The organism is Paraburkholderia suaedae (genome assembly GCF_040812055.1).
GTDB lineage: Bacteria > Pseudomonadota > Gammaproteobacteria > Burkholderiales > Burkholderiaceae > Paraburkholderia.
Genome location: NZ_JBFOAH010000004.1, coordinates 57,672 through 115,342, shown reverse-complemented (window position 1 = coordinate 115,342; position 57,671 = coordinate 57,672). Strand labels below are relative to the sequence as shown.

Below are 57,671 nucleotides of genomic sequence, written 5' to 3'. Positions count from 1 at the left end.
CTACACCGGTCTCGGGCGCAACCGTCGAAAGCGTCGCGCCAAGCGCGGTCACGGCGAGCGCAACGATAATCGCCTGCGCGTCGTTGCGCATCATCGCCACCACGCGATCTCCGGGACCCACGCCCAAGCCGCTGAGCGTATGGGCGAGGCGCTCGACCCGCTCGCGCAACTCGCCGCGCGTATAGGTCTCGCGGCGGCCGTCGGCGTAGCAGGAGGTGAGCGCGGGCGAATCGTCCGGCGCGACCTGCCGGTTGAGCAGACTTTGCGCGTAGTTCAGTTCGACGGCAGGGAAAAACGATGCGGTCTCGCACTCGTCGCCCACGCATACCGTCTGCGCGTCGCCGGACCATTCGATGCCATTCGTCCACTGCAGGAAAAACTGCCAGAATCGACGATATTCGCGCGTCGAATAGTCATGCAAGTCCGCATAGGTGTTGAAGCGCTCGCCGGTAAAAGCCTCGAAGGCCTCGGTGAAGCGCGACATCCGCGACTGTGCGAGCGATTGCGCTACAGGTTGAAAAAGAGGAACCCGCGCATACCTGTGCGCGCCCTCCCGGATGAAGTCATCGTGATCCATCGCGCACACCTCTCACTGTATTAACGCGCTGAGCGGGCAGTTATCTTTCGGTCTCGGGCTCCTGGCAGCCAGCACCGCGCGGGCGACTTCTGCCATGGTGGCGGGCTGCACGCCGTAAGCGTCCCTCAAGCGCACATGGTGCTTGAGCAGCGCCTCCAGAACCCCGAGATTTTCCGCCAGATTGGCTCCGAAGTTATGCGGGTGCCACCACAAATGGAATGACTTTCCCGCGCGGGCCGCCGACGTCATCGACTGCTCGATCCGACGAATGCGCAGCCATTCGAGTGCACGCTTGTCGCGCGCATAGGGACGCAAAAAGCGGCTCGAGCGCACGTCGATCAGCCCGCCCGATGGCTGCGGATCAAACGCGTTATCGCCTGAGAGATCGAGATACGCATCGGTCAGTCGCGCGGCTCGCCGCAGCGCGGCCTCGTCGGTGCGTGCGGACTCCCGGTAGATCCAGCTGCGTTCGTTGCCCCGATACGCAATCAGCCCTTGCTCAGCGCAGGCCGCGAGGTAAGCGCCGTTCAACTGGTTGCGCGGGAAGACGATGCTCACGGGCGCATCGGACACGCGCTTTACCGCTGCAATCGACGCCTGCAGATCGATGGCGAACTGGGCGGCGTCCTGCCCCGCTTCGAGACAGTAGTAGTGGCAGAAAGTATGACTGCCCAGCTCGCTGCCTTCCGTGTCGACGATCTGGCGTGCGAGCGACAGGCCGTAGTGGTACGGATCGCTTTTCTCATCCGGGCCGATTGAATCGATATAGCCGCTCGCATAGGGGCTCAGCCTCGCGTCGGCATAAGAAGGTCTGAGCGAAGGCAGGTTCGCCAACAGGTCCTTCTTGTTGTCGAAGAGAAGGAGACCGACCGCCGCCCATGTCGCTCTCACGCGATACCTGGTGAATAGCGCGAGCATGGCCGGAATAGCCTCACGCACGCCCAGGATGTTCTTGCCGTATGAGGCAATCGCCCGGTGGTCCCGCACGCCCCACATCAATTCGAAATCCAGTGAAATCACAAAATAGGACATGACGTCTCCGCTTGCGGCAGGCACGTCTGCCCACGACAGCGCGAAAAATAATGGTAGACGCCCTCGAAGTAACGCTTCGTGGCATCGGCAGCGACGGCAACGAACACGCCGAAGGTGATGGTCAGAACCGCCGCGTTTCGCAACCTGATTTCCGGAACGCTCGCGAAGACTACAGGCGTAAGCTCCGGGCGCTTGAGCTCTTGCATCATGGAATGAGCCGCAGGTTGGTGACGATGATCCTGGGGCCCGCCTTGTCGTAGTCATAGCTCTCGACGCTGCCCAGCCGCGAGCCGACCCAGCTCGGCCAGCGGCTCACGATCTGCCCGGACACGATGCGCCCCTTCATCTTCAGGCCCGATACGCTGTATGCCGCATCGCTCGCCCCCTCTTCGCGGTGGTTCGTGATCTGGATATCGATGTGCTTCGGCACGGGCCCTGCAATCTCCATCAGATAGACGAGAATGCCGGTCCGGCAGTTGCGCGTCGTCGGATTGACGAGGTGGATGTTTTGCAGGATGTCGGTGTTGCCGTTCGGCTCGGCATCGAGCCCGGCCTCGGGCAACGTGCCGCCGATGTTTTCCCACAGAGGATTTTCGAACAGGATGTTCTTGCCGCTGATGATCGACACGCCCTGGCGCCGGCAGCGGTCCGCGTGGTGGTTCACCACCCGGATACCCACCGATTGGTCGATCGCAGTCTGAAGGTCGATGCGATCACTACTCCTGCCATCTCCCTTGACGCCGAACGACTTGTCGGCGACGACTTCCCGCTCGAGCGTCGCGCGTGCGTCGAACCCCATCGCCCCCGCCCCGCCGGCCACGGCCCCGAGGAGCAAGGAGTGGATCACGCGTCGCCTGCCAACCATCGTTGTTCTCCTTCTGGTCTTCCTGATCGCACTTCGAAAGCCGGCCGCTCGTCTGGGGTCCTGACCGAGCCCTTTCGTCATGCCGGTTGCCGTGTGAGCAACGCGCCTTGGAACCCCCACTTCACTGCACCGTGCGCGCCCCGAGCTGCGCGAAAATGCCGTCCCAGATGCGCAATATCGCCTGAGCCGAATAGCGCTGCCGCACCGAGTCCGCTGCCTTGCGGCCCAGTTCGGCACGCAGGGACTCGTCCGACATGACTCGCCGCAACGTGTCGATCATCGCCTGTCTGTCGCCGGGCGGAACGAGCAGTCCGTCCTGTCCTCCACGTGTCAGTTCGCGCGGCCCGCTCCTGCAGTCGAACGCCACGGTCGGCAGCCCGAGCGCCATGCCTTCTAGCATGGCCATGGGCAAGCCTTCGTAACGCGACGACAACACGAAAGCATCCGAGCGCGACATCTCTTCCCAAGGTGTCGTCGTCTTGCCCGGCAGAAACACGCGATGCCCGATCTGCAGATGCGTGACCTGCGCCTCGAGACTCGGGCGCTCGGGCCCCTCGCCCCAGATCCACAAGTCCCAGTCCGCAAAGTCGCGTGAGAGCGTGGCAAAAGCGGCGATCAGCAGATCGAATTGCTTTTGCGTGTTTAGCCGCCCCACCGCAATCAGCCGCCTGCGAGCGCCTTTTTCGACAACCTGAGGCTGCAGCAGAAGCAGTTCGTCGGGCAGCGGGTTGGGCACCACCTCGATGCGTTTGACGTGCGGAACCATCTTTTTGAACGGGGCCACCATGTTGTCGGTCAGCAAGGTAAGCAGGCTCGCGCTCGGATAGATGAACCGGCACATCAGACTGAGGAGCGCCGAGCGGCCGTCAGCCGACGGGTCAATGTGTTCGCATGCAATAACGGGAATGCCGAGGCCGCGCGACGCGAGAATCGCCGAGATGTTCACGTTGGTGAGAAACGACACGACCACGTCCGGGTCGCTGTTGCGGATGAGCGAGCGAAGCGCGGCAAACCGGGCGAGATAACGCAGCGCTCGCGCCCCCTGCTTCACGAGATCCGCGAGATAGATGCAGCGGACTTTGTCCGAGAGCGGATAGAAGCACGAGCCGCGACCGCTATACGTAATGACCAGCGTCACCGAGTCCCCGCGTTTCGCCCAGGCATTCACCAGCGTTGCCGCCACGCGCTCGGCGCCGCCATTTCCCATTGAACTGACAACCAGCATGATCTTCATTGAGGTCCGGCTCCGCATGGAGGTCGCACGATTATGGATCGACAACTCCTCAGACTATGTTGGCCGTGCAACACGTCGAATAGAAAAGCGCGCGGCGCGGGGATGGGTGGCCATGGCGTGCTCGTGGTCAACCGCAAAGAGGGAGATCGGCGCGCGGCGGGAAAGCCACGCCGGATTCCACGAAGACCTGTTGCCATAACGCAATCGTTTTGCGCAACGCAAAGGTTTCAATGACAGAGACCGCCCGCAGTGCCATGCGATGGCGCTCGGCGTCGTCCTTCATCAGCGTTTCGAGCGCGCGCGCAAGCGCGTTCGCATCGCCCACCGGATTCACCAGCAGTCCGTTGGTACCCGGCTCGATGATGACGCGCGGTCCCGAATCGCAGTCGTAGCTCACGGCCGCGCAGCCGCTCGCCATGGCCTCGACGAGCGTCATGGAAAACCCTTCGTAGTGCGAACTCAATACATAGAGATCCGCGCGCTCGTACCAGTCGGCGACGTTGCCTGCGCGGCCCGGCAGGAAGATGCGACCGCGCATATGCGCGTCGTCGATCTGCTGCTCCAGCGACGCCCGGGCGCGCCCTTCGCCGACGATCACGAGATCCCATTGCGGCAGCGTGTTCGCGATTTTCCCGAATGCCTCGATCAGACTGTCGAACCCTTTCTCGGGCGAGAGCCGACCCGCTGCGAGCAGCACCCGCCGTTTGTCCCCGACCACGCGTTGCGGCTCGATGACCGGGTCGGTCCGCGCGATCGGCAGCGTGAAAGGAGGCGGAATGACGGCAACGCCGGTGCAGTGGCAATACGCTTCGACCCATTGCCGGGTTTCATCCGTGAGTGCGACGACTTTGTCCGCGAGGCGATATGTCCAGCGCCGCAAGTGCTCCCAGAATGGCGTGAGGGGCGCCTTGGGCGGATGAGTGTGCTCGCTCGCGATGATTTTGCACGGCAACCCGATGCCCGCGAGCACCGCAAGCACCGAGGCGGTCGCCATGACGCCTAGCGCGACCGTCGGCTGGATGTCCCGCAGCACCCGCCGGAACGCCGCGATGCGTCGCAGGTTCGCCCTCAGCGTCGGCAAGAGTCCGCCTGCGCCTTCGCAACCGCCCGCAAGGCCCAGCTCGATACGCCTGATCCGCGGATGCAGCGGATAGCAGTCGATTTCACCAGCCGTCAGCGTGACAATGGTCACCTCCCAGCCGAGCGCCGCCCACTCGTTCGTCAGATTGGCGGTGACGCGCTCCGCCCCGCCGCCGTGCATCGAGTAGATGAAGACGACGATTTTCATGCGGGCCTCGTCGTCGCATCGCCCGCGCTCGACGCGAGCCGCCGCTGCGACAGGAAGCGAATGTACCAGGGCATGGCGATGGCCAGCCCGTCGGCAAGCGGGATGGGGCGCTCGTAGCCGAGTAGTCGCGCGGCCTTGTCGACATTGGCCTGCGAATGCCGGACGTCGCCCGCCCGGAAGGGCGCGTAGATCGGACGCCGGTCGCTCGCGAGCCCGTTTTCCGCCAGCATGCTCTTCAGGCAGCCGTAGAGCTGGTTGAGCGTCGTCCGATCCCCGACCGCGACGTTGTACACCTGGTTGCGGCTCGCGGCGTCGGACGTCGCCGCGAGAATGTTCATCTGCACCACGTTGTCGATGAAGCAGAAATCGCGGCTCGTTTCGCCGTCCCCATTGATCACGACGTCCGTGTCGTCGATGAGCGCGGCCGTCCACTTCGGAATCACCGCGGCATAGGCGCCGTCCGGGTCCTGACGCTTGCCGAACACATTGAAGTACCGCAGGCCCACCGTGTTGAAGCCGTAGGTGCGAGCAAACACTGTCGCGTACAGTTCATTGGCGTACTTGGTCACCGCGTAAGGCGAGAGCGGTTGCCCGATGCGGTCCTCGACCTTGGGCAGACCGGGATGGTCGCCATAGGTCGAACTCGACGCCGCGTACGTAAAGCTCTGAACTTCCGCATCGCGCGCGGCGACGAGCATGTTCAGGAAACCGCTCAGGTTGACCTCGTGTGTCGCGATTGGATCATTGACCGAGCGGGGAACGGAGCCGAGCGCCGCTTCGTGCAGCACGTGATCGATGTTCTTTACCGCGGCGCGGCAGTCTTCCGGATGGCGTATGTCGCCTTCGATGAACCTGAACCGGCTCCATTGCTCGGCCGTCACGAGTGAGCGCACCTCGTCCAGGTTGCGCTGGTGACCGGTCGCGAAGTTATCGAGCCCAGTGACGTGCTGGTCCAGTTTGAGCAGCGCCTCCAGCAGGTTCGAACCGATGAACCCCGCCACCCCGGTGATCAACCACTTCTGCGGATGCCGCAGCAGTTGTTGCCGAATCGAATCGTAACGATCGGACATCACAGTCTCCACATTCTTCATACGTACGAGGCATGATCTCGCGGCTCGCTTTCGAGCGAAATCGACGGCACCAGTTCGCGATACACGCTCAACGTCTTCTCAATGACAATGCGTTCATCGAAATTGATCAACGCCTTTTCTCGTGCAGCGAGACCGAGCTTTCGGCCCATCTCGCGGTCGTCGTCGAGCAGCCTGAGCGCAGCGGCGAGCGCCGGCACGTCACGAACCGGAACCGATATTCCGTCCACGCCCGACTCGCTGACTACTTCGCGGCATCCGGGCGCGTCTGTCGTAATGAGCGGCAAACCGCAGGCGGCGGCTTCGATCAGGGCCTTGGGCAAACCCTCGCGGTAGCTCGGCAAGACCATCACGTCGACTTCCGAGAACAGCTTCGGCATGTCGCTCACCTGCCCGAGCCACTCGACGAGCCCTTCCTTGACCCAGCCCTCCACCACGGCCGCGCTGACCGATGCGGGGTTGCCGTCGTCCGGCGAGCCGGCAAGCAGAAAACGCACGGTACGGTGTTCGCGCCTGAGCAAACGTGCCGCCTCCACGTATTCCGCAATGCCTTTGTCCCACACGAGACGCGCTGCCAGCAACGCACGCAGCGGCAAGACCGGCTCTTGCGCGGCTGCGCTCTTCATCTTGAAGCGCGTGAGATCGACACCCGAACCCTTGATGAGCCGGATCGCTTTCTGGTTGACGATGCGCGCGGCTTCGAACAGTCGGATGTCGTCCGGGTTCTGCAGGACGAGAATACTGTCTCGCCCATTCAGCGCGAGGCGCATCACCTGGCGCACGAGCGGCTTCAGAACGCGCGCCTTGAGGTCGCCGCTCGTGAACACGTAACCCATTCCCGCCACGGCGTTCACACGCGCCGGCACGCTTGCGAGCTTGCTCGCGAGCGACCCGTAGACGGCGCTCTTGATCGTGAATCCGTGCACGATCTGTGGCTTTTCTCGGGCGAAAAACCGCGCGAGCCACATTACGAGCGCGAGCTCACGCAGCGGGTTGAGGCTCCTCCGGTTCATCGGTACCGCGTGCCAGCAAAAGCCCAGATCGCGCAGCTTCGGACCGTACTCGCCGTCGGGGGACAACAGGATGACCTCGAACCCTTCCTCGCGCAGCGTGCGCGCAAACGACATCCGAAAGTTGTAGAGATACCAATCGGTGTTGGCGAACAGGACGACCTTGGGCATCTTCATTGTGAACTCCGACCTTCCCGATATGCATCGTCGCGGCTCGTTTTCGAATCCGGATTCAACCGGTCCGCTCGCCTCAAAACCGCATGTCGCTCGCCCCTAGCGGGAGCACGTATTTGAGGTCGCACAGTACGTGTCGCGCCTTGCCGTACGCGTGAATCGCATCGGCGCCCGCCTCGACGAACTGGCGGTGCGCCACCGCGACCACGATCGCATCATAGGCGCCCTTCGGCGGCTCCTCGATCGGGTCGATATTGTGCTCATGCCGCGCTTCTTCCTTCGACACCCAAGGGTCGTACACGTCCACCTCGATGCCGTATTCCTTGAGATCGCGGACGATGTCGACCACCCGGGTATTGCGCAGGTCCGGGCAGTTCTCCTTGAAAGTGAGGCCCATCAGCAGCACGCGCGCGCCGGAAATGGCGATGTCGCGCTTCGTCATGGTCTTGACGAGTTGCGACACGACGTAGTTGCCCATGCTGTCATTCAGGCGCCGCCCGGCGAGGATGATTTCTGGGTGATAGCCGATTGCCTGCGCCTTGTGCGTCAGGTAGTACGGGTCCACGCCGATGCAGTGTCCGCCCACCAGGCCCGGACGAAACGGCAGGAAATTCCATTTCGTGCCGGCCGCGAGCAGCACCGACTCCGTGTCGATACCCATCTTGTTGAAGATGATCGACAGTTCATTGATCAGCGCGATGTTGACGTCGCGCTGCGTGTTCTCGATCACCTTGGCCGCCTCGGCAACGCGGATACTGCTGGCCTTGTGAGTGCCGGCCGCAATAATGCCACGATAGAGCTGATCGACGAATTCGGCGGCCTCGGGCGTCGATCCGGAGGTGACCTTCCGGATATCCGGCAGCCGGTGCAACTTGTCGCCGGGATTGATGCGCTCCGGGCTGTAGCCCACGAAGAAGTCGGTGTTGAATTTCAGACCCGACATCCGCTCGAGCACCGGCACGCACTCTTCTTCCGTGGCGCCGGGATAGACCGTCGATTCATAGATGACGACGTCGCCCTTCTTGAGCACGCTGCCAATCGTTTGCGAGGCGCCAATCAGCGGCGCGAGGTCAGGACGCTTGTAGTGGTCGATCGGCGTGGGCACGGTGGCAATAAACACGTTGCAGTCGCGCAGGTCCTCGACCTCGGCGCTGAACTGCATGCCGGTGGCGGCCGCGAGTTCGGAATCGTCGACTTCGAGCGTGATATCGCGTCCTTCCCGCAGCGCGGAAATACGCGCACGGTTGATATCGAATCCCACCACGGGACAATGTTTGCTGAATTCCACGGCCAGAGGCAGGCCGACATAGCCAAGACCCACAATGCCGAGCTTCAACTCATGTGGCGAGAGCATGATCAGTTCTCCTTTTTAACATGCAGGATGTTGCATACAGCGTCGGATATGGGCATAACAGCAAGTGGATGCGGCGCGAGCCCCGTCCTCAGTTTTCCTGATCGCTCTTGTAGGCCTCGTACGCGTAGCCGCCGTACCGGCGCGCCTGGGCGTAGTTGCCGTAATGCACCTTGAAGCCGTTGAGCAGCACGCCCGTCACGATCGAACCCGTTTGCCCCAGTCGCTTCACCGACTCGGAAATCTCGGCCGAACGCGTGTCCTCGTAGCGCGCAACGAGAAAGATCGAGCCTGCGACCGGCGCCATGATCGCCGTGTCCGACACGGCGAGGATCGCCGGTGCGTCGAGCAGCACGATGTCGTATGCGTCGGATGCGCGATCGATGGTTTGCGCGAAGCTGCCGCGCAGCAGCAGTTCGGCCGGGTCGGGCGGATACACGCCGCACTGCAGGAAGTCGAGGTTCGGCAGTATCGCGGGATGCACGGCCTCTTCGAGCGAATGCGAGCCGTGGATCACATCGACGAGTCCCTTGCCTCGCGGCAGACCGAAGTACTGATTCAGGTGGCCGCGGCGCAGATCGCAATCGACGAGAAGCACGCGCTTGCCGCCCGCTGCCAGCAGCGTCGCCAGGTTCGCCGACACGAACGACTTGCCGATGCCGGGCAAGGGGCCCGCCAGCATGACGATATTGTTGCGCGCGTCCATCAGTGCATATTGCAGGGACGAGCGCATCATCCGAAGCCCTTCCACCGCCGGGTCGGTCGGGTAGCGCGAGGCGAGCGCTAGCTGCTCGGGCGCCTTGACGGCAATCCGCTTGGCAAGCTGCTCCTGTCTTTCGCTCAAAGGAATCGTCGCGTAGACACTCAGACCGGTCTTCGACTCCAGTTCGTCCGGATCGAGCACGCCCTTGGAGAAGAAGTCGCGCGCGAAGGCGAACACGATGCCGAGGAACAGCCCCACACCGGCCGCGATCACCAGCACGAGTGCCTTGACCGGCTTGACGGGACGCTGCGGCACCACCGCCCGGTCGAGCAGCTCCACGGAGGGCACGCGGCCGGCTTTGATCAGATGCATCGTTTCGATGTTGTTGCGCAGGGCGGAGTACATATCAGTGGTAATGCGCACGTCGCGCTGCAGACGAAGCGCGCCCTGCTCGGTCGCCGGCATCGCCTTGACGCGCGAAGACAGGTTGTCGATGTACTTCTGGGTCGCCGCGATCTGCTGGTCGAGCGCCATCACGCTCGGATGAGCCGGCAAGAAGTGGCTCGCCAGTTCGAGACGCCGGCGCTTCAGTTCGATCAGCTGAGCGTCGGCCTCGGAAGCCTGGCGCAGGACGACACGTCCTTCTTCGTCCACGTTAAGGAGCGTATGGCTGTTGCGATAAGCGTTGTAGCTGTCTTCGGCCTGCTCCATCTGACGCCGGGCCTCCGGAAGCTGCTGCTGGAGATACTCCAGCGACTTTTCCGCGTTCATGCCCTTGTGCTCTGCGTTCTGATTCAGGTAAACGCGGCCGATCTCATTGATCGTCTCGCTCACCAGCGCCGCATTGTGGCCTTCCAGGGTGACGCTGATCACGCCCGACTTGTTGCCCTGCTCCGCAATCAGCAGGGCATTCTGCAGCCCTTCCACGGCCGACTCGCGCGAGTTTCGCGTGAGATCGAACTGGACGCCCTTTTCGCCGCGAATTCTGTTCACCAGCAAGCTGATCGGGCCGAGACTGGTGTCGAACCTTTCGACGTTGCCGACCTGACCGCCTATCCCGGTCTCGATGCCGGGGCCACGCACCTGATAGTGGCCATCGTCCAGATAGGTGAGCGTGTATGCCGCGCCCTCGAACTTCCTCGGCACATCGAACGCGGCCACGTCGATCGCTTCGGCTCCCCAGGCAAAGCCTCCCTTGCCGAACAGCCCCGGCTGCGCGGTTTCGTCGGTGCGGCGCGCGAGCCAGTTGCCGATCAGCGGGAAACGGTGCGGCGCTGCCTGAATGTAGAGCTTGAGGGCATCCACGACGGGCGCGAGCACGAACTTGGAGGCGAGAATCTGCATCTCGCCTTCGGCCGTGGACTTCTGATCGAACATGGATGCCGCGGATCTGACCATGTCGCGAGGATCGGGCGGTGGCGCGACACTCGTGTCGTTGACCTTGACGAGCATGCCGGCCTGATAGACCGGCGCAGAGAAGAGCGCGTACGCCGCGCCGATGCCAACGACGACCGCGACAGTTACCACGATCATCTTCCAACGACGGCCCAGGGTCTCCATGATCGATGCGAAGTCGATCTCAGTGTCGCTTGCTGTCGTTTCTGCTGACGCTTGATCTTTGCTTTTCATAGAACGTCTCGTCACAGGCTCTTCCTGGTCAATGGACGATGCGTGCTTCGACGAAGCACTGCAAGCACGCCATGCTCATGAGGGTGGAACTGAAAGTACCTTTGATGAATATCCGGTATCGGACTGGGACCCCTTAAAGTCGCTGCGTAATCGACTGATTATTGGCTCATGCGGCTTTACCAGGAATAACTGAAGTCAGACATTCCCCGTTCGAAGAATCTCGCCTTCGCGCAAGCTCATCTTTCTTACGCAGTTTCATCAGCTAATTGTTTATGCCGTGTTAGTAGATGGCAAATTACCGTCAGACTAATCAAATGTATGCGCGTCATCGAACACAAACCTGTCAATGGCATGGCCGTGAAATTCAATACGACGAATAACGCGACTTACGGCGGCTGCGGCTTGAGAAGACGTTGCGAAAACGAGGCATAGGCGTCTTTCGAGTTTTCCGCTCGCGAGTTAACCGGTCGTGTCGACGAACTGTGGTCGCCACATCACCCAGCTACACGCATGGGTGGCAGCAGTGCCTCGCATTCGCCGCACGGGGGCCGCCCCCCTGCAAGCGCAAACCGTTTGGCGACTGCCGTTCCAAATCAATAAAAGAAGGAGATTAATTGCGAAAGTGTGCTGACGCACTGACGGCCAGACGCCTATTAAATTGCTTTGGATAACTCAACGTTTTTGCGTATTTAAAAGGCGCCTTGTATGACTTATTGGGGAAATCCCGATATTTCGCCTTTCCGTTGGGTTGGCACTGTTAAACCTGCATAAACCCGTGTACAAGGACATGAGATGCATCCAATATCTATGTCGGTCTCGTATTGAAGGATGCGCACACCTGCTGAGTGAAAAAAATGCTAAATCTTGCGCTTGGCTTCATCACTTGCTGTTGCATTACGCTGCTCATTGTTCGATATGCGGGGCGTTACGCATCGCTGTCCTTCGATCACGATCTGCACGGGGTGCAGAAAAACCATTCTTTTCCTGTTCCGAGGATTGGCGGGATCGGGGTTGCGGGAGGAACGTGCGTCACGCTTTTCATGGGTTCGCTGTTCGGAGGCAACCCCACACGCGAGGTCGCGCTGCTGCTTCTATGCGCCGTGCCTGCATTCGGCAGTGGGGTGATCGAGGACCTGACCAAGCGCGTGAGCGTCAAAGCGCGCCTGCTGAGCGCAATGGCTGCAGCGCTTGCCGGCGCCTTTTTGCTGCACGGTGTGATTGGTCGTGTGGATTTACCCATGATCGACCCGATCCTCACCTTCGCGCCTGTCGCAATCGGGCTTTCGGTGCTGGCCGTCGCTGGGCTCACCAACGCGATCAACATTATCGATGGCTTCAATGGCCTCGCCGCGGTCGTGTCGATCCTGATCTTCAGCTCGATCGGCTATGTCGGGCATGCGGTCGGAGACTGGCTGGTGGTCAGCGTTGCGCTCACCATGATCGGGGCGATCGGCGGCTTCGCCATCTGGAATTATCCGGCCGCCTCGGTCTTTCTGGGCGACGGCGGCGCCTATTTCATCGGCTTCGTGATGGCGGAACTGCTCGTCCTGCTGGTCGCGCGCCATCCTTCCGTGTGTGCGTGGTACCCCATCGTCGTGGCTATCTATCCGGCGTTCGAAACGCTGTTTTCGATCTATCGCCGCAAGTTCGTCCGGGGCCGCCCGGTGGGTGCGCCGGACGGCATACATATGCATACGCTGATCTACAAGCGGGTCGTGCGCAAGGGCCTCGATCCGCGTCAGCAGGTACGCAGGAATGCACGTACGTCACCCTACCTCTGGCTGCTGAGCCTGATCGGCATCATTCCCGCTTCGCTCTTCTGGGACAACCCCGTGGCACTCGCCATGACTGCGCTGGTGTTTGCCGTCGTCTATGTCTGGCTGTACGTGTCGATCGTCCGGTTCAGGACGCCGCGCTGGCTCGTCAGCAACAACATTGCGCACAACACGGTCTCCGAGCAAACCCATCATAAGTAAGCTATCGCTGTCGGCGTGCCTCGTGCGGACACTAGAAAGGGCCTTGGCCGGTCCGGCCAAGGCCCTTCTTCGCTGCGGGTCGTGCGGCGGTATTAGCCGCGCTTGCGGCGCGGCGTCGCGGCAGGTGTCGATTCTGAATTTCTTCGCTGAACAGATCGCGCTACATGAACCATGGTCGAATCGGCACTGCAAAGCCGCCTGACATTTATTGGCCGATGGGCCATCCGGGTTCTAAACTTCCGCCCGCCATCTCGGCCACCGGCAACGTGAAAAGCGGCATCGACGATTCTTGCTGGTGTTCCAGCCACAACTGGAACATCAGAACGTTCCATAGCTGGCGGTGCCAGTTGCGCTCCCCCGAAAGATGCTGCTCCCATTTGCTGCGCACCACCGCCGGCTCGAAAAAGCCTTCGCGCCGCAGCCGCGAAGTGTCGAGCAATGCTTCCGCCCACTCGCGCAGTTCGCCACGCAGCCAATGACCGATCGGTACAGCGAAGCCCTGCTTGGGTCGCTCGATCAGTTCGCGCGGCACATGGCGGTACAGAACCTGTCGCAGCGCCCACTTGGTTTGGCCGTTGCGCACTTTCATCGACTGGGGCAGCCGCCACGCAAACTCCACGACGCGATGATCGAGAAATGGAACGCGGGTTTCGAGAGAGACGCCCATCGCAGCGCGATCGACTTTGGTGAGGATATCGTCTGGAAGATACGAGATCATATCCAGCGCCATCATGCGCTGCACCTCATCCAGACCCGCAAACGACGGCACGTTGCCGTCCATGCGCGTGGGCAAGCGGTAGCCGCCGATCACCAGTGCAGCCGGGTCATTCCACTGCGACATGAGATGCAGATAAACCTCGTCGCGCGACGTGCACGACAACAGTGCGGCCCCCTTATGCAGCTTGTCGCCCATCTTCACGCCGCGCAAAGACGGAAGCATCGGCTCTACGAAGCCCGCCACGCTGTTCCAGTGCTTCGGCGAAATCCCCGCTATGCCGGACGCAACCAGCTTGCGCAACGGTACCGGTAGCGCGGTCATCCTGTCCCACATGCCGGGCGCCGTCCTGTAGCGTTGATATCCGCAAAAGAGCTCGTCGCCAGCGTCGCCGGACAGCGATACCGTCACATGCTGCCTGGCGAGCTGTGAGACGAGGAAGGTCGGAATCTGCGATGAATCGGCGAAAGGCTCGTCGTAAAGAACGGGCAGTCGCGGGATGACGTCGAGCGCCTGCTGCGGCGTGACGTAGAGCTCCGTATGGTCGGTGCCCAGATGCGCCGAAACGGCCCGGGCAAGCTTCGCCTCATCGAAGTCGCTTTCATGAAAGCCGATCGTGAAGGTCTTGACCGGCCGCGACGACTGAGTTTGCATCAGGGCCACGATCGTCGACGAATCGACACCGCCGGACAGAAACGCTCCGAGCGGCACGTCTGCGAGCATTTGCTGGCCGATCGCGTCCTTGAGCAGTTGCTCCAGTTCGTCGACCGCGTCTTCGGCGCTGCCTGAAAAGCCCCGTTCGACACCACTGATGGCCGTTTGCACGCCCGACCAGTAAGCCCATATCCTCGGCTCGCGCCGTTCGAGCGATACGCAGAGCAACATGCCTGGTTCGAGCTTGAAAACGCCCTCGAAAATCGAATAAGGCGCGGGCACACAACCATGCCTTATTTGCAGGCTCAAGGCCCCGCGATCGACATTGTTCTCGAACGCAGGGTGCGCTCTCAATGCCTTTAACTCCGAGCCGAACAGGAACGTTGCGTCCTCACCCTGGCCCTGCCAGCCGTAGTAAAGCGGCTTCTCGCCGATGCGGTCGCGGCCGAGCGTCAGTTGACGCTCCTGTCTGTCCCATACGGCGAAAGCAAACATGCCGATCGCACGCTCGATGGTGGCCTGGATGCCCCAGGCATCGAATCCGGCCATGAGCGTTTCGGTGTCGGACGTGCCCCGCCAGACCGGCGCGTGCTGCGTATCCTGGAGGTCCTTGCGCAGATCGCGGTGGTTGTAAATTTCGCCGTTGAAGACGATGACATAGCGGCCGCTGCCCGATAGCATCGGCTGGTGCCCGGCTGCGGAGAGATCCAGGATCGCCAACCGGCGATGACCGAAAGCGATGCGCCGGTGTTCGTCGTTCCAGTAGCCCGCGTCGTCGGGCCCACGGTAGGCGATGGCGTCTGCCATCTTCTGGACTGTTTGCTGGTAATGCGCCTTTCTGTTGCCGCGTCCACCCAAAAAGCCGACGATCCCGCACATATTCCTTCTCCTTAGAATGTCCGCGTGCCACGCGAGCGACCGTGCCAGCCCTTACTAACGCGACCTGCCGCTTTGGGCGGTGGTTTTCAGGCGCTCGCTCAAGCGCCGTTCAGCTCGGCGCGCTGCTGTTCACGCCGCGATCGCGGCCGGCAATTCGCTGCGCCCGCCGGTTCATTTGTCGTTGACGAGCCGCAGATAAATGTCCTCGAACCGCTCTCTCGCACGCGCCATGGTGAATTCGGAATGAATGCGGGCTTTTGCCATTTGACCCAGACGGGCGCGCGCCTCCGGCGTCATGTCGATGACGCGAGACAAGCCTGCGGCGAGCGCCTCGGCATCTTCCTTTGCGACGACGACCCCGGTGTCGGTCACCAGCATGGCGGCGTCCCCGACGTCTGTCACGACGCACGGCAAACCCATTGCCATCGCCTCTCCGACGACGTTCGGAAATCCCTCGGTGCGCGAGGATAGGCAAAAGACGTCCATGGCAGCGAGGCACGCAGGAACGTCGCTTCGCTCGCCAAGCAGCGCGAAGCGCGACTCATGCCCCGCCTTGGCGATCCAGTCGGCGAGTTCGCGATTGTTCGCGTCGAGCTCACGTCCGACCATCATGAACCGCACGTTCGGGTAACGCGCTGCCAGCAAGCCCGCAGCCCGCACGAAGTTGTGATGATCCTTGACCGGATGGAACCGCCCCAGGATGCCGATCACGAGTGAATCGCTTCGGAATCCGCATTGATTGCGGATCGCAGCCCGTTGCTCCGGTGACGCGCAGAAGCGTGCAACATCGAATCCGTTGGGCACGACGAGCATGCGGGTGGCGTCGTAGCCAACCGAGACATGCGCCCGGCGCGAGGCCTCGGCCGCGCATACGATGGTCTGCGGCACGAAGTACGAAAGCCATGCGCATATCTTTCGCAGAAAAACCGTAGCACGCGATCCGCCGGATCTGACCTCGGTAGTCCGCACACCCCAGACAATCCGCTTGTGAGCTGCGAGACGTCCTGCCAGGCCGCCGAGAAAGTCGGCGTGATACATCCACGTCTGGATGATGTCAGGTTGCAAAGTCCGTATCAGTTTCACGAGTCGCCACAACGCCCGAGGAAAACCGAGCGCGGATCGCATGCCCAGTACATGCACCTCGATACCGCGAGCGGAAAGCTGCTCGCCGACTTTGCCGGTCGTGGTCAGGGAACATACGATATGACGGAAGCGCGGTTGCTCGAGGTGCGACTCGATAAGACGCTGCAGCATGAGTTCAGCGCCGTCGGCGTTCAGCGCAACGATGACATGGAGAAGCTTCATTGGCCCCGCTGCCGTTTTTCTGGGAAAGGCCCGTCGCCACGCAATCGACGCAAGCGCCTTGCTGCCGGAGCAATGCTGCTACTGACGGGTACTGCCTGACGACGCGCTAGCCTGCTGGACGATCGCAAAGTCGACATCTCCTTTCGCGATGGCCACCCGAAGCAAGAGCCGCCCGGGTGCCCGCCTTCGATAAGCAATCAATGTAAGCCTGCGCCGATTGCCGGGTCTGTGCGCAGCCACACACCTTGGTCTTTGACGTCGGACGCGTTCGCACGGCGTCATGCGCGCCGCAGCGCTCCTCGCCAAGGAGCCCATTTGGGAAGGTGCGTTTTCAGATCGATGACGGTGATCGCGCCCGCCGCGTTCCACGTGTGAAGCCCTTGATGGCCGCGCGGCGGATTCCTGACCGAGATCGTCCGCTCACGATAGGTTGTGGTCGTGAGCTCCGTAATCTCTCGAAACGTCAGCGCGGCGCCGTACTCCCGCTCGCAATTCTGGGCGGGGCGAATCAGTCGCCCTTGCGCATCCTTGAACAGGTTTCCGGCCATGCGGGCGAGACGGCAATCGGACACGACGGGGTTCATTGGGTGCGCGGTCCATTCGCCGAACGGATTGTCTGCATGGAAAATCGACAATTCGTCCCAATTCGATCCCTCTCCCTCCAGCACACTCGTGAACATCCACCACGTGTGTCCGTCGTGATGGAGCGTGGTATCCGCCGCGACGATGTCGCGCATGATCACCTTGTGCAAGACCCAGTCGGTCGGGAAGGCGGACGCTTTATACATTTCGATCGTGCGGTTGCCACAGGTCTCCGGAATCATGAAGACCTCGCCTTGATGCTCGAAGAGAAACGGGTACGACAGGTGGTAAGCGCGATCGAGCACCACGCGCGGCGTGGTCTGCCAGGACTGTGTCGAAGGGTCCAGCGCGAGATGACTGATTACACCGCGTCCAGTGCGATAGGGAAGGCTTTCGAAAAACAGATGGTATTCGCCGTTATTCCCTTGCCAGACAAAAGGATCGGCCTGAAACTCGGTTGGCAGGCTGGGAAGCTTGATCCAGTTCCGCTTTTTTTCTCCCTCAGTGCCATTTTCCGCGCGCCATCCCGCCGATGCTTCGGCGCGCCGATAGGCTAATACCCAATGTCCGCGCTGAGCGAGCAGTTTCATAGGCTGGTTCAGCACCTTGCGGGTGAGATGACGAAGCGCAAAGGACACGGCGGACAGGCTCGACAATCTGGCCGGCTGTGCTCTGCCAGTCACGAGCGCAAAGTCGTCGATGGACGCGGCTACATCCAGCCGCTTTTGCGCTCTCGCCACCAGAACGGAAACACGTTCGATGCTCGTTCGCAGCGACTTCAAAAAGAACAGCTTCTCGGGAATCGCGACATACGATTCGGCCAGCAAGCGCATTTCGCCTGTATCAGGCGAGCTCCACACAACCTGAATATGCGGTGTCCGGCATTCGAGCAGCGCCTTCCACAGCGCGTCGATATTCTCGTGTCCGTCATACAGTACGGACAATGATGCGGAGCACGGACGATCGGGCGCAATCGCTTCTGACGGCTCGCGATAAAGCCGCTTTTCGATGCTCGTCCACCACCGAAGCATTAAAGGAAATGCGGATTGCGCCATGTGATTTCTCTTTTGCAACGGCGAGTTTTTTTCTTAGGTCCCGCTTCGTTCAAAGTCCGGGACCGCTTTTGTCCAAATGGATGCGCCTGTTCTTTTGCAACACCGCGCGCTTTGCCCGCGCAAACCGACGGCGCGTCTCGCAACGAACCGCCAATCGAATGCGTCGGAGCACCGGGGGCACGGAAGAGACTAACGTCTGTGGAAAGTGGCTGCAGTGCGGCATCGCACACAAGGTTCCGAAGCCGTTGCTACCAAAAGGAAACTTCGACCGTTGCGAACGAGAGCGGACCGCCCGACCATTAACCTGCCGACGCTATTGCAACAAACGCGACGTATCCCGCACGGGATAGAAGGCTTCGCTTGCTCACCGACGCGGCGACTCGCGTGTAGGTTCGCGAGTCGCGTCATGAGGCCGGGTCAATGCGCGCCGCTTGCGAAACCATGCGGGCTTTTTGTCCATTGCCCCATTCATTTTTTTCTTGTTCGAAGAAAAAATAATTTCGATAACTGCAGACAGTGCGATCAGAATGACTGCGACAAATACGATGGTCCCTATAACCGTGACAAAAGTCATGCTTCCCTCCTGTCTCTTCCATCTTTCGAAAAGCATCCTTTTCGGTAGACGCGATTCGGGAATCCGTTGATGCCATGTGCCATAGCACATGACAGGTCTTGAAGCGGCTTCGTGCCCTGGACCGTGGTGAGGGCCTCGCGCCCATCGGGAGAAGGAAAGTACGAATCAGCGGATCTCATGCTGGACCGTAGCGTATCAAGCTGCAGTAAACCGCGAGATAAAGCCACAACCGATTCTGCCATAGTCAAAATAAGCCAAAACCATCGAAATTGATGATCGCGCCAACCAATGGGCCGCGGGCCGAACCGCGCCTCGCGGCTCGCCGGTCAAGAAGCGATCAGTCTCCGCTAAAGAAAACACTGCAAGGCGCGTGGTCAGCCACTGTGTGTTGGGGTCTGTGTTTCGTAGACGTCTTCGTCGGACTCCGAGAACAGGACATCCGCTACTGCCAGCAACGAAAGCCCTACCACGGCGAAGAAGGCCACTGTCCCCATGAAAAAGCCGACAGTCTTCATGTACCCTCCGCCAGTCAAGAAGCAAATAATCGACGGTGCGTGCCAGGTGAATTGCCGCGCCCGCAAGCGACCCTCTCCGGCTCTAAAAACAAAAGAACCGCGTGTATGAGCGCGTGCGAACACTTCCACGGTACCACAGGTTCAAATCGCCAAAAACACCTTTGCTTCGCCGAGCGGCTTCGTTGGCCGTCAGCGAAGGCGAAGCGCCTATTGTGCAGACAAGTAGAGGGGTTGCGGCGACGGGAGCAGGATGATCGAGCGAGGAGGGGTTTCGACAAAAGACGTTCGGTTCGCGGGTCGGGTTGCGGATCAGGCAACGGCCCAGTTCAGGCAATGCTTGTGTGCCAACTCTTCGCGCCCGAGCGACATGCATCGTCGCCCTCACGTAGCCGCCAATAGCTGAACCCGATACCCGCTAGCAACGGGGCGCCGCCCGCTTCATAGCCGCTGCGCAAGCGCCAGAGGCGAGACAGCGCCTTTGCTCGACGAGGTCTTCGGATGGAGATCCCTAATGAACGTCTCGCTTAGCGCGATGATTTTCGCTGAGGCCCGTGGATCAAACAGCGCATGATCGACATCGTTAAAGACAGCGGCCTTCACCGTGGACGCTTCCGGGAGCTTTTTTCCATGTTTGCCGAAGTGCGCGTTGAGCTGGTCCAGACCGTCGTCGCCCGTGCCATACAGGAGGAGCGTGCGCACTTTTTTGCGTTCGAGTCCCCGAACGACGCCCTGCGGATCCGTGAGCGGCGGTTCGGTGGCAGCGCCGGCGCTGTTTCCCGCCAGGCCGATCACCTGCGAACGCAGCCGCGCGATCACGTTTGCGGCGAAGGCCTCGATGATCGGCTGCAGGCCGCGCTTGCCACTTAGCACGAGCCACCACTTGGTCGGCTTGAGTATCGCCGCCCCGAGCCGCGCCATCGTGTTGCGGTTCTGCTCCCGCAGTTCTTCGAGCGTCGTCCCCTCGGGAATATAGAAGCGCTGAAGGTTGACGGCGATGACGGCGCCAATCGCTGGCTCGATCAGTGATGCGCGCAATGCACTGTAGGCACCGGAGCATATCCCGAACGTGACCACCGTATCGAACCCCTTGTGCTTGAGCCATGCGGCCGCGGCCGCGACATCTTCGACGGTGGCATTCGAGTAGATCGATTCGGTCGTATCCAATGTTCCGTCCGGCGAGCGCGGCGGACTGTCCCCTATCCCCTGAGCATCCATGCGCATGGACGCAATGCCGCGGCGAGCCATTTCCCGCGCAACGCGCACCGACAGACGGCTGTCCCCATGATGCACGCTGGCTGCCGTGTTGGTGATCAGGAGTACGGGGCCGCCCGCCCGCCTTTCGCGCGGCTCGCACAACATGCCAAAAAGCCTGGCTCTGCCGAAGACGACCGGGCGCTCGATTGCTTCCGGTGTTTCGATGATCGCATGGCCGTCGGGACTGGTAACCGGCCGGGCAGCGGTGGTTGACCGGGCTGTCGTGCCCTCGCTCGCGGTGCGAGCGGCCGCGTTTTCGGCCACCCATTGCGCGGTTCTCGTGAGCGTCTTCACGGGTACGACGGACGACGCTGTTTCCTGCATGAAGTCGAAATAGTCGTCGAAGCTATGCGTTTCTACCTCGACGCCCCGCTTGCGCAGTGCAACGCATAGCGATTCGCTGGCCCCGGGACGCACGTCCGCCACGAGCACGCGCGCCGGCGTCACAGGCTCACGGCTCAATGCCGTAGCGAGATCGAAGGCGCTCAGGTGGCTGCAGAATTCATCGCTATAGACCTGTCCGAGCACGTTGAAGGGCGAATCGGGATGACCGTGCCGGACAGGCGGCGGAAGGTTTTCGAGCCACGTGCTGCGCAATGCCGTCAGCTCACGCAGATAGGTGCGCCCGCGCGTCACGGGTGCAAGCAACACGAGCGAATCCACCAGAGGATGATGCGATGCCAGCGCCGCCAGAGTCGCGCCGAGACGCAGCCCGCATAACGTCACCTTCGTCACTCCGGTTTCGCTTTTCAGGCGCTCGACCGCGGCACCGATATCCGCCACGAAGCCGTCGACCCCATCGCCTTCGCCGTCGTGGCCGGTCGAATCGCCGGTCGTCAGATAGTCGAAGCGCAGCACTGGAAGGTCGTGTGCAGATAGTCTCTCGGCCAGGTAGCGCATTGCCTTGTGTGCCCGAGACTGCTCATGTCCGAACGGACTGCACATCACGACGCCGTGTTTGCTTTCGCCCGGATGAATCCACCCGAAGCGTCCACCGAATACGATCGGCTTCATCGATTGTCTCGCTCCATCGATCATTGTTGTGCGCGCCTGCGCCGCAATGCGCATCCCCGGAAGGTTGTCGTTACACCGAACCGCGCGTTATTCTCTTTTTGCGTAACTCTGCTGCTGGCTTCATGCGGAAAGTTGTTCGTCGATTAAAAACCTTTTTCATTCGTCTGTTCGGTGCGGTGACGAACATGGTGCGAACAGCGGAGAAAAGCCGACTGGCAGGCTCTGCCAATCAACCGCGCTTGCGACGAGGCGCTGCGGATGCGGGTCGAATCCGCCAAACGCGCTGAACGTCCGCGACATGTGCGATGCCGATCTGCACTTTGATAAGGCCGCAGTCAACCTTCAACGAGAATGGTCACGCGACGATTGGCTGCCCGCGCCGCTGCATCATCGCCAATGATCAACGGAAAATTGTCGGCCCGGCCAATCGCGGCAAGGCGGTGCGCTGCTATGCCCTTGTCGGCGAAAAACCGCACGACGGCCCCGGCTCGCGCCGACGAAAGCTCCCAATTCGATTCGAATTTTGCAGTCGAAATGGGAACGCTGTCGGTATGACCTTCCACGAGAATGTTATGGGTCGAATGCAGCCGTAGGATCGTGGCAACCTGTGCCAACACGTCGGACGATTCCGGCAACAGGTGCGCATCACCCGTATTGAACAGGATCTTTGCGTTGATGGCTATTTCAACCCCGTGCGGCACACTCGAAATCGTGATCTGCCGCTTTTCACGCAGCGGTTCCAGTAACGACAGAAGCTGCTGTTTGCCGTCGGCCCGCTCCGGCGCGCGGGCGGCCACAGCGGCGGTTCGTTGCTGCTCGAAGAGTCTGGACTCGAGTTCCTTGTTTCTGGAGAGTTGCAGCACGTACAGCGCAAGGAACAACACCATCAACGTGGTAATCAGATCCGCGTATGAGATCAGCCAGCGCCCGGACTGCTCCCCGATATCGTCCTCATGGCCGGCTGTGTTCGCTTCGACGTGCTTGCTGTCGGAAGATATCTTCATTGATGAAAACGCTGCGTGGGATACATTGATTGGCCGCTGGCAGTGGGCTGGCAGGGCGACTACCCCAGTGACTCCGAGGCCCGTTCACGCACGTCGCCGGAGAGCCGGGTTTCGATGGTATGCGGCGATTCCTTGCGCGATATCGCCAGCAAGCCATCGCGATACAAGCGCCTGAAGCGCATTTCGCTATCCACCTGCGCGCGAATCTTGCCGTACAGCGGCAGGAATACCAGATTCGCCAGCGCGAGGCCGTAAAGCGTCGCGACGAACGCAACGGCGATTCCCCGCCCGAGTTCGGCAGGCTCGAGCATATGGCCAGTCACCTGGATAAGACCCAGGACCGCCCCGACGATCCCGAAGGTCGGCGCATAGCCGCCCGCCTGCTGCCAGATTCGCGCAGCCGCCATGTGGTTGCGCTCGTATGCGTCGAGTTCGCGTTGCAGCGCGTCTTCTAGCACGCCAGTCGTCACGCCGTTGGCGAGCAACTCCAGACCGCGTTTTGCGAACGCGCTGATGCCGTCGGCTTCGATCCCTTCAAAGACCAGCATGCCGTTGAGCTTCGCCTGGTCGCCCCATTCCAGCAGAATCGACAGGCTTTTTCGATCGACCGGCCGCACCTTCACGAAAGCGAGCCGCAATTGCTTCAGGCCGTCGTAAAACCTCGCCCAGGTGTTCTGGATCATCACGGCACCCAAGGTGCCCCCTAGCACGATGACGAATGCCTGCAATTGAAGAAGGGACGTGAATTGCCCGCCTTCCAGCGAAAATCCAACGACAAGTGCCGACACGCCGAACACCGCGCCGAAAAGCGTCAACAGGTCCATATATTCTCTAAATCGGTCGCTCCCGGATTCGCCTTGAACCCGGTTCTGGTTGTGGTGAGTGCGCGAGACTCAAACGCCCGTGGCCGACGCCTGCACTGCCTGTGCGGCGGGAGCTTTGAGCATTCGGACAGTGTCGAGAAAGCGTTCCTCGATCTCGGCGACTTCTGCCAGGTCGATCTTGATGTCGCGCCGCATCACCCACGACACCTCTTTCTTGCGCGCCTCGGTCATCACGGAAAGGAGACGTTCGGCGACCGGCTGACCCTCGAGAGCCGTGAGCAGCTTGGCAAGATCATAGGTATCGAATGCACTGATGGCTTCAAAAATGGTGCGCTGGTCGATGAACTCCAGGTCGTCGAGAGATTTCAGCTCACTCGCGCCACGCGAATTGCGCCGCGAGAAATAGGTAATGCCTTTTTCTTCGACGTAGTTCAGCACTTTGGTCTTACGGAATGCAAAAAGATCTTCTGCGATTTCCGAGTGAGACAGCTTGCTGAGAATCACTTTCTTCTCGACGCCGATCAGTGCTTCCAGATCGGACAACTCGATCAGTTCGAGCTCGCTGCTAATCGAGATGTCGAGCGTGGCGTCCGCCACCTGCTGGGCACGCTCGGTGATCCGCGTGGGATCGAAGGTCACGAGCTGGCGGCTCGTCGCACCGTCCTGCGCCGAATAGCGGCCCGGCGATACAGCGGCGCGATCGGACCGGCCCTGCTCCAGAGTGACGAGGTTGAGCTTCTCCATGCGCTTGAGCATGGCCATTGCGTGCGGGCGGGAATGGCCCGCGATCGCGTTGCACTTCTTGAGCACGTCAGGCAGCGGCACCGAAACCTCTTCACCTTGCGTGCGACGCCCGCGCCCTTCGAAACGATCAGCGATTTCCGGCGCAGCCATCAACGCCAGAACATGCGCGTACGACAGCACGCCCGGCAGGAAGTCGGCATGGGTGTACGTGGCGAGAATATCGTCCTTCTTCTTGCTGCGCCGGATCATGGTGCGCACGATATGGCGCAGCAAGGGCGACACCCGCTCGAGTTCCTCTTCGACCACCTCTGCGGCGATGACGGTCAATTGACAGAAGCTGAGCGCTTTCGCGGTATGCGCGCGCGGTTCGGGCGGCAACAACGCTGCTTCGCCGAAGAAGTCGCCTTTGCCGAGTACGGCGAGAACGACTTTCTTTTCGTCGCAGTGCGTGGAGATTTCGACTTTGCCGTCGGCGATCAGGTAGATGACGGGCTCGCCCGTGAAGCCTTCCGAATAGACGACTTCGCCCGGTGCCGCCGTACGTGACCTTGGCGTTCGCTGATGATTCACATGATTCCCCGAGGTCAATTTCTCGGACTGCGGGTCTAGAGTGCCGGCTAGTCCGATGGTCCAGTAGTTTGATGCTATAACGGCATGCGACGTGCATGTCTTTAGCCTTTCAACGCGAGCGTTGCGCTGATCAAGAAAAAGTCGGTAAGCAGCGCGGACCACGATGTTGCCCGACGTCTGAACGTGATGCATCTGCGCTTCTAAGTGGAAATCCCAGGTATCGCAACCACGAACGGCAAGATCCGCTTTCAACTCGCGGCAAAAGAGTGAGTCGAAGCAGGTTGTTGCCGCAGGTCAGATCACTACAGCACCGCCTCGCCTGATGTGATATTCGTCACAGCATCGGTTCAAATAACCCGATAGGCTGAACGTCGAGATATCACGTCCGTAAAGTCGCGCGCAGACGTGAGAGCCCGGTCCCGGTCCGGGAATCTGTGCCATGATCCCGCTCCGGTATCGCTGGCGTGCTAGCAAAAGCATCGACGATAACCCTTGAACCAATAACAGGATGTGTGCACGGCATGAGTTCGGCAGAGTCAGAGATGCAAATTCGCTCGCATGGCATCGTTGCGCGTCCTGGACATATTGAATCGCTGGATTGTCTGCGCGGCGTGAGCGCTTTACTTGTGGTGCTGTATCACTACCGCGAATTGCTGAACGATGTCATTCCGCACATCGGTAACACGTTGTTCGAGAATGGCCGAATCGGAGTGGACATCTTCTTTATCCTTTCCGGCTTTGTGATGTACACGACAACGCAAAGCGAGAAAAACCAGTTCGTCTTACCCTTCCTGCTCAAGCGCGCGTTCCGGGTTATCCCGCTGGCGTGGTTATTTATAGCCATACTGTTTATCGCTGACCCTGGCCTTGATAGGCATAGCCTGGTGCTTAGCCTGTTGTTCATTCCGTTGGCGAACAGCGACGCGCCGTTTTTCGGCTACAACATTCTGTCTCCCGCGTGGACGTTAAGCTACGAACTCTGGTTCTACGTCATGTTCGCGGCAGGCATGTTGGTGTGCAAGTCCCACCGCGGTCTGGCTGCAGCGGCAGTGTTGATCGGCTGTGTATTCGGGCTACAAAAACTGGCGCACTTTCCGCTGCACCTGGACGCCTATCCGACGCAGGTCTATGCCGGAAGTCTGCCGGTCCCCGCTCAACTGGTCAGCCAATTGAGCAGTCCGCTGTTTCTCGAATTTGTAGTGGGAATTCTTCTCGCCTACTTGTACGCCAACTTCAGGAAAACCTGGCTCGGTCTAAGCTCGCACTTGCGCACTCTGCTTTATCTCTTTTTGGCCGCCTATTTCTTGTCGCACTTCTTCTCCGGCTATGCAATGGGGCATGGTTTGACCAGAAAGGGTTTAGCCGCTCTTGCGATTTTTAGCGTGTATTTGTGCGCCGATTTTGATGGATTGCTCTCCAAGGCTCGCAATCTGGTCCGCGGGCCGAGCGACGTGTTCGTTTTCCTGGGTCGCATCTCTTTCAGCCTATATATCGTTCACGAGCCGCTACATCAACATATCGACATGATGCCGGTACTGGGCCCGCTTTTCCGGCTGGAGGGCGGGATGGGAAAGTTTGTCACCCTTCTGACCTTTTCCATTCTCGCGGCGTATGCGTCTTACTTGCTGGTAGAACGGCCCATGCAGCGATTGGGCAAATGGGTGGCCGCTCGTCTGTTCTCATCGGGCCAGCGCGAGCGTCTGTCGCCGATCGTCTAGTGGTCGTTGTCGAGCGAAGCTGAAGGGCCCCGCAAAGGCTGTGCGGCAAAGGCTTTGTTGTCGCTGCACGCGCGACATGCACCCGCCGATAGCCCGATAATGACTCTTCCATACGCTGCCCCCCCACCCGCCTAGAGGAGCTCGACACGATGTCCACCTACCAATCCAAAGTGCCGCGTGTGCTCTTGACGAACGACGACGGTATCGATGCGCCCGGCCTCGCCGTGCTCGAAGCCGTTGCCGCCGAACTCGCGCACGAAGTCTGGGTGGTCGCGCCCGAGCACGATCAGAGCGGCACATCGCATTCGATCAGTCTCCATTCGCCACTGCGCGTGAGCCGCCAGGGCGACCGGCGCTACGGCGTGACAGGCACGCCCGGCGATTGCGTCGTCATGGGCTTACGCCATCTGATGCGCGACGCGCCGCCCTCGCTGGTTTTGTCCGGCATCAACCGCGGCGGCAACCTCGGCGTCGAAACCATGTTTTCGGGCACGGTCGGCGCGGCGATGACTGGCCTGTTGCTCGGGCTACCGTCGTTCGCGCTCAGCCAGACGTTCAGCGCGCGCGAGAGCGTGCGCTGGGACACGGCGCGCGCGCTTGCGCCGGGCGTGGTTCGCCAGTTGCTCGCCATCGAGCACGCCGCGCCGACTTGCCTGAACATCAATTTCCCCGATGTCGATGCGGCGGCCGCCGGTCCGCTCACGCCGACCCGGCAAGGTGTGGGACTCGTCGAAGACATCGAGGTGCTGCCGCACGTCGACCCGCGCGGCATGGCGTATCACTGGCTGCGCTTTCAGCGCGGCGCGCGCGCGAACGAACCGGACAGCGAAACGGCCGTGGTCGCGTCGGGACGCGTGTCGGTCACGCCGTTGGCCTTCGATCGCACCGACGAAGCGACCTTCGCGCGGCTCGCCGCGTCGCTTCGTTGAATGTTCAGTAGGCAGCGCGCGTCGTTCGACGTCGAGCATCTGCTGTTGCGGGGCGACAGCATGCATTTGCCGCGGTTAAATGCGTCGACCCGCGACGCGTACGGCGGATCGCGCCGTGCGGTTCCCCGGAAGCTCCGCGTATGCCCACACTGCTGGCTGAGCGCCGCAGCGCATCGCGCGCGTCATTTTCGTGAGGTGTGAGCCGGCTGGAAGCACTGTATAAAAACACAGTATAATCATGGAACCGCAATCAGCCCGCTCGCCAACGCGCGCGCCGCGCGCCGCCTCAACCATGCTCTCGCAGCCAGCCCTCTTCGCCCCCGAGCCGCTAACCCTTCTTCGCGATCCGGAAGGCGGCATCCGCTACCTACCCGAGTCCATACCGGCCGACGTGGCCCAGCAATGGTTCGAACAGGCACTTCACAACGTCGGTTGGTTCAGTCAGCAACGCCGGATGTACGACCGCGACGTCGCCGTGCCCCGTTTGCTCGCCACCTTCTCGCGCGCGTCCGCGGACCTGCCCGCGCCCTTGGGCGAAGCGTTCGAAGCCGTGCGCGCACTCGTCGGCGCGCCGTTCAACCGGGTCGGTCTCAACCTGTATCGCGACGGCCATGACAGCGTCGCGCTTCACAGCGACAAGACGGACGGCCTGGTGCCCGCGCAGCCTATCGCAATCGTCTCGCTCGGCGCGCGCCGTCGCATGACTATCCGGCCGAAAACCGGCGGGAGCCGCAGCGTTCATGTCGAACTCGAGCCGGGAAGCTGTCTGGTGATGAGCTACGCATCGCAATTCACGCACGAGCACGGCATTCCCAAGCTCGCCGGTGCGTGCGGGCCGCGTATCAGTCTTGCGTTTCGCTGCTTCGCCGAGTGAGCGGGGCCGTGCGGCGCCCAAGGTGGCAACGGGGGATGGCGGTTCATCGTCGAAACCGCGACCGCTCATCGTCGCAGCGCGATGCGCTGCATTACATCAGGCCGCGCCGAGACCGGTCGGCAACACGCGCGCCATCGTTCGTGTCAGACGGCATAGACCTGCGGGTTTTCGGTGAGTGGCAAAAACGTTCCCGTGCGACCGTCGAGTGCCAGCATCACGCCGCTTTCGATATTGAAGATCCAGCCATGCAGCTGCAGCTTTTTGTTGGCGAGCCCCACGGCCACCGACGGATGTGTGCGGATATTGCTCAGTTGCGCGATCACGTTGTCCTTGACGAGCGCGTCGAGACGCTCGGCGTCGGAGTGATAGCTGCGCGACGCGTTGATTGCCTTGGCTGCATCCGCGTGACGCAGCCAGCTCGCCACCGCCGGCAGATGTTCGAGGTTCGTGCAGGTCGAAATCGCCGTCATCGCGCCGCAGTTGGAGTGACCGCATATCACGATGTCGCGCACACCCAAAACCGACACCGCGTATTCGACCGTGGCCGACACCCCGCCCGGCTCCGGGCCGTAGGAAGGCACGATATTACCGGCGTTGCGGATCACGAACAGCGCCCCCGGCTCCGTCTGCGTCAGCAGTTCGGGGACCACGCGGCTATCCGAGCAGGTCACGAAAAGCGTGCTCGGGCTTTGCGCCGCCGACAAACGCTTGAACAGCGAGATCTGCTGCGGAAAGACTTCAGTTTGAAAGCGGATGAAACCTTCAATGATTTCCTGCACGATGTTCTCCAGACAATCGGGAACTGGGTTCGCAATGCATGCGCGGGGATGCGGCGGCATGCCTGCTGTCGATGGTAATGACTATACGGTAGCCGGGCGGCCGGCGTGTCGCGTCGTTCCCGACTCGCCCGGCCCATTGGTACAGGTCTATCGGCGGCAATGCGCCGACCTGTGCGTCGAGCAAAGCGCCCGGCGCGCACGCGCCCGGGCCGCCACCGTCCGAGTCTCCGGTAGGGGTCGGGGCCTCGGTCTAAGCCCTGTTGAAGTCGCCGGTTTCGAGTTCCACGGACCGTCCGCCGTTTCTTTCGAGCACCCGCCGGGCAGCATTTTCAATCCGCGCGCGGTTGGCCTCGAAGGTGCCCACCAGATCGTGAGCCGAAGGACCACCGTTGCCAAAATGGTCGTTCAGCGCGTCCAGCGACACGCTGCACCAGACGTCCGCACCATCCACATTGGCCTGAAAAGCGACGCGAGCTGCCGCCACCACTTCACGGCGTCCGGTGAATTCGATTCTCATAATGATCCCCCAAGTGTCAAAGAGAGCGGTGAGTCCGCAAGCTCTGTGCCAAGCCGCCGCGCGCGTTGCGGCAGCGGCGAGCGGCGCCGAGCGAAGGTTCTCCGCCAGGTGCATACTCCCACTTCGGCCGCCAGACGCGGCCGCGCCGATGCGTCCCGGTCAACGCTGCTCATAGTCCGTAGGACGCGCCCAACACCCTGATACTAACGCCTCCATGTCCCGCAGCCCTCAATCATCGCGCGCGCCCGTCATTGCCGCCGTGATGGCGTCCATGGCGATGGTCGCCATCGAAGCCACCATCGTCTCCACCGCCATGCCGCAGATCGTCGCCCAACTGGGCGATCTGCATCTGTATAGCTGGGTCTTTTCCTCGTTCCTGCTCACGCAAACCGCGATGACCGTGGTGTTCGGCAAGCTCGCCGATCTGCTCGGACGCAAGCCGGTGATGCTCGCCGGCATCGCGATCTTCCTGCTCGGCTCGGTGCTTGCGGGCTTCGCGTGGTCGATGCCGGCCATGATCGTGTTCCGCCTGATCCAGGGCGTCGGCGCGGGCGCGATCCAGCCCGTCACGCTGACCATCGTCGGCGATCTGTATCCGGCGCGCGAACGCGGCAAGGTGCAGGGCTACCTCGCCAGCGTGTGGGCGATCTCGGCGGTGATCGGGCCGATGGTCGGCGGCTTCATCATTCACAACCTGTCGTGGGCGTGGATCTTCTGGATGAACGTGCCGATCGGCCTTGCATCGGCCGCGGGCTTCGTTGCGTTCCTGCGCGAGCCCGAACGGCACGGGCGTCCGTCGATCGATTTCGGCGGCGCGGCGCTCTTCATGGCGGCGATCGCCGCGTTGATGATGGCACTGACCTATGCCGGCGACGACCAGGCCACCAGAGCATTTTTCGCAGCCGGCGCGTTCCTGCTGTGCGTGCTGTTTTTCGTGCTGCAGGAGCGCCGCGCGGCTGAACCGATGATCTCGTTCGCGCTGTGGAGCAGAAGGCCAATCGCCGCGTGCAACGGCTCGACGTTGCTATCCGGCATGATCCTGATGGGCGCCACCACGTTCCTGCCGATGTACGTGCAAGGCGTGCTGCACCGGTCGCCCGTGGTCGCCGGCCTCTCGCTGACGATGATGATGGTCGGCTGGCCGACGGGCGCGACGCTCGCCGCGAAGTCGTTCCACCGCGTCGGCTTGCGGCGCATTCTGGTCGGCGGCAGCGCGTTCGTGCCGCTCGGTGCGGCGCTGCTGCTGTTCCTGTCGCCCGGCGGCTCGCCGCTCATCGCCGCGTTCGGCTCGCTGATCATGGGCTTCGGCATGGGCACGTCGAGCGTCAGTTCGCTAATGCTGATCCAGGAAATCGTGGCGATCGACGAACGCGGCAGCGCCACCGCGTCGAATATCTTCTCGCGCAATCTCGGCAGCACGCTCGGCGCGACGCTGTTTGGCGCGGTGCTCAACTTCGGGCTCGCTCATTCGAAGGGCGCGGCGGCAGTTACCTCGGACCAGTTGAAGGCACTGCTGCAGAACCAGGCCGCGAGTCTCGGCGACAGCGACATGATCCGCCAGGTATTGCATCAGTCGCTGCATCTGACGTTTTTGTCGATCTTCGTGATCGCGATTTTCGTGGTCGCGCTGCTGACTTTCGTGCCGCCGATCAGCATCGGGCTTGCGAAGAAAAAGCCGGTTCAAGCGTTGTCGCCGATCGAGGACTAGTTCGTGCGCGGAGTCGCGGTCGTGCCGCGCGCCTGGCTCGGTCGCCCGCGCGGGTTCGACCAGAGCATGGCGCGCCGCACGCAATGTCCGCGATGAAGCCATCGCGGCAGGACTCTCGCGCGGATGCCGATCAGCCGCCCTTCGCGTACAGCGTCGACTCGGCGAAACCTTCGGCAGCCAGCACGTCGCCGACCAGAATCAGCGCAGTCCGCTCGATCGCGCTCGATTGCACTTTGCCGACGATATCGTCGAGCGTTCCGGTGATCTTCTCCTCATCCGGCCAGCTCGCCCGATAGATCACCGCGATCGGACATGCGCCGCCGTAATGCGGCCGCAATTCATCGACGATGCGCGCGAGATGCCGTACGCCGAGATGGATCGCCATGGTCGCGCGATGCCGCGCCAGGTCCGCGAGCTGCTCGCCTTCGGGCATCGTCGTTTTGCTCGCGTAGCGCGTGAGGATCACCGTCTGCGACACGTCTGGCAGGGTCAGTTCACAACCGAGCGCCGCCGCGCATGCTGCCGTGGCGGTCACACCCGGCACGATCTCGTAGGGAATCTGCAACTCGCGCAAGCGGCGGATCTGCTCGCCGATCGCGCCGTACAGCGACGGGTCGCCTGAATGTACGCGCGCCACGTGCTGGCCTTTGTCATGCGCGGCCTCGAGCAACGCGACGATCTGGTCGAGATCGAGTTCCGCAGTATTGACGACCTGCTGCGCGCTGTGCCCATCTAGCACCGCGGCCGGCACGAGCGACCCCGCGTACAGGATCACGGGGCAATCGCGCACGAGCCGCTGGCCTTTGACCGTAATGAGTTCCGGGTCGCCTGGGCCCGCGCCGATAAAAAACACCGTCATTGAGTACTCCAATCGTTCATTGGGCTGCGCGGCCGGCCGCGTGCGGCCCTGTGCGAAGTTCGACCCGATGCGCCCGCAAAGCGTCCCGCAGATCGGCCAGGCATTCGAATTCACGCTCGACCTGGGGCAACGCCGGACGGCGCAACATGATGACCGGCAAGCCGCGTTCACGCGCGACTTCGAGTTTCGCCTCGGTCGCGCTGCCGCCGCTGTTCTTGCTGACCACCACGTCGAACCCTTGCAGCGCGAACAGCGCGCGTTCGCCTTCGAGCGTGAACGGCCCGCGCGCCGCGAGGATGCGCGCACGCGCGTGATCCGGCTGCGGATCGAGACAGCGCACCGTCCAGAACTGCCGCGGCGCAATCTCGTCGAGATGCGCGAGCGGTTCGCGGCCGAGCGTGAAAAGCGGCCGCCGGAATGGCGCGAGCGCCGCTGTCAGCTCGTTCCAGTCGCTGACCATGCGCCAGTCGTCGCCGGCTTGCGGCTGCCAGGGCGGGCGACGCAGCGCCCAGCACGGCACACGCGCCGCACGGCATGCGTCGAACGCATTGGCGCTGATGCGAGCAGCGTACGGATGCGTCGCGTCGAGCACGAGGCCGATCCCTTCGCTTTCGAGGTAGCGCGCCATGCCCTCGGCGCCGCCGAACCCGCCCACCCGCACGGCGCAGCACAGATCATCCGGCACCTTGCCGAGGCCCGCGAGACTGTACACGTGCATGGGGCCCAATTCGCGAGCGATCTTCAACGCGTCGCCGGTGCCGCCGAGCAACAGGACCCGCGTCACTGCGCCGCTCCGATGAGCCTGCCCTGACGGTCGATCGCGAACATCTCGACGTGGACCTGCGGCGGCACGATCGCGCGCGCCACCGCCAACGCGTGCCGGCAGACGATATCGCCGAGCGGCACCTGCTGCGCGAGCGCCAGCGCGACTGCCTGCTGACTGGTGTTGGCTGCGCGGATCTGCGCCTGCAGCGCGGCCTCGGCGCCGTGTTCGGCGGCCCAGGTCGCCAGCCGTTCGAGATCGATGCTCGAATTGCGGCTATGCAGATCGAGGTGGCCCGCCGCCAGCTTGCTGAGTTTGCCGAAGCCGCCGCATACGCTCAACCGTTCGACAGGCGCGCGCTTCATGTGCTTGAACACCGCGCCGACGAAGTCGCCCATCTCGATCAGCGCGATATCCGGCAGACGATAAAGCGCGCGCATTGCGTCTTCGCTCGCGTTGCCCGTGCAGGCCGCCACATGCATGTAACCGTTCGCGCGCGCGACGTCGATGCCCTGATGGATCGACGCGATATAGGCCGAGCACGAGAACGGCCGGACGATGCCAGTGGTGCCGAGAATCGACAGGCCGCCGAGAATGCCCAGCCGCGGGTTCATCGTTTTGAGCGCGAGCTGCTCGCCGCCTTCGACACCGATCGTCACCTCGAAGCCGCCGCGATACGCGTGCTCCGTCGCGAGTTCGGTCAGATGGTCGGTGATCATTTTGCGCGGCACAGGGTTGATTGCCGGCTCGCCGACCGGCAGCGTCAAGCCTGCGCGCGTCACCGTGCCGACGCCGGGTCCGGCGCGAAACGTCACGCCCGGCTCGGGCCGCAGACGCACGCGGGCGAACACCAGTGCGCCGTGCGTCACGTCGGGGTCGTCGCCGGCATCCTTGATGGTGCCCGCTTCGGCGCCCTCCTCGATGATGCGGCAAAACACCAGCGGCATCGGCACATGCTGGCCCTTCGGCAGCACGATCTCCGCCACGTCGCTGACCACCCCGGCCAGCAGCAGACGCGCCGCCGCCAGCGACGTCGCGGTCGCGCAACTGCCCGTCGTGTAGCCGCTACGCAGCGGCGCGGGTTGTTCGGGAGATTCTTCGCGCATCAGGGTTGTCTGGATGGAGCCGCGGTCGCGGTGAGCGCGGCACGGCTGGCCATGTCGCCGCCAGCGCCGTCAACGGCGCTGGCGCCTGCCGTATCAGTATGGCCGCCCGCCCCTTTGATCGCTTCGAGCATCGTGATCGGCAACGCCTGGCGCCAGGTATCGAATCCGCCGAGCGGTTGCGCGTGCGCCAGCGCGATCCGCGTCAGCGTGCCGCCGTGCCGCTCGCGCCACGCGGTGAGCGCGCCCTCGCCCTGCAACGTGACGGCGTTCGCGACCAGCCTGCCGCCGTCGCGCAGACGCGCCCAGCACGCGTCCAGCACGTCCGGCGCCGTCACGCCACCGCCGATGAACACGGCATCCGGCGCAGGCAGCCCCTGCAGCGCATCGGGCGCGCGGCCGGCGACGAGTTGCAGCCCCGGCACCCCCAACGCATCGCGATTGTGTTCGATGAAGCGCTGCCGCTCGGCATGGGCTTCGATTGCGATCGCGCGGCAAGCGGGATGCGCGCGCATCCACTCGATGCCGATCGAGCCGCTGCCCGCCCCCACGTCCCACAACAATTCGCCCGGCGTCGGCGCGAGGCGTGCGAGCGTGATCGCGCGCACGTCGCGCTTGGTCAACTGGCCGTCGTGGAGGAAGGCGTCGTCTGGTAAGCCACTGGTGAGCGGCAGACGCGGTGCGTTTGCCGCCGCACGGCATTCGAGCGCGATCAGGTTCAGCGCCGCGACGTCGCCCGCGGGCCATTCATCCGCGCGACCGTCGAGGCGGCGCTCGGATTCGCCGCCCAGGTGTTCCAGCACGATCATGCGGGTCGCACCGAAGCCGCGCGCGCTCAACTGTTCGGCGAGCGCCGCGGGCGTGCGGCCGTCCGCGCTCAGCACGAACACGCGCGCGCCGTCGCGCAAATGCGAGTTCAGCGACGCCTGTGGCCGGCCCACCAGCGAGACCGTCGCGACCTCCTGCAACGGCCAGCCGAGCCGCGCGGCCGCCAGCGACAACGACGACGGCGCGGGCAGCACGCGCAATTCATCGGCCGGCAACTGCCGCGCCAAGCTCGCGCCGACGCCGAATAGCATCGGATCGCCGCTCGCCAGCACGCACACGGCGCGGCCGCGCTCGGCCAGCAGCGGCGCGAGATCGAATGGGCGCGGCCAGCTGGCGCGGCGCGCGGCGAGCCGTGCGGGCAGCATCGCCAGATGACGCTCGCCGCCAAATACCACCGATGCGCTCAGCAAAGCCCGCCGCGCCGGCCGCCCCAGACCGGCGAAGCCGTCATCGCCAATGCCCACCACAGTCAGCCACGCGGGCATGCAACCATCCTCATTCTGTACGTTCAACTAGTGCGCTAGGCCACGCCGGTCACAGCGTTCGGCGTGGTTGCGCGGTTCGAAAAAAGGCATCATACAGCGCCGATGCGCTCCGGCGCCGAGGACGGACGGCAGTGCAAGTGGTGACTGCTGCGGCAACGGTGCGTGATGAGGTCCGGCACGTCGCGAACATGCAGCCATTTGGCGACTGCCCGGTGCAAAGCTAGATGCGCCACCTCCAGGCGCGGCGCGTGACCGGGCCTCCTGGCCGCGCGGTGGCTCGTGAAGGATTTCCCCGACTGCCGACAATGAGGCTGGATGAAGTCCAGCCAGGTCTTTTCGACGGGCACGGGAGAGCCTGGTTTCGACGGTTTGTAAAACGGCCTGCCTCTGATGCCCGGCTTGGGAAGATACTGGGTGGCGCTATAATGGCCGGCCGATTGCTCACCGACTGTCCAGAACGCTCTCGAGGCCGCATTCCGGCATCGAACACGCGACAAAGGTTGCCCTGACCTGGGTTTTGACATCGCCTCGAATGAATCCATCGAACTACTCCGCGACTGTATGCAGCGAGTCGGCCCGCGCTGCGCGCCACGGGTTCGACCGGGAAGGCCGCAGCGGACGATGATCTGCCAGCCAGGAGCCCTACCGGCAATACTGTGCAGGCCGTCCAACGTCGACCGGCGCGTGCCGATGCCGCAGCAATCCGCGTTGCGGCTTGGTCGGGCTGTCGCGCGACGCTAAACCCGGTGTCCGTCTTGACTCAAGCATCACCCTCCACTGTTGGGCCTCACGCCGCTGCGACGCCGCGGACCTCCGCATGTCCGGGGCTCCTGCGCATCGTCGCCGCGTCCGATGGCGGTATTTGCCGTATCAAACTGCCGGGCGGCGAGCTGAGCGCGGACCAGGCGCACGTCGTCGCCGGCGCCAGCGAACGGCACGCGGCCGGGGTGATCGAGCTGACCAATCGCGCGAACCTGCAAGTGCGCGGCGTACGCAGCGGGCATGAAGCAGCGTTGGTCGCGGAACTGGTCGATGCAGCGCTCGGGCCCACGGCTCTGCAAGCCACGGACGCACCGAACTCGCCGAGCACCACAGCGCTGAGCGCAGCAGACGACGTGCGCAACGTGATGATCAGTCCCGCCGCCGGACGCGACCCCTTCGCGCTGATCGACACGACGCCGCTATGCGCGCAACTGCTGACACTGCTGCAAAGCGAATGGCGTTTCACTGCGCTGTCACCGAAGTTCGCGCTGCTGCTCGATGGCGGCGAGCATCTTGCAAGAATCGATCATCCGCACGATATCTGGTTCGCGGCAACGCCGAGCCACGACGGCGTGCGATTCGTGTTCGGATTGGCCGGTTGTCCGCCCGCGTTGGTCGGTGCGCAAACAACGGCGAGCGCGGTTGCCGCTGCGCGGTCGGCTGCGCATGCCGTCACCGGCGCGCAAAAGGCAGGCACCCGCACACGCCGGTCTTCCGCCGACGGCACACGCGCATTGGCCGGCATCCTGCCTTCTCAGGTTGTCGCTCTCGTGCGCGCGCTGCTGCATACGTTCCTCGATCTGGCACCCGCCGAGGCCACCCGCATGCGTCACCTGCTCGCCACGCATGACGTCGACCCGCTATTGCAGCATGCCCAACGCTACCTCGATTTCCCGCTATCGCGCGACGCAACGTTCGCCGAATGGCAACGCAGTACGCCCGCCGATCCCACACTGCGTCTCGGCGCACACGCTCAACGCGTATCAGGGACCTGGCACGCCGGCGGCCAGCCGCCGCTCGGCCGTCTAAGTGCGGCAATGCTGCGAGGCCTTGCCGCGCTCGCGCAGCAGCACGGCAACGGCACACTGCGCGCAACGCCGTGGCAAAGCGTGCTGCTGCCCGACATCCCGACGCATGCGTTGCCTGCTACTTTGGCCCGACTGAACGCGCTCGGCCTCGCCTGCGATCCCGCGCAACCCATGGCACGGCTCGTCGCGTGCGCCGGTTCCAGCGGCTGCGCAAAGAGTCTCGCCGATACCAAAGCCGACGCACTGCAACTCGCCGAGCGGCTGCCCGCCAACGTCGACGTGCATCTGAGCGGCTGCGCGCGCTCCTGCGCCGCCGCGCATTGCGCGCCGTACACGCTGCTGGCCGCGGCGCCCGGCCGGTACGATCTCTATCGACGCGACGGCCAGCCCGGTTTCGGCCAGTGCGTCGCACACCACCTGACCATCGCGCAGGCCGCCGACATGCTCGACCACCTGTCCCGGAGTAACACAGATGCTTGAATACCTACGCGACGCGCAGGAGATCTATCGCCAGTCCTTCGCGACGATCCGCGCGGAAGCCGACCTGTCGCGCATCCCCGCCGACCTCGAAAAACTCGCGGTGCGCGTGATCCACGCGTGCGGCATGGTCGACGTAGTCGACGCATTGCAGTTTTCGCCGCAAGCGGGTACGGCGGGGCGCACCGCGCTCGCGCACGGCGCGCCGATTCTGTGCGATGCCGGCATGGTCGCGCAAGGCATCACGCGCGCGCGACTGCCCGCGCACAACGAAGTGATCTGCACGCTCACGCATCCGCAGGTGCCAGCGCTCGCGCGCGAACTCGGCAATACGCGCTCGGCCGCCGCGCTCGAATTGTGGCGCCCGCATCTGGCGGGCAGCGTCGTCGTGATCGGCAATGCGCCGACCGCGCTGTTTCATCTGCTCGACATGCTCGACGCGGGCGCGCCGAAGCCGGCATTGATCCTGGGCTTTCCGGTGGGCTTCGTCGGCGCCGCGGAATCGAAAACGATGCTCGCCGACGACAGCCGCGGCGTGCCCTACGTGGTGGTGCACGGCCGGCGCGGCGGCAGCGCGATGGCCGCCGCCGCCCTCAATGCGCTCGCGACGGAGGCCGAATAAATGAGCGAAGGACGTCTATTCGGACTGGGCGTCGGCCCCGGCGACCCCGAACTCATCACGCTGAAGGCGCTGCGGCTATTGAAGGCGGCGCCGGTGGTCGCGTACTTCGTCGCAAAAGGCAAGAAAGGCAACGCGTTCAGCATCATCGAAGCGCATTTGCACGATGCCCAGCAGCATCTGCCGCTGGTCTATCCGGTCACGACCGAAGCGCTCGAACCGCCGCTCTCCTACGAGGCGATCATCGCCGACTTCTACGACACCGCCGCCGCGATCGTCGCCGGTCATCTCGATGCGGGCCGCGACGTCGCCGTGATCTGCGAAGGCGATCCGTTCTTCTACGGCTCCTACATGTACCTGCACGACCGTCTCGCGCCGCGCTATCAGAGCGAGGTGGTGCCGGGCGTGTGCTCGATGCTCGGCGGAGCAGCGGTGCTCGGCGCGCCGCTGGTGTATCGCAACCAGAGCCTGTCGGTGCTCTCGGGCGTGCTGCCCGAAGATGAATTGCGCCGCCGTCTCGCCGATGCCGACGCCGCCGTCGTGATGAAGCTCGGCCGCAATTTCGACAAGGTGCGGCGCGTGCTCGGCGAACTCGGCCTCGCGCAGCGCGCGCTGTACGTCGAGCGCGCGACGATGGGCAATCAGCGCATCGTGCCGCTCGACGAGGTCGACCCGATGGCGTCGCCCTATTTTTCATTGCTCGTCGTGCCGGGGGAAAAATGGCAAGGATGACGCCGCCCGCCATCGTGATTCTCGGCGCCGGAGCGTTGGCGACCGCACGGCGCATCCAGGCCCTATACATCGAGCGCGACTCGGGCGCGAATTGCCGGGTGCATGCGCTGCAAGGACGAGTCGACGCCGACGTACCCTACACCGAACTGGGCGCGCATCTGTGTGAACTGTATGCGCGCGGCACGCCGATCATCGCGTTGTGCGCGGCGGGCATCGTGATTCGCTGCATTGCGCCGTTGTTGTCGAACAAGGGCGTCGAGCCGCCGGTGCTGGTGGTCGCCGAGGACGGCAGCGCGGTGGTGCCGTTGCTCGGCGGGCTGGCGGGCGTCAACGTGATGGCGCGCGAGATCGCCGCCGCCCTGGCGGTGCCGCCCGCGATCACGACGAGCGGCGAGCTGCGCTTCGGCACGTGTGTGCTCAATCCTCCCGATGGCTACACGCTGGCCGATATCGGCCAAGGCAAGCGCTTCGTGTCGGACCTGCTGGCCGGGGAAAGCACGCGCATCGAAGGAGACGCGCCGTGGCTCGACGACGCGCAGTTGCCCCGCTCGGCATCGGCACGGCTCGCGATTCGCGTCACGCCACGCGTGTGGAACGGGCGTCAGGATGAGCTGGTGATTCACCCGCGCAGTGTGGTGGCTGCGGTGATGGGTGCGGGTGCGGGTGCGGGTGCGGGTGCGGGTGCAGAGATCGTCGCCCGCGTACACGACGCGCTCGCTGCGCACGGCCTCGCGCCGCTGTCGCTCGCGGCATTACTCGCTTCGTCCGACAGCATCGGTGATCCAGCGCTGGCCGAAGCCGCCGCGCGCTTGAACGTGCCGCTGCGCTTCACGCAACCCGGTGCCCACGACGGACACCCGCCCGCCAACCTGCTGCACGCCGCACTGCGCATCCCATTCGAAACACTGAGCGACGACATCGACACAGGCGTCGCGCTGGCTCTCGCGCCTCTCGCAATCGATCCCACCACGATCGGCCGCGCGCGCGGCCGTCTCACGGTGATCGGGCTGGGCCCCGGCAGCGCGGACCTGATGGTGCCCGCCGCGCGCAACGCGCTGGACAATGCCACCGATATCCTCGGCTACGAAACGTACGTGAAAATGGCCGGCCCGCTGCGCGCGGGCCAACGCGTGCACGGCACCGACAATCGCGAGGAAATGCAACGCGCGCGGCACGCGTTCGAACTGGCGAGCGAGGGACACTCGGTGGTGATGGTGTCCTCGGGAGACCCCGGCGTGTTCGCGATGGCCGCCGCCGTGCTCGAAGCACTCGAAGCGTCGCAAGACGCCGCGTGGGCCGCCGTCGAACTGTCGATCGTGCCGGGCGTATCGGCGGCGCTCGCGACCGCTGCGCAAGCCGGCGCGCCGCTCGGCCACGACTTCTGCATGCTGTCGCTGTCCGATAATCTCAAGCCCTGGAGCATCATCGAAAAGCGTCTGCGCCACGCCGCCGAAGCCGATCTGGTGCTGGCGTTCTACAACCCGATTTCACGCGCGCGTCCGTGGCAATTCGACGAGGCGCTGAACATCGTGCGTAACTACCGCGCGCACGCGACGCAGGTGGTGCTGGGGCGCGACATCGGCCGGCCAGGCGGCACCCTGCGCACGCTGACGCTCGGCGCATTGCGTTCGTCGGACGTGGATATGCGCACGATGGTGATCGTCGGGTCGTCGACCACGCGCACATTCACGAGCGGTCCGCACGGCGCGCAGTGGGTGTACACGCCGCGCTGGTATGAGTGAGCCGGCACACGCGCCGGCACTCCCACGCTGAACGCGCAGCGCGCGCTACGCCGCCACCTTCAGGTCCTCGAGCGCCCGCTGCCTCACCCCGAGGTCGTCCCACAACTCCGGATGGCAAGTGAACACCAGGATCTGGTGGCGCGTCGCGGCGTCGATCAGCGCACGCTTGATCGCGTCGCGGCGCGCGGCATCGGTATGGACCGCCGCGTCGTCGAGCATCAGCAGGGTTGGCCGGCCCGACGCCTTCAGGAGGTCCGCATACGCGAGCCGCGCCAGGATGCCGAGCTGTTCGCGCGTGCCGAAGCTGAGCGCGTCGAGGGTATCGGCGCGGCCGTTGCGGTCCAGCGTCGCGGGGCTCAGATCGTCGCCGAGCGCGAGGGTCGACGCCGGGAAAATGCGCTTGAGGTAGTGCCCAAGCCGCTCGGTCAACGGCGCGCGTAGTTGCGCGACGGCCGCATCGCGCTCGTCGACCAGCACCTCGTCGAGCAGACTCAGCGCGCTCGCGCGCAAGCTGAGTTCGTCCTTGCGGCGCGTGGCCTGCTCGACCCGCGCCTGTAGCACCGCGAGCCGCTCGCCGAGCCCCGATGCGCCGACCGTCTCCAACTGGCTGCGCAACTGCGCGATGCGCACCTGCCGCTCGCGCTGCTCGTTGCGCGCGAGTTCCGCCGACGCGCGATAGCGCTTCGCCTCGGCCACCGGATCGTCCAGACGCGCGGCGTCCAGTTCGCGTTCGCGCGCTTCGCGCTGCTGGCTCAGCGCGCCGACCTGCACGCGCTGTTCGACGATTTTCGTCTGCCATTGCATGCGGTTGCGGCGATACGCTTCGTCGTTTAACTGCGCTTCCTTGCGCTGCAACTGCGCAGCGAGCGATTCGGCGGTCGCGATGCCGGTCGATCGCTGTTCCGCCGCTTGCGCCAGCACTTTTCTCGCGGCCTCCAACGCATCGCGTGCGAGCTCCGCGTTGCGGCGCGCCTCGTCGAGCGGCGGCGCGGTGCCCGCATCGGGCAGACCGGCCAGCCGTTCATTGGACGCCTTCAGGCGCGCAGCCGCCGACGCCAGCGCGGCCCGCAGCGCGTCGATACCTTGCGGCGCGTGCACGTCGAGAATCTTCGCCTGGCTCTTTTGCTGCGCGATCAGCGTCTTCCACTGGTCGTGCCGCGCCTGCGCGTCGCCGAGCGACGCGACACCCAGCGCCCGCAACAACTGCGCGTGCGCGGCTTCAACGGATGCGAGTTCGGATAATTGCGCGGAGAGGCCCGAGACGCCCGGTATCACGCGCAATTCGCCCAGTGCGCCGAGACCGAGCAGCTTCTCGTCGTCGACGCGCAGCACGCCGTCGCCCGTGACCTCTACGCCGTCGACCGTCAGTGCGCCGTTCAAGCGGTATTCGATGCGCGTCATCGCCGCTTCCGTGCGGGCGCGCAGCACGGTCAGCTCTGCGTCGAGCGCGACGAGGCGCTTGAGCTTCGCTTCGTCGATCTCCACGGCTGCCGCATCGCGCGCGGCTTCGAGCACCGCGTCGTTGGCCTTGCCCGCGGCGGCGATCGCCGCGTCGAGCCGCTCGCACTCGGCGCGATAGAAACCGATCTGGTTGCGCAAGTCGGCGGCAGTGACAGCGGCGTTCGCCAGTTCGAGCGCGCGAGTCGCATCGCTGGAGGCCTGCTCGAGTTGCGCGACGCGGCTCGCCGCTTGCGCATGCTCGGTCTGCGCCGCGCACACGTTGGCGCGCGCCGCATCGAGTTGCTGACGCTCGCGGGCGACGGCCGCTTCGAGCTCGGCCGCGCCCTGCTCCTGTTGCAGCGACAACGCCAGTTCCGCCTCGTGCACCTGCAGCGCTTGCGCGAGTCCGTGCAGACTGCGTTCGAGTTCCGCCGCGGCGTCGGCGCGCTGCTGTGCGAGCACGGCCTTCTGCTCGTGAAGCTCCCACGGACGCTTGCGCTCCATGTCGTCGAAGGCTTCCTGCTGCGACGCGAGGCGCGCGATATTCTCTTCGAACTGTTGCCGCTGCTGTTGCAGCTGATCGCGTTCGGAGATCAACGCGGCCAGCGCGGTCTCGGCTTCGGCCAGCGGCCCGGTGGACTTCTGCGTGCGTGCCGTCAACAGTTGCCGCAATTCGCGCTGCACGGCGGCGATCAATGCATCTTCACCGGCGGATTCGCGGCCGCCCGACAGTTGCGACAGCGCATCGCGCAGATACTGTGCCGCGTGTCCCGTCGAATCGCGCATTTCCTGCGTGCCGCCTTGCTGGACCCACAGAAGCCCCGGCACCCCGGCATGCTCCGCCTTCAGCGGCCCGCGCGCGGCACGCGAAAAACCGAGCAGCGCGGCGAGCTTGTCTTCCGCTTCGTCCTCGCCGAATACGGCCTGGCCGATGCGCAGTTCACAGCGCTGGCGCGTGACGAAGTGCTTGGACAACCTGCACTGGACGCCGTCCAGCTCGAAGCCGACTTCGACCGAGGGCTGCCCGCTCGCCTTGCCCCAAGGCAGCAGATCCTTCAGATGCGACGCTTTGTAGCGCTCGAGAAACACCGCGCGCACGGCTTCGGCGACGGTGCTCTTGCCCGCTTCGTTGGGGCCGGTGAACAGATTGAGCCCGGGCTGCAGAGCGTCGATGACGAGCCGTTCGCCGAACTGTTTGAACTCCTGGATGGCGATGCTTTGCAGCTTCATGCGGACCTCGCTTCGCGCGGCAATTCCCGTTGCAGACGCGCCAGCAGCAACAGGGCCTCGGCCGCGCGCTTGACCTGCTGAGGATCGGATTGCGGGTCTTCCTGCAAGGCGCGCAGCCGCTCGACCACTTTCGCGAGGTAGCCGCTTTGCGCGCCCAGTTCGGCCAGGTCGTCGGCGGTGGGCAATACGTGCAAACCGCTCATATCGACGCGCAGCGCCCGCACGCGCGCGCGGGCTTCTTCAAGCGCGACGTGCAGCGCCTGTGCGTCGGCGAGCGCGGCCGTGCCGTTCACGCTGACGCGCAGCACGTCCTGGCTGCCCAATGCGGCGAGCCGCGCCTTGAGCGCGTCGACGTCGGTCGGCACCGAGATCGTTTCATCCCAGCGATGCCACCGATATTGACCGACCCGCACCGGTTCAACCTGCGGCGCGGCGCCCGGCTCACCGAGCGTGACGTCGAGCACGAAGCCCGGATCGTTCGCGCGGAAACGGTCCTGCTCGTGCGTGCCGGCGTACCACGTGCGCTCGTCGACGCGCAGATGGCCGTGCCAGTCACCCAGCGCGAGATAGTCCAGACGCGCGCTGACCGCACGCGTCGGCGCAATCGGATTCGACGAGTCGATGCCTTCCTGCAGAATGCCGCTGACGCTGCCATGCGCGAGCCCGATACGGTGATAGCCCGGCGGGGTCTCGGTGCCGTCGAAGAAGCCGGTCGTGTCGTCGTACGTGATGCGTTGCGTGAGCGGCGCGCACAGCAGCGCGGCGCGGCACGCGTCGAGCAACACCACGCCGGGTTCGAGCACGACCCGCACGTTCGGCGCGACGCAGTTCAGCCGCTGCGCGCGGGTCCATACGCTTTCCACCAGCGCGGCGTCGTGATTGCCCGGCAGCATGATCCACGGGCCGGCGAACCCCTGCAACGCGCCGAACAGACGCCGGATCACCGTGTCCGACACGGTCTGCAAATCGAACACGTCGCCCGCGACCAGCACCGCGTCGACGTGGCGCGCGGTTGCTTCGTCGGCGATGCGGCGCACCGTGTCGAGGCGCGCTTGCGCGAGATGCGCCGCTTCATTCGCCTCGAACTGGCCAAATTGCGTGCCGATCTGCCAGTCCGCTGTGTGCAGAAACCTGATCACCTTGCCTCCATTACGTTCATACGTTGTCTTGCGCTGCATGACTAGCCGCGCGTGCGGCTTCGCGGTTTAACCGCAGATATTACCGCGCGGGCGCGGCAACGCGTGCGCCGCATCGGGCGCGCGGCCCGGGCAGCGGCGCTACACTCGCGGTTGCGCGATCGCGCGCCGAGCGCACCGCACAACAATCGAACCGGACCCGCTGCCCCGCCGCCGATGAACAAAACACTCGAACTGAAAAAGGCCAAGCGTACGCCGTTGCTGCTATTGCTCGCGGCCGCCTGCGTGTTCGTCGTCACCGCTTTCATGCCACGCGGCATCTGGGTGGACGGGATCAAGGCGGTCGCCGAGGCTGCGATGGTCGGCGCGCTCGCCGACTGGTTCGCCGTAGCCGCTCTGTTTCGCCGCGTGCCGATTCCGATCGTCTCGTCGCACACCGCGATCATCCCGAAGAACAAGCACAAGATCGCCGACAACCTCGCGGTGTTCGTGCAGGACAAGTTTCTCGACGTGCCGTCGCTGGTCGGCCTGATCCACAAGCATGACCCGGCGCGCAGCATCACCGGCTGGCTGAGCGACCCGGCCAACGCCGCGCGCCTGGGCGACTACGTCGTCAGGCTCACCGGCGGCATCCTCGAACTGACCGACGACGTGCGCATCCAGGTATTCATCAAGGACGCGCTGCGCGACGTGCTCGCCAAGGTGGACCTGTCGCAATCGCTGGGCGCGATTCTCGACACGCTCACGCGCGACGGCCGTCATCAGCAATTGCTCGACGCCGGCATCCACCAGGTCGTGGCGTTTTTGCGTGAACCGCAGGCCCGCGAGTATATCGCCGAGCGCATCGTCGACTGGGTAAAGAGCGAGTATCCGAAGATGGAAAAGGTGCTGCCGTCCGCATGGCTCGGCGAAAAAGGCGCCGAAGCCATCGCCAGCGCGGTGAACCGCATGCTCGAACAGGTCAGCGAGAACCCCACGCACCGATTGCGCCACAAGTTCGACGAAGCCGCGCAGAAGCTGATCGTCAAACTCAAGACCGACCCGGTGTTTCTGCAACAGGGCGAAGAACTCAAGCGTTATCTGGTGGAAGGCGACGCGTTCGGCGCGTATGTGAAGGACATGTGGGGCGAATTGCGCGCGTGGCTCAAGCGCGATCTGCAAAGCGGCGACTCGGCGCTGCATGCGCGCGTCACCGCGATGGGCCAATGGGTGGGGCGCGAACTCGCGCACGATCCGGCGCTGCGTCAATCGCTGAACGATCATCTGGAAGACGCGGCGCGCACCATGGCGCCGGACTTTGCGCGATTTCTCACACGTCATATCAGCGATACGGTAAAGAACTGGGACGCGCGCGACATGTCGAGGCAGATCGAACTGAACATCGGCAAGGATCTCCAGTACATCCGCATCAACGGGACGATCGTGGGCGGCTTCATCGGCTTGCTGCTGTTTGCGAGCTCACGAGTGTTCGAGCTGTTGCGGCTGCATCTGGGCTAGTCGAATGGTGTGGCGTTCGCCGAACCGCCTACAATTGGGCATATGTCTTGCTGATGCGCTTTGCCCGTGGCAACGCAACCCCACGCACGCAACGCACGCCACGCCATCGCGTCCGTGCGCGGCCGGTGGAAAACAACATCGAAGGACAGCGCTGTTAAACGGAAAGTGTGTTCATGAAAATATCGTTACCGCCGTCCGGGCGGCCGAGCCGCGTCTACCCGCCAGGCACGCCCAGTCTGCATGGGCTCGCCTCGGTGGTCACCGGCGTCGTGGTGGTGTGCGCGCTGTACTTCGGCCGTGCGGTGCTGATCCCGATCACGCTTTCGGTGATGCTGAGCTTCCTGCTCGCGCCGCTCGTGCAGACGTTGCGGCGACTGCACATGGGGCAATTGCCGTCCATCTTCATTGCCGTGCTGTTCGCCCTCGCTTCACTGCTCGCGCTCGGCGCGCTGATCGGCGCACAGCTCGTGCAACTGGCGGGCGACCTGCCGCAATATCAGGTGGCGATCGAGCGGAAAATCGAAACGGTTCAGGAAAAGACCGTGGGCCGCGCCGACTCGCTGATGACGCGCGCCGCCGCCACCCTGCAACGGGTGGCGCCGTCGCGGCCGAATCCGCCGCGTCCGACCGGACGCGCCGCGCGCAACGCGCCTGCCGTGCCACAACCGGTCGAGGTGCACGAGCCGGCGCCCACACCGCTGCAACTCGCGCAGCGCGCACTGTCGCCGGCCATCGCGCCGATCGAGACCACCTTCATCGTGTTGGTGGTGACGATCTTCATTCTTTTGCAACGCGAGGATCTGCGCGATCGCCTGATCAGCCTGTTCGGCTCGCGCGATCTGCACCGCACCACCACCGCGATCAACGACGCAGCGGTGCGGCTGAGCCGCTATTTCGTCGCGCAACTGGGCGTGAACCTCAGCGCGGGCGGCATCATCGCGATCGGCCTCGCGATCATCGGCGTGCCGGGCGCACTGCTGTTCGGCGTGATCGCCGCGCTGCTGCGCTTCGTGCCGTACATCGGCATCTGGATCGCGGCGATCCTCGCGGTATTTCTCGCGGCTGCAATTCAGCCGCAATGGACAATGGCGGTCTACACGCTGATCCTCTTCATTGTCGTGGACGTAGTGGCCGGGCAGATTGCCGAGCCGTTCCTGTACGGTCATCGCTCAGGGTTGTCGCCGCTCGCGGTGGTGGTCGCGGCGATCTTCTGGAGCTGGTTGTGGGGTCCGGTCGGGCTCGTGCTGTCGACGCCGCTCACCTTGTGCGTGGTCACCCTGGGGCGCTACGCCGATCGCCTGAACTTCCTTACCGTGCTGCTCGGCGACCAGCCCGCGCTCTCGCCCGCGCAGAACTTCTATCAGCGGTTGCTGGCCGACGATCCGCACGAAGCGATCGTGCAGGCCGAACGCCTCTTGCGCGAGATGTCGCTGATCGACTATTACGACAACGTCGCGCTGGAAGGCCTCAAGCTCGCGCGCAACGATGCGGTGCGCGGCGTGCTGATGCCGGACCAGCTGCAGCGGATCAACGAGTCCCTCGTGGATATCGTCGAGAACCTCGAAATCGCGGACGGCCTGCCGGATCGTCTGGCGCGTGCCGAACCGGCCGAGAGCGCGGACGCGTTGCTGGCGTCGGCGTCGGCAGATCTGTCGGAGCGCCAACCCCACTCCGTCGCGACGCAGCAGCAGCGCGCTCATGAAACGGAGCGGACGTCCGTGCTATGCGTGCCCGGACGCGGCGCGTTCGACGAAGTGACGACCGCGATCGCCGTGCAACTGCTCGGCCGCATGGGCCTCGCGCCGATCATGGCGACGCACTCCGGCTATCGCAGCGCGCGCGCGGACGAGCCGGGCTTCAAGGACGCGCCCATCATCTGCATCGTCTCGCTCGACGCGCCCAAGTCGCCGCCCTATCTGCGCAATATGCTGCGGCGCACGCGCGAATGGCGGCCGCGCGCGACGCTGGTGGTGGGCGTCGGCGGCTCGCCGCAAAGCGGCGCGGACTCGGGTGCGACCGGCGCTTCGCACGCGGCGCCGACCTTCCGCGCGCTCATCGAGGAATGCCAGGTGGCGGCGAGCCTGCAGCATCCGCGTCAGCCTTCGCATGCGGCCGGGGCGCAGTGACGCGGGTCTTTGCCCCCGCGCGTTTGAACGAACGAATGGATGAATCAATGAAGCCGCTGGGCGCGTGAGTGCCTCGCGGTTTTTTTCCCAAGCGTTTCGTCGTACGCGTGGGCAGCGAGCGCGCATCAGCGACGCAGCCTTTGTACCCAAAATGAGGACAGGCGGGTGCGCGCCCTCCTGCATACTGCGCTGAAGATTTGCACCGCTGTGCAGAGCCAGGCAGCCGCAGCGGGCGATCCACAAGCATCGAAGACCAGGAGACACGCATGAGCCGCCCGTTCAAACCCTATCCCTTTTCGCCTCGCCGCTACGCGGGCAAGGTGCCGCCGCTCGTCGACGGCCACGATCCGATAGTCAGACCCGTGGCGATCGTCGGCGGCGGACCGGTCGGCATGACCGTCGCGCTCGCGCTCGCGCGCCAGGGCGTGCGCTCGGTGCTGATCGAAGCGGACGACAGCGTGTGCACCGGCAGCCGCGCGATCTGCATCTCGCGGCGCAGCCTGGAGATCTTCAAGCGCCTCGGGCTGGTGGACGGCTTCCTGCAAAAAGGTCTGCCGTGGACCGGCGGCCGCAGCTTCTACCGCGATACCGAAGTGTTCCGCTTCGCGATGCACCAGGACGACGAGCAGTCGCTGCCGCCCATGATCAACATCGCCCAATATCAGATCGAGCAGTTGCTGCTCGACGAGATCGAACGTCGCGCCGATCTCATCGACGTGCGCTGGCAAACCCGCGTAAGCGGCATCGAAGAGTCGCCTGAAGGGGGCGCCACGCTTGCGCTGCGCACGCGCAGCGCAGGGAGCGCCGACGACTGCGACGATACCGCGTGGCAAATGCGTGCCGACTGGGTCGTCGCGTGCGATGGCGGGCGCAGCACGATTCGCGAGGCGCTCGGCCTGAAGCTCACCGGCACTACGTACGAGGGCCGCTACGTGATCGTCGATATCGAACTGGACAGTGCGCGCGCCACCGAACGCCTCGCCTATTTCGATCCGCCGTCCAACCCGGGCTCGACGGTGCTCGTACACAAGCAGCCGGACAACGTGTGGCGCATCGACTATCAGTTGCGCGACGACGAAGACCCGGAAGCGGCCGTCAAGCCCGAGAACGTGATGCCGCGCGTGCAGAGCGTACTGGACTCGATGGGCGAAACGGGCGCGTGGTCACCAATCTGGATCACGGTCTACAAGGCCAACGCGTTGACGCTCGAGAACTACCGGCACGGCTCGGTGCTGTTCGCGGGCGACGCCGCGCATCTGGTGCCGATCTTCGGCGTGCGCGGCGCGAATTCGGGCATCGACGACGCGGACAATCTGGGCTGGAAACTCGGCTGCGTGGTCAATGGCATCGCGTCGCCGCGCCTGCTCGACAGCTATAGCGACGAGCGGGTGTTCGCGGCGCGCGAGAACCTGAGCTATGGGATGAAGAGCACCGAGTTCATGGCGCCGCCGTCGTTCGCGTTCGATCTGATGCGTACGGCCGTGCTCGGTCTCGCGCAACGGCACGCGGCCGTGCGGCCGCTGATCAATCCGCGGCAGACGCATGCGATCGCGTACGTGCGCTCGCCGCTGAACGACGCGGCTTGCGACGCTGCGAGCCGCGCAGAGGCTAATGCAGAGGCTAGTGCAGTGGCCAACGCAGCCCCCCACGCAGGCAACGCGGACGCGTTCAGCAAAGGCCCGGCCCCAGGCGCCGTGCTGCCGGAATGCCGGCTACTTCGAAGCGCGGACAACGGCGTGAGCCGCGCTATTCATCTCACCGATCTGCTCGAACCCTGCTTTACCGCGCTGCGCTTCGGCACGGATGCGCAGCAGGACGACGCATGGCAGCACATGCAACACACGCTCACGGAACGACGCATTCCGTTCAAAATGCTCACGCTGGCGAGGAGCGAGACACAGGGCACGACTGCTGCCGATGCGATCGACCCGACCGGCCATCTGCACGACATGCTCGACGCGACGCCCGGCACCGTCTATCTGATCCGCCCAGACGGCCATGTGCTCGCGCGCTGGCGCAAGGCCAGCGCGGCGGACGTACAGCGTGCATTGAACGCTACGCTGAGCATCTAACGCAGGAGGACCCATCATGACCGATAGCGATCTCGACCTCGTCTACACGACGCTCTGCAAAACTCTCACGGCCGAAGGCGAAGCGCAGGCGCCGCTCTATCTGGCGCGTCTCGCGCTGCTGTGCCTGACCGAACTAGACGACCCGCAGCGCGCATTGTCGCTGATCGACGCTGCGAAGCTGCCGGCCGTGTCGGCAGTGGCTGCATGAGCAGTAAAAAAGCCGCCGCGCAATCGACGCGCGGCGGCTTTTCGTTCACGCGTGCAGCGTCACTTCCCCGGATACAGGCCGAGCGTGCTCGCATGCAGCCGGGCGAGGCCGAACAGCGCATCGGTGTAGGGCGTCGGCACATGCGTCATGTGCCCTAACTCCCGCACCGCGCCCGCCAGCGCGTCGAGCTCGACCGGCTTGCCCGCGTGCACATCCTGCAGCATCGAGGTTTTCATCGCGCCCAGCTTGAGCGTGACCTCGTGACGATCGTCCGGCGCCTGGTCGATCGGAATGCCAAAACGTGCGCCGATTTCCTTGGCCTCGAGCATGACGCTGGTGACGAAGCCACGCACCAGTTCGTCGCCGAGGATCCGATCGGTCGTGGCGCCGGTGATAGCGCTGACCGGATTCATCGTCATGTTGCCCCACAGCTTGTACCAGACGTCGCGCTGGATCTGTGCCGACATCGTGGCGTCGAAGCCGGCGGCGGCAAGCGTGGCGGTGAGCGCTGCGACGCGCTCGCTAGCGTGGCCCGACGCTTCGCCGACGATCAGTCCATTACCCTGATGATGCCGGATCACTGCCGGCGCTTCCACGCGGCAGCTCGCATGGACGACGCAACCGACGGTCTGCCCGGTCGGGATCGCGGCGGCGATCGCGCCGTCGGCGTCGACCGACTTCAGGCGCTGGCCCGCGAAATCGCGGCCCAGGCCGTCGCAGAACCACCACGGCACGCCGTTCATCGCCGTCAGCACGACGGTTTGCGGGCCCAACAGCGGCGCGATGTGCGCGGCCACCGACGCCATGGCCGGGGCCTTGACGGCGACCACCACGAGATCCTGTGCGCCCAGGTCGGCCGGGTCCTCGCTTGCTTCCACCCTCACCGTCTGGGTGAGTCCGCCTTCGATCAGACTCAAACCCTGCTCGCGCAACGCGCTGAGCGCCGTGCCGCGCGCCACGATGCCGACTTCGTGGCCGGCCTGCGCGAGCTTCACACCCATCCAGCCGCCGATCGCGCCTGCGCCGTAAATAACAATCTTCATCGCGTCGATCCTTGCGTCGATTCGTGCGTCAAGCCTTGTAACTCGCGTCGATCCGATCGACCCGCCGCACCAGCGCGTCGAACACATCCTGGCCCGCGCCGTGGCGCGGATCGAACTGCAACGCGTCGCGCGAGCAGCGGATCGCGATCTCTTCAGGCACTGGCCGCGCAGTGCCCATCGCGAACGTCGCCATCTGAATCTCGCACGCGCGATTGAGCGTCCACAGGATCACAAAAGTTTGCGGCAGCGTGCGGCCCCACGCAAGCAGCCCGTGATTGCGCAAGATCACCGCCTGCCTGTCGCCGATATGTTCGACGAGCCGCGGTCCTTCTTCCGCATGTACCGTGATGCCCTCGAAGTCGTGATACGCGACGCGCCCGTGCAACTGCGCGCTGTAGAAGTTGGTCTGCTGCAAGCCCGCTTCCAGACACGCCACCGCGACGCCCGCCGTGGTGTGCGTGTGCATCACGCAGTGCGCGTCGGGCAAGCCTTCGTGAATCGCCGCATGCACCACGAACCCGGCCGGGTTCACCGGATACGGCGAGCCGTCGAGCACGCGCCCCTGTGCATCGATCTTCACCAGATTGCGCGCCGTCACCTCGCTGTAGTGCAGTCCGAACGGATTGATCAGGAACTGCCGCTGCCCGTCGCTTGCGCTCGCGGGCACGCGCAACGTAATGTGGTTGTAGATCATCTCGGTCCAGCCGAGCATGTCGAAGATGCGATAGCAGGCGGCCAGTTGCACGCGCGCCTGCCATTCGTCCTGATGCATGGCCGCACTCTTCGGCGCACTCGCAACTGGCGTTTCAACGGTCGTCATCGGGGTCTCCATGGTTATCCTTGTGCCGGCGCAGAAAACCGCCGTTAAGCGTCCAACACGACCGCCGCAATCGACGACGCCACATAACCGGCGTTGCGTTCGTTCAGCCCCGCCACGCACATGCGGCCCGAACGCAATACGTACACCGCGTATTCGTTGCGCAGGCGCTCCACCTGGCGCTCGCTCAGACCGGTATAGGTGAACATGCCGCGCTGCGCCACGTAACGCGCGCGCATGACTTCATCGACACGGCCGGCGAGTCCCGCGTGGATCGTGCCGCGCATCGTCAGAATCCGCTCGCGCATGGTGGCGAGTTCGGCTTCCCACGACGCGCGCAACGACGCATCGGCGAGCACGCTGGCGACGAGGCGCGCGCCATGCGTGGGCGGATTGCTGTAGTTGGCGCGCACCGTCGACATCAATTGACCGAGCACGCGCACAGCTTCCTCGGCGCTCTTGCATACGACGCTCAATGCGCCGCAGCGCTCGCCGTACAGCGAGAAATTCTTCGAGAACGAGTTCGCCGCCATCAACGGCACGCCCGCGTCCGCGAGCAAACGCACGCACGCCGCGTCTTCTTCGAGGCCCGCGCCGAAACCCTGATAGGCCATGTCGACGAATGCGATCAGCTTGCGGCGCTGCAATACCGGCACCAGCTCCGCCCATTGCGCCGGACTTAGATCGACGCCGGTCGGGTTGTGGCAGCATGCGTGCAGCAATACGATGCTGCGCTCGGGCAAGCGGCCGATCGCCTCCATCATGTCGGCGAAACGCAGTCCGCCCGTGTGCTCGTCGTAGTACGGATACGTGTTGACGGTCAGCCCGGCACCTTCGAATATCACGCGATGGTTTTCCCAGCTCGGGTCGGTGATCCAGATTTGCGAACCCGGAAAATAGCGCTTCAGAAAGTCGGCGCCGACCTTCAGTGCGCCCGAGCCACCGATGGTCTGCAGCGTCGCGATGCGCCCCGCGGCGCGCGCCTCGCCCTGCGCGCCGAACACGAGTGCCTGCGCCGTCTCGCGGTACAGCGGCAGCCCGGCCATCGGCAGATAGGAGCGCGGGCCGATCGAGTCGAGCAGCGCGGTTTCGGCGCGGCGAACCGCGTCCATCACCGGCAGGTTCCCGGCGTCGTCGAAATAGATGCCGATGCTCAGATTGACCTTGTTCGGCCGGGGGTCCAGCTGGAAGTCTTCGTTGAGGCTCAGAATCGGATCGCCTGGGTAGGCGGGTATATGGTCGAACATGATACGTCCTCGAAAGCGGCGCCGGTACGGCGTCGCGGTGGCCTGGCCGCAAGCCGGCGTAAAACCGGCAGGCCGGGCCGCGGGCGACAGGGGAATGTCGCAAGTCTAAGCGGGAATGCGCATGTGCGTCGATCGAGCCAGTGTCGGTGATGCGTTGGCCGCGCACAAGCAATCGATTTTTCACGATTCGTCAGTTTTTCTTTAGAATCGCCTGATGCCGCTCGCACGCACCACTATCCGTCAATTCGAGGCGTTCCTTGCCATCGTCGATCTGCACAGCATCGGCGCGGCGGCGCAACGGCTCGGGCTGAGCTCGTCGGCGGTCAGCCAGTTGCTGGCCGAGATGGAAACGGAACTCGGCTTCCGCCTGTTCGACCGGACCACGCGGCGCGTCGATCTGTCGAGCGCGGGGCACGATTTTCTGTCGTCGGCCGAATCGGTGCTGCGCCACGTGCGCGCCGCCGCGCAATCCGCCGACGACATCCGCAACCGCGCCGCCGGTATCGTGCGGGTAGGCGCGCCGCTCGTGCTGGCGGCTACCGCGCTGCCAGCGGCGATTGCCGAGTACGCGCGCGGCAAGCCGAAAGTCGTCGTGCGCATCTGCGACACCGTGGTCGAGCAGCTGGTGGAGCGAGTGGAAAGCGGCGACGTGGACCTCGCAATCGGGCCGGACCGCCAATGCGGCACGCGTGTGCGCTACGATCCGGCGTTCGCGAGCCCGTGGGTGATGTGGTGTGCTGCGGCGCATCCACTGGCCGCGCGGCGCCGCGTGCAATGGCAGCACTTGCGCGACGTGCCGATCATCGCAACCGGCCGCGATCATGAGCGCGCCGTCGGGCAGATGCTCGCCAATCTGCCGGTGGAGGCGCGCATCGTTCCGGTGAACGTGGTGGACAACGTCACCACGGCATTCGGGCTCGCGTCGCAAGGGCTGGCCGTGACCCTCGCGCCCGCGTACGTGGCGCCACTGGCGCGTACCTTCGGGCTGGTGATGAAGCGCATCGTCGATCCCGAAACGATCCGCAAGGTCGGTGTCTACCGTTCCACCGAACGTGCGCTGTCGCCGCCGGCGGACGGCTTCGCAGACTTCCTGATGCCGTGGCTCAAACGCTGGGACCGCGAAACCCAGGCGCAAGCGCGAACGAGGCGCACGTAGCGCGCACAAGACTCCCGCACGAAATGCGCAACGTCAGCGCGAAACGACGGCTGAGTTCCACCGACCGAATCAGGCCCGCTCCGGCTGCATGCACAGCGCGAACAGCTGCCGCTGGCCGGAGATGCCCAGCCGCGCATAAGCGCGCTTTTGATACGTGAGCACGCTGGCGGGCTTCACACCCATCCGCCCGGCAATTTCGACGGCGCTCGCGCCTTCCAGCGTGCCGCGCAGCACGTCGAGCTCACGTGGCGTCAGCGCCGGGCATGCGCGCCGAACGCGGGCCAGCATCGCGGCGGCCGGACCCTGGTGGTGCTGTCCGTTGAGCGTGTAATGGCTTTTCGCCGCGTGAGCGAACAGATGCGCGAGGCTTTCCACATACTCCAGCTCGCCCGGTGCAAAAGCACCGTACGCGCTGTCGCGGTACAGATTGATGGACAGCCACACGCTTTGCAGGGGTTGCACCAGCAACGACAGCCGGTCGGACACATTGGGCTGCGCATAGCAGGCGGCGCGATACGCTTCGTTTGCGATTTCGTCGCTGCGCTGCTGGTGCAGCACCAACGCATCGTGAGCTTGCGCGCGCGGCGTTCGGCCGATGATCGCGCGGTTGCCGTCGAAAGCATAGAAGTGTGTCGCATAACGATCGGCGAGGTCGCGCAGAAAGCGGCCGCCGCGATGATCGGCCGCCGAAACCGTGCGCGGCCGCGCGTCGAATTCGTACGCGAAGATGGTGCACTGGGAGACGGGCAGCTGCGCGCCGACGGTCGTCAGAATGCTCGCGGCGAGCGCATCGGCGTGCGGGTGCGAGATCGACATGACGACGTCGGTTGCGCGGGCGGTGCTGATCTGTCCGCCTCGTTGCGATGGAGCGATGCGCCAGGAACGCATGATGGGATTCGTGCCGCGTGGATTCGGTTGCGGCAAGCGTAGCACAGCGGGATCCGCATGCCGATTTTCGCGCGGCGCCTGCCGTTGCGTGGCTTTTCTTGCGCTTGCACGAGGCGCGTTGCAACGTGATCGCCATCGAGACATAGCCGACATCCAGTGTCGGCGCAACGTTGCGAGGGACGCCCACAGCGCTGCGCCAATCGGGAAGAGCGCCCGCGGTGCCGTCGTCTTTTTTCTCATCGGCATGACGAATCGCGGCCGCGCCGGAACATTTCTTGCGGGGGCGCGTGCTTGTTTCCGGCACTGCGCGAAGCCGTGGTCAGACGCCGAGCCGGCGCCTGGCGACTTTTGAAGCGGCATCTTGCCGTCGCACGCAACTTTGCGCGGCGCGCGTGGGTCAATCGTCCCATGCATGCAATGCCTGATGCCATCCACTCGTTCATCCGCTTGCCGATGCCCTCTTCCCGTCCCGCCGTTTCCTTGCGCGCAGCGCTACGCAAAACCTTGGCCGCCTCGCTCGTGTGGCATGCGTCGCTGGCTGCGCCGGGCGAGCCTTCCGCCGCACCGGCCGCTGGCATAGCAACGGTCGCAGTGCACGTCGAGCCGCCCACGCAGGCGTCACCGGTCGTGCCGGTGCCGCCGTCCGAGCAGTACCCGGAGCTCTATCGCGATGTGGAGCTCGCGCACCTGTACCCGGACAGTAAAACCTTCGCGGACATGGTGCCGTCCGCGCCGCCCGCACAGATCGAGAGCGCTTACGATGCCGCGAAGCAGCAGCCAGGCTTCAATCTGGCCGACTTCGTCAAGCACAATTTCACGCTGCCCGCGCGGATCACGAAGGACTACACGTCCGATCCAAACCAGGATGTGGTCAGCCATATCGACACCCTGTGGAACGTTTTGCGCCGCGAACCGGATGCCACTGCGAGTCCGTGGTCGTCGCTGCTGCCGCTGCCGGACGCGTACATCGTGCCGGGCGACCGCTTCGATGAAATCTACTATTGGGACTCGTACTTCATCATGCTCGGACTCGAGCAAAGCGGGCGGCATGCGCTCGTCCTCGACGAACTGAAAAACTTCTCGACGCTGATCGACCGCTACGGGCACATTCCGAACGGCAACCGCACGTATTATCTGAGCCGCTCGCAGCCCCCGTTCTTCGCGCAGATGGTGCGGCTCGTCGCGGACAAGGACGGCGACGGCGTCTATGCGCAATATCTGCCCGAGTTGCAGCGCGAATACGCGTACTGGATGAACGGCAGCGAAGGCCTGCCGGCCGGCCATGCGAGCCGCCATGTGGTGCGCCTCGCGGACGGCACGCTGTTCAACCGCTATTGGGACGAACGCGCTGCGCCGCGCGACGAGTCCTACCGCGAAGACGTGCTCACCGCGCAACAGACGCCGCAGCGCGACCCCGCGCAGCTTTGGCGCAATCTGCGCGCGGGCGGCGAGACCGGCTGGGATTTCAGCTCGCGCTGGTTTGCCGACGGCCATACGCTCGCCACCGTCGATGTGACTTCGCTCGTGCCGGTGGACCTGAATTGCCTGCTGGTCGACCTCGAGCGCTCACTCGGGAAGGCGTATCGCGTGCGCGGCGATCTCACGCATGCGGAGAATATGGAGCAGCGCGCCGCGACGCGCGCCGATGGGATCCGCCGCGTGCTGTGGGACCCGCAATTGCAGGCATTCGGCGACTACAATTTCGCCGACCGCGTGCTGACACACAGGCTCACGGCCGCGACGGTTTACCCTCTGTACACGGGCGTAGCCGACCGGCAGCAGGCGACGACAGTCGCCGCTACGTTGCAGCGCGAGTTGCTGCGGCCGGGTGGACTCGCCACCACGCAGTTCGATAGCGGACAGCAATGGGACGCGCCGAACGGCTGGGCGCCGTTGCAGTATCTGGCGGTAATCGGTCTGCGGCGCTATAGCCAGCCGGCGCTCGCGCAGACCATCGCCACGCGCTGGATCCGCACCAACGTGACGTATTACCAGCACACCGGCAAGCTGGTCGAGAAATACGATGTCGACAGCAGAGCGCCGGGCGTGGCCGCGGGCGGCGGCGAGTACCCGTTGCAGGATGGCTTCGGCTGGACCAATGGCGTGCTGCGGGTGCTGCTCGCGCTCTATCCGCAGACGGTACAGGCGTCGCGGCCGAGCGATATTCCCGAGGGTCCGGCGGGCGTGTCCGCTGCCGCAGCGGCCGCTGCGGCAGCGCCTAAGACTACACATCGGCTGCATGGGGCGCGGGTGAATCCGTAGGGTTTGTCCT

General features: G+C 64.1%; 46 protein-coding genes (1 of these 46 only partly in view). 15 read left to right on the top strand and 31 right to left on the bottom strand.

Annotation, left to right across the window (positions count from 1 at the left end):
- From ABQJ48_RS07880 to ABQJ48_RS07835, 10 genes are all read right to left on the bottom strand, one after another.
- Positions 1-577 carry the 5' end (the start) of an acetoacetate--CoA ligase gene (locus ABQJ48_RS07880; protein ID WP_367837131.1) on the bottom strand. The gene continues 2,489 nt to the left of window position 1, outside the view, so only the first 577 of its 3,066 coding nucleotides appear in the window; the start codon lies at positions 575-577; its stop codon lies beyond the left edge, outside the window.
- A gap of 12 nt (positions 578-589) precedes the next feature.
- Positions 590-1,609 carry a polysaccharide deacetylase family protein gene (locus tag ABQJ48_RS07875; protein WP_367837129.1) on the bottom strand — a complete coding sequence of 340 codons (1,020 nt, stop codon included), beginning with the start codon at positions 1,607-1,609 and terminating at the stop codon, positions 590-592.
- Positions 1,594-1,818, bottom strand: a complete 225-nt coding sequence (locus ABQJ48_RS07870; RefSeq protein ID WP_367837128.1) for a hypothetical protein — start codon at positions 1,816-1,818, stop codon at positions 1,594-1,596. The genes ABQJ48_RS07875 and ABQJ48_RS07870 overlap by 16 nt, the downstream gene beginning before the upstream one ends.
- Entirely contained in the window at positions 1,815-2,555 is a 741-nt protein-coding gene (locus tag ABQJ48_RS07865) for a hypothetical protein (protein ID WP_367837127.1), read from the bottom strand. Before ABQJ48_RS07865 ends, ABQJ48_RS07870 begins: the two co-directional genes overlap by 4 nt.
- Positions 2,556-2,595: 40 nt before the next feature.
- Positions 2,596-3,708, bottom strand: coding sequence for a glycosyltransferase family 4 protein (locus ABQJ48_RS07860; protein ID WP_367837126.1), 1,113 nt, complete (start codon positions 3,706-3,708; stop codon positions 2,596-2,598).
- 127 nt (positions 3,709-3,835) lie between these two features.
- Positions 3,836-4,996, bottom strand: a complete 1,161-nt coding sequence (locus ABQJ48_RS07855) for a glycosyltransferase family 4 protein (RefSeq protein ID WP_367837125.1) — start codon at positions 4,994-4,996, stop codon at positions 3,836-3,838.
- Positions 4,993-6,066, bottom strand: coding sequence for an NAD-dependent epimerase/dehydratase family protein (locus tag ABQJ48_RS07850; protein ID WP_367837124.1), 1,074 nt, complete (start codon positions 6,064-6,066; stop codon positions 4,993-4,995). The genes ABQJ48_RS07855 and ABQJ48_RS07850 overlap by 4 nt, the downstream gene beginning before the upstream one ends.
- Positions 6,067-6,083: 17 nt before the next feature.
- Entirely contained in the window at positions 6,084-7,271 is a 1,188-nt protein-coding gene (locus ABQJ48_RS07845) for a glycosyltransferase family 4 protein (protein ID WP_367837122.1), read from the bottom strand.
- A gap of 73 nt (positions 7,272-7,344) precedes the next feature.
- Positions 7,345-8,622: a Vi polysaccharide biosynthesis UDP-N-acetylglucosamine C-6 dehydrogenase TviB gene (tviB, locus tag ABQJ48_RS07840; protein WP_367837121.1), complete on the bottom strand. Its 1,278-nt coding sequence runs from the start codon at positions 8,620-8,622 to the stop codon at positions 7,345-7,347.
- 88 nt (positions 8,623-8,710) lie between these two features.
- Entirely contained in the window at positions 8,711-10,951 is a 2,241-nt protein-coding gene (locus ABQJ48_RS07835; RefSeq protein ID WP_367837120.1) for a polysaccharide biosynthesis tyrosine autokinase, read from the bottom strand.
- Positions 10,952-11,805: 854 nt separating this feature from the next.
- Here ABQJ48_RS07835 and ABQJ48_RS07830 point away from each other — a divergent pair.
- A complete protein-coding gene (locus ABQJ48_RS07830) occupies positions 11,806-12,927 on the top strand; it encodes an MraY family glycosyltransferase (RefSeq protein ID WP_367837119.1) in 1,122 nt (373 codons plus the stop codon).
- Positions 12,928-13,132: 205 nt separating this feature from the next.
- Here the strand turns inward: ABQJ48_RS07830 and asnB are convergent, their stop codons facing one another.
- The 9 genes from asnB to ABQJ48_RS07785 all read right to left on the bottom strand — a co-directional run bounded on the left by asnB (position 13,133) and on the right by ABQJ48_RS07785 (position 24,616).
- Positions 13,133-15,175, bottom strand: a complete 2,043-nt coding sequence (gene asnB / locus ABQJ48_RS07825; protein ID WP_367837118.1) for an asparagine synthase (glutamine-hydrolyzing) — start codon at positions 15,173-15,175, stop codon at positions 13,133-13,135.
- A 171-nt stretch (positions 15,176-15,346) separates the two neighbouring features.
- Complete coding sequence (locus ABQJ48_RS07820) at positions 15,347-16,480, bottom strand: glycosyltransferase family 4 protein (RefSeq protein ID WP_367837117.1); 1,134 nt, start codon at positions 16,478-16,480, stop codon at positions 15,347-15,349.
- A gap of 278 nt (positions 16,481-16,758) precedes the next feature.
- Positions 16,759-17,718 carry a glucosamine inositolphosphorylceramide transferase family protein gene (locus ABQJ48_RS07815; protein WP_367837116.1) on the bottom strand — a complete coding sequence of 320 codons (960 nt, stop codon included), beginning with the start codon at positions 17,716-17,718 and terminating at the stop codon, positions 16,759-16,761.
- 763 nt (positions 17,719-18,481) lie between these two features.
- On the bottom strand, positions 18,482-18,691 hold the full coding sequence (locus ABQJ48_RS07810) for a hypothetical protein (protein WP_367837115.1): 210 nt from the start codon (positions 18,689-18,691) through the stop codon (positions 18,482-18,484).
- 374 nt (positions 18,692-19,065) lie between these two features.
- Positions 19,066-19,206 carry a hypothetical protein gene (locus ABQJ48_RS07805; RefSeq protein WP_367837114.1) on the bottom strand — a complete coding sequence of 47 codons (141 nt, stop codon included), beginning with the start codon at positions 19,204-19,206 and terminating at the stop codon, positions 19,066-19,068.
- Positions 19,207-19,644: 438 nt separating this feature from the next.
- A complete protein-coding gene (locus tag ABQJ48_RS07800; protein ID WP_367837113.1) occupies positions 19,645-21,474 on the bottom strand; it encodes a serine aminopeptidase domain-containing protein in 1,830 nt (609 codons plus the stop codon).
- 335 nt (positions 21,475-21,809) lie between these two features.
- Positions 21,810-22,478, bottom strand: a complete 669-nt coding sequence (locus ABQJ48_RS07795) for an OmpA family protein (RefSeq protein ID WP_367837112.1) — start codon at positions 22,476-22,478, stop codon at positions 21,810-21,812.
- 59 nt (positions 22,479-22,537) lie between these two features.
- Positions 22,538-23,302 (bottom strand): flagellar motor protein, encoded by a 765-nt coding sequence (locus tag ABQJ48_RS07790; RefSeq protein ID WP_367837110.1) that lies wholly within the window; start codon positions 23,300-23,302, stop codon positions 22,538-22,540.
- A gap of 69 nt (positions 23,303-23,371) precedes the next feature.
- A complete protein-coding gene (locus ABQJ48_RS07785; RefSeq protein WP_367837108.1) occupies positions 23,372-24,616 on the bottom strand; it encodes a cyclic nucleotide-binding domain-containing protein in 1,245 nt (414 codons plus the stop codon).
- Between the two features lie 521 nt (positions 24,617-25,137).
- Here ABQJ48_RS07785 and ABQJ48_RS07780 point away from each other — a divergent pair.
- The 3 genes from ABQJ48_RS07780 to ABQJ48_RS07770 all read left to right on the top strand — a co-directional run bounded on the left by ABQJ48_RS07780 (position 25,138) and on the right by ABQJ48_RS07770 (position 28,137).
- A complete protein-coding gene (locus tag ABQJ48_RS07780; protein ID WP_367837106.1) occupies positions 25,138-26,334 on the top strand; it encodes an acyltransferase family protein in 1,197 nt (398 codons plus the stop codon).
- Positions 26,335-26,483: 149 nt separating this feature from the next.
- Entirely contained in the window at positions 26,484-27,263 is a 780-nt protein-coding gene (gene surE / locus ABQJ48_RS07775; protein ID WP_367837105.1) for a 5'/3'-nucleotidase SurE, read from the top strand.
- Positions 27,264-27,555: 292 nt separating this feature from the next.
- Positions 27,556-28,137: an alpha-ketoglutarate-dependent dioxygenase AlkB family protein gene (locus ABQJ48_RS07770; protein WP_367837423.1), complete on the top strand. Its 582-nt coding sequence runs from the start codon at positions 27,556-27,558 to the stop codon at positions 28,135-28,137.
- Between the two features lie 143 nt (positions 28,138-28,280).
- On the opposite strand, the gene ABQJ48_RS07765 is transcribed toward ABQJ48_RS07770, so the two are convergent.
- Positions 28,281-28,916, bottom strand: coding sequence for a carbonic anhydrase (locus ABQJ48_RS07765; protein ID WP_367837104.1), 636 nt, complete (start codon positions 28,914-28,916; stop codon positions 28,281-28,283).
- A 250-nt stretch (positions 28,917-29,166) separates the two neighbouring features.
- A complete protein-coding gene (locus ABQJ48_RS07760) occupies positions 29,167-29,433 on the bottom strand; it encodes a DUF1488 family protein (protein ID WP_367837103.1) in 267 nt (88 codons plus the stop codon).
- 214 nt (positions 29,434-29,647) lie between these two features.
- On the opposite strand from ABQJ48_RS07760, the gene ABQJ48_RS07755 reads away from it, so the two are divergent.
- A complete protein-coding gene (locus tag ABQJ48_RS07755; RefSeq protein ID WP_367837102.1) occupies positions 29,648-31,141 on the top strand; it encodes an MDR family MFS transporter in 1,494 nt (497 codons plus the stop codon).
- Positions 31,142-31,271: 130 nt separating this feature from the next.
- Here ABQJ48_RS07755 and cobM read toward each other — a convergent pair whose 3' ends face one another.
- From cobM to cbiE, 4 genes are read right to left on the bottom strand one after another with little or no spacing between them, the layout of a single operon-like run.
- Positions 31,272-32,000, bottom strand: a complete 729-nt coding sequence (cobM, locus tag ABQJ48_RS07750) for a precorrin-4 C(11)-methyltransferase (RefSeq protein WP_367837101.1) — start codon at positions 31,998-32,000, stop codon at positions 31,272-31,274.
- Between the two features lie 16 nt (positions 32,001-32,016).
- On the bottom strand, positions 32,017-32,784 hold the full coding sequence (locus ABQJ48_RS07745; protein ID WP_367837100.1) for a cobalt-precorrin-6A reductase: 768 nt from the start codon (positions 32,782-32,784) through the stop codon (positions 32,017-32,019).
- Positions 32,781-33,869 (bottom strand): cobalt-precorrin-5B (C(1))-methyltransferase, encoded by a 1,089-nt coding sequence (locus ABQJ48_RS07740; protein ID WP_367837099.1) that lies wholly within the window; start codon positions 33,867-33,869, stop codon positions 32,781-32,783. The genes ABQJ48_RS07745 and ABQJ48_RS07740 overlap by 4 nt, the downstream gene beginning before the upstream one ends.
- Positions 33,869-35,179, bottom strand: coding sequence for a precorrin-6y C5,15-methyltransferase (decarboxylating) subunit CbiE (gene cbiE / locus ABQJ48_RS07735; RefSeq protein WP_367837098.1), 1,311 nt, complete (start codon positions 35,177-35,179; stop codon positions 33,869-33,871). Before cbiE ends, ABQJ48_RS07740 begins: the two co-directional genes overlap by 1 nt.
- Positions 35,180-35,925: 746 nt before the next feature.
- Between cbiE and ABQJ48_RS07730 the strand changes: the two genes are divergently transcribed.
- From ABQJ48_RS07730 to cobJ, 4 genes are read left to right on the top strand one after another with little or no spacing between them, the layout of a single operon-like run.
- The gene (locus tag ABQJ48_RS07730) at positions 35,926-37,449 is read left to right on the top strand and encodes a precorrin-3B synthase (RefSeq protein WP_473094109.1); all 1,524 of its coding nucleotides are present in this window, start codon (positions 35,926-35,928) and stop codon (positions 37,447-37,449) included.
- Positions 37,442-38,068 carry a precorrin-8X methylmutase gene (locus tag ABQJ48_RS07725; protein ID WP_367837096.1) on the top strand — a complete coding sequence of 209 codons (627 nt, stop codon included), beginning with the start codon at positions 37,442-37,444 and terminating at the stop codon, positions 38,066-38,068. The genes ABQJ48_RS07730 and ABQJ48_RS07725 overlap by 8 nt, the downstream gene beginning before the upstream one ends.
- The gene (locus ABQJ48_RS07720; RefSeq protein ID WP_367837095.1) at positions 38,069-38,797 is read left to right on the top strand and encodes a precorrin-2 C(20)-methyltransferase; all 729 of its coding nucleotides are present in this window, start codon (positions 38,069-38,071) and stop codon (positions 38,795-38,797) included.
- On the top strand, positions 38,794-40,539 hold the full coding sequence (gene cobJ / locus ABQJ48_RS07715; protein ID WP_367837421.1) for a precorrin-3B C(17)-methyltransferase: 1,746 nt from the start codon (positions 38,794-38,796) through the stop codon (positions 40,537-40,539). Before ABQJ48_RS07720 ends, cobJ begins: the two co-directional genes overlap by 4 nt.
- A gap of 45 nt (positions 40,540-40,584) precedes the next feature.
- Here cobJ and ABQJ48_RS07710 read toward each other — a convergent pair whose 3' ends face one another.
- The gene (locus ABQJ48_RS07710) at positions 40,585-43,209 is read right to left on the bottom strand and encodes an AAA family ATPase (RefSeq protein ID WP_367837094.1); all 2,625 of its coding nucleotides are present in this window, start codon (positions 43,207-43,209) and stop codon (positions 40,585-40,587) included.
- A complete protein-coding gene (locus ABQJ48_RS07705) occupies positions 43,206-44,348 on the bottom strand; it encodes a metallophosphoesterase family protein (protein ID WP_367837420.1) in 1,143 nt (380 codons plus the stop codon). Before ABQJ48_RS07705 ends, ABQJ48_RS07710 begins: the two co-directional genes overlap by 4 nt.
- A gap of 213 nt (positions 44,349-44,561) precedes the next feature.
- On the opposite strand from ABQJ48_RS07705, the gene ABQJ48_RS07700 reads away from it, so the two are divergent.
- The 4 genes from ABQJ48_RS07700 to ABQJ48_RS07685 all read left to right on the top strand — a co-directional run bounded on the left by ABQJ48_RS07700 (position 44,562) and on the right by ABQJ48_RS07685 (position 50,248).
- Positions 44,562-45,842, top strand: coding sequence for a DUF445 domain-containing protein (locus tag ABQJ48_RS07700; protein WP_367837093.1), 1,281 nt, complete (start codon positions 44,562-44,564; stop codon positions 45,840-45,842).
- A 173-nt stretch (positions 45,843-46,015) separates the two neighbouring features.
- Complete coding sequence (locus tag ABQJ48_RS07695; protein ID WP_367837092.1) at positions 46,016-47,968, top strand: AI-2E family transporter; 1,953 nt, start codon at positions 46,016-46,018, stop codon at positions 47,966-47,968.
- A gap of 266 nt (positions 47,969-48,234) precedes the next feature.
- On the top strand, positions 48,235-50,040 hold the full coding sequence (locus ABQJ48_RS07690; protein WP_367837091.1) for an FAD-dependent oxidoreductase: 1,806 nt from the start codon (positions 48,235-48,237) through the stop codon (positions 50,038-50,040).
- A 16-nt stretch (positions 50,041-50,056) separates the two neighbouring features.
- Entirely contained in the window at positions 50,057-50,248 is a 192-nt protein-coding gene (locus ABQJ48_RS07685; RefSeq protein WP_367837090.1) for a hypothetical protein, read from the top strand.
- Positions 50,249-50,307: 59 nt separating this feature from the next.
- Here ABQJ48_RS07685 and ABQJ48_RS07680 read toward each other — a convergent pair whose 3' ends face one another.
- From ABQJ48_RS07680 to ABQJ48_RS07670, 3 genes are read right to left on the bottom strand one after another with little or no spacing between them, the layout of a single operon-like run.
- Positions 50,308-51,291 (bottom strand): 2-dehydropantoate 2-reductase, encoded by a 984-nt coding sequence (locus ABQJ48_RS07680; RefSeq protein WP_367837088.1) that lies wholly within the window; start codon positions 51,289-51,291, stop codon positions 50,308-50,310.
- A 28-nt stretch (positions 51,292-51,319) separates the two neighbouring features.
- Positions 51,320-52,111 (bottom strand): class II aldolase/adducin family protein, encoded by a 792-nt coding sequence (locus ABQJ48_RS07675; protein ID WP_367837086.1) that lies wholly within the window; start codon positions 52,109-52,111, stop codon positions 51,320-51,322.
- A gap of 44 nt (positions 52,112-52,155) precedes the next feature.
- A complete protein-coding gene (locus tag ABQJ48_RS07670; protein WP_367837085.1) occupies positions 52,156-53,355 on the bottom strand; it encodes an amino acid aminotransferase in 1,200 nt (399 codons plus the stop codon).
- 214 nt (positions 53,356-53,569) lie between these two features.
- Between ABQJ48_RS07670 and ABQJ48_RS07665 the strand changes: the two genes are divergently transcribed.
- Entirely contained in the window at positions 53,570-54,511 is a 942-nt protein-coding gene (locus ABQJ48_RS07665; RefSeq protein ID WP_367837084.1) for a LysR family transcriptional regulator, read from the top strand.
- A gap of 69 nt (positions 54,512-54,580) precedes the next feature.
- On the opposite strand, the gene ABQJ48_RS07660 is transcribed toward ABQJ48_RS07665, so the two are convergent.
- Positions 54,581-55,399, bottom strand: a complete 819-nt coding sequence (locus ABQJ48_RS07660; RefSeq protein WP_367837083.1) for a helix-turn-helix transcriptional regulator — start codon at positions 55,397-55,399, stop codon at positions 54,581-54,583.
- Between the two features lie 453 nt (positions 55,400-55,852).
- Here ABQJ48_RS07660 and treF point away from each other — a divergent pair, with 453 nt between their 5' ends.
- Positions 55,853-57,661 carry an alpha,alpha-trehalase TreF gene (gene treF, locus ABQJ48_RS07655; protein ID WP_367837419.1) on the top strand — a complete coding sequence of 603 codons (1,809 nt, stop codon included), beginning with the start codon at positions 55,853-55,855 and terminating at the stop codon, positions 57,659-57,661.
- Positions 57,662-57,671: the final 10 nt, after the last annotated feature.

What these genes read in the sequence shown, in the direction of transcription:
- asnB (WP_367837118.1), bottom strand. Translation starts at nt 15,175, where the DNA reads ATGTGCGGGATCGTCGGCTTTTTGGGTGGACGCGGCAACAGAAAGGCG.
- ABQJ48_RS07820 (WP_367837117.1), bottom strand. Translation starts at nt 16,480, where the DNA reads ATGAAGCTTCTCCATGTCATCGTTGCGCTGAACGCCGACGGCGCTGAA.
- ABQJ48_RS07845 (WP_367837122.1), bottom strand. Translation starts at nt 7,271, where the DNA reads ATGAAGATGCCCAAGGTCGTCCTGTTCGCCAACACCGATTGGTATCTC.
- ABQJ48_RS07800 (WP_367837113.1), bottom strand. Translation starts at nt 21,474, where the DNA reads ATGAAGCCGATCGTATTCGGTGGACGCTTCGGGTGGATTCATCCGGGC.
- ABQJ48_RS07795 (WP_367837112.1), bottom strand. Translation starts at nt 22,478, where the DNA reads ATGAAGATATCTTCCGACAGCAAGCACGTCGAAGCGAACACAGCCGGC.
- ABQJ48_RS07700 (WP_367837093.1), top strand. Translation starts at nt 44,562, where the DNA reads ATGAACAAAACACTCGAACTGAAAAAGGCCAAGCGTACGCCGTTGCTG.
- ABQJ48_RS07690 (WP_367837091.1), top strand. Translation starts at nt 48,235, where the DNA reads ATGAGCCGCCCGTTCAAACCCTATCCCTTTTCGCCTCGCCGCTACGCG.
- cbiE (WP_367837098.1), bottom strand. Translation starts at nt 35,179, where the DNA reads ATGCCCGCGTGGCTGACTGTGGTGGGCATTGGCGATGACGGCTTCGCC.
- ABQJ48_RS07675 (WP_367837086.1), bottom strand. Translation starts at nt 52,111, where the DNA reads ATGACGACCGTTGAAACGCCAGTTGCGAGTGCGCCGAAGAGTGCGGCC.
- ABQJ48_RS07680 (WP_367837088.1), bottom strand. Translation starts at nt 51,291, where the DNA reads ATGAAGATTGTTATTTACGGCGCAGGCGCGATCGGCGGCTGGATGGGT.
- ABQJ48_RS07870 (WP_367837128.1), bottom strand. Translation starts at nt 1,818, where the DNA reads ATGATGCAAGAGCTCAAGCGCCCGGAGCTTACGCCTGTAGTCTTCGCG.
- ABQJ48_RS07685 (WP_367837090.1), top strand. Translation starts at nt 50,057, where the DNA reads ATGACCGATAGCGATCTCGACCTCGTCTACACGACGCTCTGCAAAACT.
- ABQJ48_RS07805 (WP_367837114.1), bottom strand. Translation starts at nt 19,206, where the DNA reads ATGAAGACTGTCGGCTTTTTCATGGGGACAGTGGCCTTCTTCGCCGTG.
- ABQJ48_RS07860 (WP_367837126.1), bottom strand. Translation starts at nt 3,708, where the DNA reads ATGAAGATCATGCTGGTTGTCAGTTCAATGGGAAATGGCGGCGCCGAG.
- cobM (WP_367837101.1), bottom strand. Translation starts at nt 32,000, where the DNA reads ATGACGGTGTTTTTTATCGGCGCGGGCCCAGGCGACCCGGAACTCATT.
- ABQJ48_RS07670 (WP_367837085.1), bottom strand. Translation starts at nt 53,355, where the DNA reads ATGTTCGACCATATACCCGCCTACCCAGGCGATCCGATTCTGAGCCTC.
- ABQJ48_RS07760 (WP_367837103.1), bottom strand. Translation starts at nt 29,433, where the DNA reads ATGAGAATCGAATTCACCGGACGCCGTGAAGTGGTGGCGGCAGCTCGC.
- ABQJ48_RS07865 (WP_367837127.1), bottom strand. Translation starts at nt 2,555, where the DNA reads ATGACGAAAGGGCTCGGTCAGGACCCCAGACGAGCGGCCGGCTTTCGA.
- ABQJ48_RS07855 (WP_367837125.1), bottom strand. Translation starts at nt 4,996, where the DNA reads ATGAAAATCGTCGTCTTCATCTACTCGATGCACGGCGGCGGGGCGGAG.
- ABQJ48_RS07770 (WP_367837423.1), top strand. Translation starts at nt 27,556, where the DNA reads ATGCTCTCGCAGCCAGCCCTCTTCGCCCCCGAGCCGCTAACCCTTCTT.
- ABQJ48_RS07665 (WP_367837084.1), top strand. Translation starts at nt 53,570, where the DNA reads ATGCCGCTCGCACGCACCACTATCCGTCAATTCGAGGCGTTCCTTGCC.
- ABQJ48_RS07710 (WP_367837094.1), bottom strand. Translation starts at nt 43,209, where the DNA reads ATGAAGCTGCAAAGCATCGCCATCCAGGAGTTCAAACAGTTCGGCGAA.
- ABQJ48_RS07720 (WP_367837095.1), top strand. Translation starts at nt 38,069, where the DNA reads ATGAGCGAAGGACGTCTATTCGGACTGGGCGTCGGCCCCGGCGACCCC.
- ABQJ48_RS07740 (WP_367837099.1), bottom strand. Translation starts at nt 33,869, where the DNA reads ATGCGCGAAGAATCTCCCGAACAACCCGCGCCGCTGCGTAGCGGCTAC.
- ABQJ48_RS07790 (WP_367837110.1), bottom strand. Translation starts at nt 23,302, where the DNA reads ATGGACCTGTTGACGCTTTTCGGCGCGGTGTTCGGCGTGTCGGCACTT.
- ABQJ48_RS07695 (WP_367837092.1), top strand. Translation starts at nt 46,016, where the DNA reads ATGAAAATATCGTTACCGCCGTCCGGGCGGCCGAGCCGCGTCTACCCG.
- ABQJ48_RS07810 (WP_367837115.1), bottom strand. Translation starts at nt 18,691, where the DNA reads ATGACTTTTGTCACGGTTATAGGGACCATCGTATTTGTCGCAGTCATT.
- ABQJ48_RS07660 (WP_367837083.1), bottom strand. Translation starts at nt 55,399, where the DNA reads ATGCGTTCCTGGCGCATCGCTCCATCGCAACGAGGCGGACAGATCAGC.
- ABQJ48_RS07755 (WP_367837102.1), top strand. Translation starts at nt 29,648, where the DNA reads ATGTCCCGCAGCCCTCAATCATCGCGCGCGCCCGTCATTGCCGCCGTG.
- ABQJ48_RS07835 (WP_367837120.1), bottom strand. Translation starts at nt 10,951, where the DNA reads ATGAAAAGCAAAGATCAAGCGTCAGCAGAAACGACAGCAAGCGACACT.
- ABQJ48_RS07830 (WP_367837119.1), top strand. Translation starts at nt 11,806, where the DNA reads ATGCTAAATCTTGCGCTTGGCTTCATCACTTGCTGTTGCATTACGCTG.
- cobJ (WP_367837421.1), top strand. Translation starts at nt 38,794, where the DNA reads ATGACGCCGCCCGCCATCGTGATTCTCGGCGCCGGAGCGTTGGCGACC.
- ABQJ48_RS07725 (WP_367837096.1), top strand. Translation starts at nt 37,442, where the DNA reads ATGCTTGAATACCTACGCGACGCGCAGGAGATCTATCGCCAGTCCTTC.
- ABQJ48_RS07780 (WP_367837106.1), top strand. Translation starts at nt 25,138, where the DNA reads ATGAGTTCGGCAGAGTCAGAGATGCAAATTCGCTCGCATGGCATCGTT.
- ABQJ48_RS07875 (WP_367837129.1), bottom strand. Translation starts at nt 1,609, where the DNA reads ATGTCCTATTTTGTGATTTCACTGGATTTCGAATTGATGTGGGGCGTG.
- tviB (WP_367837121.1), bottom strand. Translation starts at nt 8,622, where the DNA reads ATGCTCTCGCCACATGAGTTGAAGCTCGGCATTGTGGGTCTTGGCTAT.
- treF (WP_367837419.1), top strand. Translation starts at nt 55,853, where the DNA reads ATGCCCTCTTCCCGTCCCGCCGTTTCCTTGCGCGCAGCGCTACGCAAA.
- ABQJ48_RS07850 (WP_367837124.1), bottom strand. Translation starts at nt 6,066, where the DNA reads ATGTCCGATCGTTACGATTCGATTCGGCAACAACTGCTGCGGCATCCG.
- surE (WP_367837105.1), top strand. Translation starts at nt 26,484, where the DNA reads ATGTCCACCTACCAATCCAAAGTGCCGCGTGTGCTCTTGACGAACGAC.